General features: G+C 40.5%; 37 protein-coding genes, 18 tRNA genes, 2 rRNA genes, 1 other RNA gene and 1 riboswitch (1 of these 59 cut by a window edge). Of the genes, 18 read left to right on the forward strand and 40 right to left on the reverse strand.

Features of this window, described 5'->3' with window-relative positions; all coding sequences use genetic code 11:
- The 10 genes from QI30_RS12700 to QI30_RS12745 all read right to left on the reverse strand — a co-directional run.
- On the reverse strand, positions 1-219 hold the beginning of the coding sequence (locus QI30_RS12700) for a hypothetical protein (RefSeq protein ID WP_126990998.1). It extends 225 nt beyond the left edge of the window; 219 of the gene's 444 nt are visible here — the first part of the coding sequence; its start codon is at positions 217-219; its stop codon lies beyond the left edge, outside the window.
- 12 nt (positions 220-231) lie between these two features.
- A complete protein-coding gene (locus QI30_RS12705; RefSeq protein WP_126990999.1) occupies positions 232-1,188 on the reverse strand; it encodes a 2-hydroxyacid dehydrogenase in 957 nt (318 codons plus the stop codon).
- A gap of 94 nt (positions 1,189-1,282) precedes the next feature.
- Positions 1,283-2,323, reverse strand: coding sequence for a ribonucleotide-diphosphate reductase subunit beta (locus QI30_RS12710; RefSeq protein WP_126991000.1), 1,041 nt, complete (start codon positions 2,321-2,323; stop codon positions 1,283-1,285).
- Positions 2,324-2,571: 248 nt separating this feature from the next.
- Positions 2,572-4,803 carry a ribonucleoside-diphosphate reductase subunit alpha gene (locus QI30_RS12715; RefSeq protein WP_126991001.1) on the reverse strand — a complete coding sequence of 744 codons (2,232 nt, stop codon included), beginning with the start codon at positions 4,801-4,803 and terminating at the stop codon, positions 2,572-2,574.
- 635 nt (positions 4,804-5,438) lie between these two features.
- Positions 5,439-5,957, reverse strand: a complete 519-nt coding sequence (locus QI30_RS12720) for a PepSY domain-containing protein (RefSeq protein WP_126991002.1) — start codon at positions 5,955-5,957, stop codon at positions 5,439-5,441.
- 159 nt (positions 5,958-6,116) lie between these two features.
- The gene (locus QI30_RS12725; protein ID WP_126991003.1) at positions 6,117-6,614 is read right to left on the reverse strand and encodes a PepSY domain-containing protein; all 498 of its coding nucleotides are present in this window, start codon (positions 6,612-6,614) and stop codon (positions 6,117-6,119) included.
- Between the two features lie 98 nt (positions 6,615-6,712).
- Complete coding sequence (locus QI30_RS12730) at positions 6,713-7,213, reverse strand: PepSY domain-containing protein (RefSeq protein WP_158621034.1); 501 nt, start codon at positions 7,211-7,213, stop codon at positions 6,713-6,715.
- 10 nt (positions 7,214-7,223) lie between these two features.
- Positions 7,224-8,558 carry a sensor histidine kinase gene (locus QI30_RS12735; RefSeq protein ID WP_126991005.1) on the reverse strand — a complete coding sequence of 445 codons (1,335 nt, stop codon included), beginning with the start codon at positions 8,556-8,558 and terminating at the stop codon, positions 7,224-7,226.
- Between the two features lies 1 nt (position 8,559).
- A complete protein-coding gene (locus QI30_RS12740) occupies positions 8,560-9,240 on the reverse strand; it encodes a response regulator transcription factor (RefSeq protein ID WP_020188981.1) in 681 nt (226 codons plus the stop codon).
- A gap of 114 nt (positions 9,241-9,354) precedes the next feature.
- Positions 9,355-10,182 (reverse strand): undecaprenyl-diphosphate phosphatase, encoded by an 828-nt coding sequence (locus QI30_RS12745; RefSeq protein WP_020188980.1) that lies wholly within the window; start codon positions 10,180-10,182, stop codon positions 9,355-9,357.
- A 202-nt stretch (positions 10,183-10,384) separates the two neighbouring features.
- Between QI30_RS12745 and QI30_RS12750 the strand changes: the two genes are divergently transcribed.
- The 7 genes from QI30_RS12750 (at position 10,385) to QI30_RS12780 (ending at position 15,962) form a co-directional block, all read left to right on the forward strand.
- The gene (locus tag QI30_RS12750; RefSeq protein ID WP_126991006.1) at positions 10,385-10,744 is read left to right on the forward strand and encodes an ABC transporter permease; all 360 of its coding nucleotides are present in this window, start codon (positions 10,385-10,387) and stop codon (positions 10,742-10,744) included.
- Positions 10,745-10,765: 21 nt separating this feature from the next.
- The gene (locus QI30_RS12755; RefSeq protein ID WP_020188978.1) at positions 10,766-11,401 is read left to right on the forward strand and encodes a PspA/IM30 family protein; all 636 of its coding nucleotides are present in this window, start codon (positions 10,766-10,768) and stop codon (positions 11,399-11,401) included.
- Positions 11,402-11,485: 84 nt separating this feature from the next.
- A complete protein-coding gene (gene liaF / locus QI30_RS12760) occupies positions 11,486-12,166 on the forward strand; it encodes a cell wall-active antibiotics response protein LiaF (protein WP_126991007.1) in 681 nt (226 codons plus the stop codon).
- Entirely contained in the window at positions 12,163-13,185 is a 1,023-nt protein-coding gene (locus tag QI30_RS12765; protein WP_020188976.1) for a sensor histidine kinase, read from the forward strand. The genes liaF and QI30_RS12765 overlap by 4 nt, the downstream gene beginning before the upstream one ends.
- Entirely contained in the window at positions 13,182-13,811 is a 630-nt protein-coding gene (locus QI30_RS12770; RefSeq protein WP_020188975.1) for a response regulator transcription factor, read from the forward strand. Before QI30_RS12765 ends, QI30_RS12770 begins: the two co-directional genes overlap by 4 nt.
- 172 nt (positions 13,812-13,983) lie before the next feature.
- Entirely contained in the window at positions 13,984-15,270 is a 1,287-nt protein-coding gene (locus tag QI30_RS12775; protein ID WP_126991008.1) for a helix-turn-helix transcriptional regulator, read from the forward strand.
- A gap of 461 nt (positions 15,271-15,731) precedes the next feature.
- Complete coding sequence (locus QI30_RS12780) at positions 15,732-15,962, forward strand: hypothetical protein (RefSeq protein WP_020188972.1); 231 nt, start codon at positions 15,732-15,734, stop codon at positions 15,960-15,962.
- A gap of 54 nt (positions 15,963-16,016) precedes the next feature.
- On the opposite strand, the gene QI30_RS12785 is transcribed toward QI30_RS12780, so the two are convergent.
- Both QI30_RS12785 and QI30_RS12790 read right to left on the reverse strand, forming a co-directional pair.
- Positions 16,017-17,006 carry a homoserine dehydrogenase gene (locus QI30_RS12785; protein WP_020188971.1) on the reverse strand — a complete coding sequence of 330 codons (990 nt, stop codon included), beginning with the start codon at positions 17,004-17,006 and terminating at the stop codon, positions 16,017-16,019.
- A 236-nt stretch (positions 17,007-17,242) separates the two neighbouring features.
- The gene (locus QI30_RS12790; protein ID WP_126991009.1) at positions 17,243-18,517 is read right to left on the reverse strand and encodes an O-acetylhomoserine aminocarboxypropyltransferase/cysteine synthase family protein; all 1,275 of its coding nucleotides are present in this window, start codon (positions 18,515-18,517) and stop codon (positions 17,243-17,245) included.
- Between the two features lie 101 nt (positions 18,518-18,618).
- A riboswitch (SAM riboswitch) is annotated at positions 18,619-18,724 on the reverse strand.
- A 240-nt stretch (positions 18,725-18,964) separates the two neighbouring features.
- On the opposite strand from QI30_RS12790, the gene QI30_RS12795 reads away from it, so the two are divergent.
- Complete coding sequence (locus tag QI30_RS12795) at positions 18,965-20,440, forward strand: SLC13 family permease (RefSeq protein WP_029497692.1); 1,476 nt, start codon at positions 18,965-18,967, stop codon at positions 20,438-20,440.
- A 131-nt stretch (positions 20,441-20,571) separates the two neighbouring features.
- Positions 20,572-21,309: an oxygen-insensitive NADPH nitroreductase gene (gene nfsA / locus QI30_RS12800; protein ID WP_020188968.1), complete on the forward strand. Its 738-nt coding sequence runs from the start codon at positions 20,572-20,574 to the stop codon at positions 21,307-21,309.
- A gap of 147 nt (positions 21,310-21,456) precedes the next feature.
- On the opposite strand, the gene QI30_RS12805 is transcribed toward nfsA, so the two are convergent.
- Positions 21,457-23,151 (reverse strand): hypothetical protein, encoded by a 1,695-nt coding sequence (locus QI30_RS12805; RefSeq protein WP_126991010.1) that lies wholly within the window; start codon positions 23,149-23,151, stop codon positions 21,457-21,459.
- A gap of 117 nt (positions 23,152-23,268) precedes the next feature.
- Between QI30_RS12805 and QI30_RS12810 the strand changes: the two genes are divergently transcribed.
- From QI30_RS12810 to QI30_RS12830, 5 genes are all read left to right on the forward strand, one after another.
- Positions 23,269-23,919 (forward strand): lysoplasmalogenase family protein, encoded by a 651-nt coding sequence (locus QI30_RS12810; RefSeq protein WP_158621035.1) that lies wholly within the window; start codon positions 23,269-23,271, stop codon positions 23,917-23,919.
- A 75-nt stretch (positions 23,920-23,994) separates the two neighbouring features.
- A complete protein-coding gene (pepT, locus tag QI30_RS12815; protein WP_126991012.1) occupies positions 23,995-25,221 on the forward strand; it encodes a peptidase T in 1,227 nt (408 codons plus the stop codon).
- Between the two features lie 241 nt (positions 25,222-25,462).
- Positions 25,463-26,407 carry a DMT family transporter gene (locus QI30_RS12820; RefSeq protein WP_126991013.1) on the forward strand — a complete coding sequence of 315 codons (945 nt, stop codon included), beginning with the start codon at positions 25,463-25,465 and terminating at the stop codon, positions 26,405-26,407.
- A gap of 273 nt (positions 26,408-26,680) precedes the next feature.
- A complete protein-coding gene (locus tag QI30_RS12825) occupies positions 26,681-27,391 on the forward strand; it encodes a hypothetical protein (RefSeq protein ID WP_020188963.1) in 711 nt (236 codons plus the stop codon).
- Positions 27,392-27,491: 100 nt separating this feature from the next.
- Complete coding sequence (locus QI30_RS12830; protein WP_126991014.1) at positions 27,492-28,778, forward strand: Nramp family divalent metal transporter; 1,287 nt, start codon at positions 27,492-27,494, stop codon at positions 28,776-28,778.
- A gap of 135 nt (positions 28,779-28,913) precedes the next feature.
- Here the strand turns inward: QI30_RS12830 and rbsK are convergent, their stop codons facing one another.
- From rbsK to QI30_RS12850, 4 genes are read right to left on the reverse strand one after another with little or no spacing between them, the layout of a single operon-like run.
- Complete coding sequence (gene rbsK, locus QI30_RS12835) at positions 28,914-29,822, reverse strand: ribokinase (protein WP_126991015.1); 909 nt, start codon at positions 29,820-29,822, stop codon at positions 28,914-28,916.
- Between the two features lie 24 nt (positions 29,823-29,846).
- Positions 29,847-30,812 (reverse strand): nucleoside hydrolase, encoded by a 966-nt coding sequence (locus QI30_RS12840; protein ID WP_233600577.1) that lies wholly within the window; start codon positions 30,810-30,812, stop codon positions 29,847-29,849.
- A gap of 38 nt (positions 30,813-30,850) precedes the next feature.
- On the reverse strand, positions 30,851-31,528 hold the full coding sequence (locus QI30_RS12845; protein WP_199754680.1) for a GNAT family N-acetyltransferase: 678 nt from the start codon (positions 31,526-31,528) through the stop codon (positions 30,851-30,853).
- A 1-nt stretch (position 31,529) separates the two neighbouring features.
- Entirely contained in the window at positions 31,530-32,645 is a 1,116-nt protein-coding gene (locus QI30_RS12850) for a mandelate racemase/muconate lactonizing enzyme family protein (RefSeq protein ID WP_126991017.1), read from the reverse strand.
- Positions 32,646-32,730: 85 nt separating this feature from the next.
- Here QI30_RS12850 and QI30_RS12855 point away from each other — a divergent pair, with 85 nt between their 5' ends.
- The gene (locus QI30_RS12855) at positions 32,731-33,963 is read left to right on the forward strand and encodes a hypothetical protein (RefSeq protein ID WP_126991018.1); all 1,233 of its coding nucleotides are present in this window, start codon (positions 32,731-32,733) and stop codon (positions 33,961-33,963) included.
- Positions 33,964-34,002: 39 nt separating this feature from the next.
- On the opposite strand, the gene QI30_RS12860 is transcribed toward QI30_RS12855, so the two are convergent.
- The gene (locus QI30_RS12860; RefSeq protein ID WP_126991019.1) at positions 34,003-35,115 is read right to left on the reverse strand and encodes an amidohydrolase; all 1,113 of its coding nucleotides are present in this window, start codon (positions 35,113-35,115) and stop codon (positions 34,003-34,005) included.
- Between the two features lie 101 nt (positions 35,116-35,216).
- A complete protein-coding gene (locus QI30_RS12865; RefSeq protein WP_020188955.1) occupies positions 35,217-35,606 on the reverse strand; it encodes a helix-turn-helix domain-containing protein in 390 nt (129 codons plus the stop codon).
- 242 nt (positions 35,607-35,848) lie between these two features.
- On the opposite strand from QI30_RS12865, the gene QI30_RS12870 reads away from it, so the two are divergent.
- Complete coding sequence (locus tag QI30_RS12870) at positions 35,849-37,852, forward strand: penicillin-binding transpeptidase domain-containing protein (RefSeq protein WP_126991020.1); 2,004 nt, start codon at positions 35,849-35,851, stop codon at positions 37,850-37,852.
- 49 nt (positions 37,853-37,901) lie between these two features.
- On the opposite strand, the gene QI30_RS12875 is transcribed toward QI30_RS12870, so the two are convergent.
- The gene (locus QI30_RS12875) at positions 37,902-38,339 is read right to left on the reverse strand and encodes a hypothetical protein (protein ID WP_126991021.1); all 438 of its coding nucleotides are present in this window, start codon (positions 38,337-38,339) and stop codon (positions 37,902-37,904) included.
- A gap of 124 nt (positions 38,340-38,463) precedes the next feature.
- Between QI30_RS12875 and QI30_RS12880 the strand changes: the two genes are divergently transcribed.
- Together QI30_RS12880 and ssrS are read left to right on the forward strand one after the other, a co-directional pair.
- The gene (locus tag QI30_RS12880) at positions 38,464-39,093 is read left to right on the forward strand and encodes a YfbR-like 5'-deoxynucleotidase (protein ID WP_126991022.1); all 630 of its coding nucleotides are present in this window, start codon (positions 38,464-38,466) and stop codon (positions 39,091-39,093) included.
- Positions 39,094-39,176: 83 nt separating this feature from the next.
- Positions 39,177-39,368, forward strand: a non-coding RNA gene (ssrS, locus tag QI30_RS12885) — 6S RNA.
- A 122-nt stretch (positions 39,369-39,490) separates the two neighbouring features.
- Here ssrS and QI30_RS12890 read toward each other — a convergent pair.
- The 20 genes from QI30_RS12890 to QI30_RS12985 form a co-directional block, all read right to left on the reverse strand.
- Positions 39,491-39,563, reverse strand: a tRNA-Lys gene (locus QI30_RS12890).
- Position 39,564: 1 nt separating this feature from the next.
- Positions 39,565-39,640 (reverse strand) — tRNA-Thr (locus QI30_RS12895).
- 9 nt (positions 39,641-39,649) lie between these two features.
- Positions 39,650-39,721, reverse strand: a tRNA-Glu gene (locus QI30_RS12900).
- A 1-nt stretch (position 39,722) separates the two neighbouring features.
- Positions 39,723-39,799, reverse strand: a tRNA-Asn gene (locus QI30_RS12905).
- Positions 39,800-39,821: 22 nt separating this feature from the next.
- Positions 39,822-39,898 (reverse strand) — tRNA-Ile (locus QI30_RS12910).
- Between the two features lie 9 nt (positions 39,899-39,907).
- A tRNA-Phe gene (locus QI30_RS12915) sits at positions 39,908-39,983 on the reverse strand.
- A 17-nt stretch (positions 39,984-40,000) separates the two neighbouring features.
- Positions 40,001-40,077: transfer RNA gene (locus QI30_RS12920), tRNA-Asp, on the reverse strand.
- 16 nt (positions 40,078-40,093) lie between these two features.
- A tRNA-Ser gene (locus QI30_RS12925) sits at positions 40,094-40,186 on the reverse strand.
- Positions 40,187-40,195: 9 nt separating this feature from the next.
- Positions 40,196-40,269: transfer RNA gene (locus tag QI30_RS12930), tRNA-Met, on the reverse strand.
- Positions 40,270-40,288: 19 nt separating this feature from the next.
- Positions 40,289-40,364 (reverse strand) — tRNA-Ala (locus QI30_RS12935).
- Positions 40,365-40,373: 9 nt separating this feature from the next.
- A tRNA-Pro gene (locus tag QI30_RS12940) sits at positions 40,374-40,450 on the reverse strand.
- A gap of 5 nt (positions 40,451-40,455) precedes the next feature.
- Positions 40,456-40,532 (reverse strand) — tRNA-Arg (locus QI30_RS12945).
- Positions 40,533-40,563: 31 nt separating this feature from the next.
- A tRNA-Leu gene (locus QI30_RS12950) sits at positions 40,564-40,652 on the reverse strand.
- 5 nt (positions 40,653-40,657) lie between these two features.
- A tRNA-Gly gene (locus tag QI30_RS12955) sits at positions 40,658-40,732 on the reverse strand.
- A gap of 52 nt (positions 40,733-40,784) precedes the next feature.
- Positions 40,785-40,869 (reverse strand) — tRNA-Leu (locus QI30_RS12960).
- Between the two features lie 7 nt (positions 40,870-40,876).
- A tRNA-Gln gene (locus tag QI30_RS12965) sits at positions 40,877-40,951 on the reverse strand.
- A 9-nt stretch (positions 40,952-40,960) separates the two neighbouring features.
- Positions 40,961-41,044: transfer RNA gene (locus QI30_RS12970), tRNA-Tyr, on the reverse strand.
- A gap of 16 nt (positions 41,045-41,060) precedes the next feature.
- Positions 41,061-41,136, reverse strand: a tRNA-Val gene (locus QI30_RS12975).
- A 12-nt stretch (positions 41,137-41,148) separates the two neighbouring features.
- A 5S ribosomal RNA gene (gene rrf, locus QI30_RS12980) occupies positions 41,149-41,264 on the reverse strand.
- A gap of 52 nt (positions 41,265-41,316) precedes the next feature.
- Positions 41,317-41,561, reverse strand: a 23S ribosomal RNA gene (locus QI30_RS12985); the annotation flags it as partial.

The raw sequence follows: 41,561 nt of genomic DNA on the forward strand, positions 1-41,561 counted from the left end.
GTAGCTATTTAAAAGCACAATCACACGCTCATCATTAATATCAAATAACGCTTTATGATATGTAAATGGATAATCACATTCGACGATATTCACAAGTGTCACTTCTGGATGTAGCGCTGCATCATAGCATGCCGTACGGAATTCTTTGTAGTCGTTCTCTTCAATTGTCGTTACATCACATTCCTTACAAAAACCTGTAATCCCTTTTGCTAAAACCATGCTTCTTCCTCCTTATACAACTCTAAATGGTATTGAATGCTTATTAAAATACGCTAGAAGTGATTCGACATTGCGACTAACCATACCTAAACGCGTCTCGACTGTTGCACTTCCCAAATGCGGTAATGCCGTAAAGTTCGCTAATGTCAGCAGCGGATGTTTCGTTGGGACTGGCTCCTCTACAAAAACATCGGACGCCGCCGCTAAAATATCCCCTTTAATAAGAGCCTCATATAAATCATCTTCATTGACGATGCCGCCACGCGCTACATTAATGAGCATTGCGGATTTTTTCATTAATGCAAGCTCTTCTTTAGTAATTAGATTACGTGTTGCCGGTGTGAGAGGTGTTAGTACAATAATGAAATCTGCCTCGCGTAATAAATCTTCCTTTGAGCGATACTGTGCACCGTAAGCATTGGGCTTCTCATGGCGATTATGATAAATAACATTCATATCAAAGCCTGTGGCACGCTTTGCGACAAGCTCACCAATCGTTCCCATACCAATAATGCCTAATGTTTTATGATGAATATCCATGCCCGTCATACCAAGCACCTGCCAGCCCTTCCATTGTCCCTGATACAAAGCGCGAGCTCCTTCAAGTGTACGACGTGCGGCCATCATCATAAGCAGAAAGGCCAAATCAGCCGTTGTATCTGCTAAAACATCCGGTGTATTGGTTACGATAATTCCTGCTTCTGTCGCAGCCTCGGTATCAATATTGTTATAACCTACTGCGAGGTTCGCAATCATTTTCAGCTTTGGTGCACGCTTGATAACATCCGCCGTTACTCGATTTGAAACGACTGTCCACAAAATATCTGCTTCCTGCGCTGCTGCTTCAAACTCATCCTGTGGCATATCAAACTCTGGATCCTGCCACATCTTCACATCCACATAGGATTTAATTGGCTCAAGCAATTCCTGCGGCAAGTGAAATGTCACCCATAATAACGGCTTTTGCATCCTATCAGCTCCTTGCATGTTTACCAAATTATACCACGATTCATACAAAAAAACACCAGATGAGGCAGGCCCTCAGCTGGTGCTTTACACTATATTATAATTCGTCAAAACCGTTATCTTGAACGTTTACTTTTGTATATTGGCGTGATTTTTGCTCGAAGAAATCTGTTTTACCAAGATCTACATCCTCATAAGCTTTAATCCATTTTAGTGGGTTTTTACGGTAGCCTTCAAATGGACGTTCATAGCCTAATTGGCTGCAGCGTACATTTGCGTAGAAGTAAATATAATCTTCTACATCTTCAATGTCTAAGCCATCGATTTTTTCACCGATTACGTCGTTTGCCCATTCAATTTCAAGTGCAGCGGCATCGCGGAATACATTTTGAACGTATTCAGCGCGCTCTGGCGTATCGTATTGTGGGTATTCTTCTAATAATTCTTTGTAAATTTTTACGAATAAATCGACATGTAGTTGTTCATCGCGGTTGATGTAGTTAATCATTGTGCTTGTTGCGACCATTTTTTGGTTACGCGCTAAGTGGTAGAAGAATGAGAAACCTGAGTAGAAGAATAAACCTTCTAAAATAACATCATGGACGATTGAGTCTAACATGTTTTCAACCGTTGGATCTGCGGCGAATTTTTCATAACCTTTAATAACGAATTCATTACGTTTATCAAGTACAGGCTCTGTGCGCCAGTAATCGAAAATACGATCCTGCTCATCTTTTGATACAAGGCTTGAAAGAATATATGAATACGAGTGGTTGTGGATAACTTCTTGTTGCGCAAGGATAATCATTAACGCATTGAGACTTGAGTCTGTTAAGAAGTCCGCCACGCGACCAGCGTAGTCTGTTTGGATACTATCTAAAAGAGCTAATAAGCCAATTACTTTTTTGAATGTTTCTTTCTCATCATCTGATAAGCCAGGGAAATGCTTTACGTCAGATGACATATTAATTTCAAATGGTGTCCAGAAGTTACCAAGCATTTTTTTGTATTTAGGATAAGCCCAGCTGAAACGCACGTCGTCCCAGTTTAAAACATTTGATGAACGGCCGTTTACAATCGCAGTTGAGCGGTTAGGTGCTTCTTTATCCATTAATTTACGTGGTTCGATTTTTGTCATGCCAATGTCTCTCCTCTTCAAACTAAAATCTCATACAATTTCACTGCACGCAGCAAATAGCTTGTATGAGATTCGCGTTTATTTCATTACGTTTATAATACCACATTTTTATCAACATTAACACGTAAGGTGTGAAAATTATATTACTTTTAGGTTACAAAAAAGCAAAAAAAGGTACATGAATAGTTTCATGTACCCAAAACAAAGGATACTTTTCATAAGCATCCTTTGTTGGTTTTATAATGAAATTAGCTTGCGCAAGATTCACATTCTAATAATTCAACGGATGTTGAACGCACATAGTAAGTTGTTTTAATGCCTGAAGCCCAAGCATTGATGTGAAGCTCAAGTAAGTCTTTTGCTTTCACGGTATTTTGCACGTAAAGGTTTAATGAAATCCCTTGGTCAATATGACGTGCACGTGCAGCGTTTTGTTTGATTGTCCAGTTTTGATCGATGAAATAAGCTGATTTATAATACCAAGTTGTTTTTTCGTTTAAATCTGGAACAGTCACTGGAATCTTGTAATCTTTTTTCTCTTCAGAGTAAGATTTTTGGAAGATTGGATCGATACTTGCAGTTGAACCTGCAATGATTGATGTTGATGAGTTTGGTGCTACAGCCATTAAGTAACCGTTACGCATACCTTGTTTCGCAACTGTTTCTTTTAGTGCATCCCATTTAGCATCATTTGTGTAACCGTGTTTTGTGAAGTATTCACCTGATTGCCAGTCTGAACCTTCATAGTATGGATAGCTACCTTTTTCTACTGCAAGTTCAGAAGACGCTTGGATTGTTAAGTACGCAATTTTTTCGTATAACTTGTCTGCATATTCAACTGCTTCATCTGTTTCCCAAGCAATGCCTTCTTGTGCGATTAGGTGATGCCAACCGAATGTGCCAAGACCGATACCACGGTAGCGAGAGTTTGTAAGCTCTGCTTGTGCTACTGGAATTGTATTTAATTCGATAACATTATCAAGCATACGCACTTGGATTGGAATTAAACGCTCTAAAACATCTGCAGGAACTGCGCGACCTAGGTTGATTGATGATAAGTTACATACAACGAAATCGCCTGCTTTACGACGTGTTACGATGATGCCATCTTCAAGTGTTGTTGATTCATATGTTGTTGCACTCATATTTTGCATAATTTCTGTGCAAAGGTTTGATGAGTAAATCATCCCTTGGTGATTGTTTGCATTTTGACGGTTTACTTCATCACGATAGAACATGAATGGTACGCCTGTTTCAAGTTGAGAACGCATAATACGTTTCATAATATCAATCGCATTTACTGTTGTACGATCTAAATCAGGGTTCGCTACACATTGCATGTATTTATCACGGAATGAACCTTCGCCACGTTTTTCATCGTAGTAATCTTCTAAATCAAAGCCCATTACTGTACGAACTTCGTGTGGATCGAATAAATACCACTCGCCGCGTTCTTCTACTGTTTCCATGAAAATATCTGGTAAGCAAACACCTGTGAAAATATCGTGCGCACGCATACGTTCGTCACCATTGTTTAATTTTAAATCTAGGAATGGCATGATATCTTTGTGCCATACATCAAGATAAACTGCAATTGCACCTTGGCGTTGACCTAATTGGTCTACCGATACGGCTGTGTTGTTTAATTGTTTAATCCAAGGAATAACGCCTGATGAAGCGCCTTTGAATCCACGGATTGATGATCCACGGCTACGTACTTTACCCATGTAAACACCGATACCGCCACCAAATTTAGAAAGTGTCGCAACATCTGTGTTTGAATCGTAAATGCCTTGTAGGCTGTCATCTACTGTGTCGATGAAGCAAGAAGATAATTGACCATGTGTTTTACCAGCATTTGATAATGTTGGTGTTGCAGTTGTCATATATAGGTTTGACATTGCCCAGTAGGCTTCGTTAATCTTCGTTAAACGGTCTTCTGTTTCATCTTGCATTAAAGTCATCGCGATAATCATAAAACGCTCTTGAGGAAGCTCTAAAGGCGTTTTATCGAAGTCGCATGTTACGTAACGATCAAGTAATGTTTTTAGGCCAATATATGTGAAAATTTCATCGCGATGGCGGTCGATCATTGCCGCTAATTGCTCGCGTTCTTGTGCTGTATATTTTTCAACTAAAAATGTTTCGTACAAACCTTTTTCAACTAACTTCTCGATATGTTCTGGGAATTTAGTGTATACTTCTTCAGGATTTGCCACGCCACGTTTTTCAGCAGCTTCTTTATAAGTTTCCATAATAAGGAGACGTGCTGCAATGAATGTCCAGTAAGGCTCTTGTTCGTCTAAAAAGCCTAAAGCATCTAAGCTAAGCGCTTTTGTCCATTCTGCATCATCTGCATCTGGGTGTCTTGTTTCAAAACGCTCATGTTTACGTAGTAAGGGACTTAACTCCTCACGACCGTATTTTTCTTCTAACTGTGCTAAGATTGATTGTCTGTCATATGTCATCATCTGAACCATTCTCAACGTCTGCTACGCATTAACAGTCATAAATTTCTATTGCCTGTGTCGTAGCAGACTTCACCTCCTTCTTTATAATCCAAAATAAAAAAACGAGCAAAATTACAGCAAAATAATGTCTATCATTATTTCCTATACTCTTCGTTTTTAGATTTTCATATTCTTTTCAACACAATATCTTGTATCAAGCTATTCTAGGAATGATATTTCTATAAGCATTCCATATTTGCTTTAGTATTCTATCTCTTTAAAAAACCCTAATATATTCGGCCGATTTGGGAAATAATCAGGATATGTCTATTTTCGAGCTAACACAATATGTTGTGTCTCCTTGAGAAGTACATACAAATATATTGTGGTTTTTTCATAGTATTTAATCTATCATATTTTTCACCGTTTCAACAAGGTATAAAACCTAATTATTTAAAAAGCACACTAAAGCCCTATAGTTTCTCCAAACATTTTAGAAAAATTATTCTTTTGAAGTATTTACACCTGAATTCGTGGTGTTTTTTTGATAACAGAAAAAACCGAACAGCTGCTCGCTGTTCGGTTAAATTCAATTAATATCGGAATATACCGTTTTGGAATATATGATTTTACGCGCTATTATACAAATTTACGTTGTCTGACAATTACTCTTCTGTGTCACGCTCGTATTCGACGATTTTACCAGTTACCGCATTGATTTCAATTTCATGCTCATAGTTATCTTTCACTATTTCTACTTCATAATTTGCCTGACCGTCATCATGATCTAATTCGAGTTTCACGATTTCGCCATTTGGTACTTTTAAAAGCGCAATTTCTTTTGCTTCTGCTTCTGTCACCGTTACGTCACCTTGGGGCTCATAATCTTTTTCTACCTTTACAACGTCGCCATTACGTTGCTGAACTTTTACTTCATAAACATAATCGCCATCACGAATATCAAATTCAAAGCCATCATCATCCTGCTCACTTTTAATCATCTGGCCCTTCACTTCCTGTAAAGCGATCTTTTGCGCCTCTGCTAATGTAACTGTGTCGTTAGAAATTGCGACCGTTGACTCTGTATTTGCTGCAGGCTGCTCTGCATTTGTCGCCGCGTAGCCAATAATACCTGATATTCCGAGTGTCCCAATTAATGCTGTTGTAAATAATGCTTTTTTCATTTTTATCCACTCCTTTGTTTTCTATAGCTTTACTATACAAATTCACTATGAGAGCACTTGGTGAACGACATTAACGTTTCATGAGAAAATGACATACATTGCACAAAAAAAGCCGTACCTCGTCGGCACAGCTTTTTTGCTTGTTTTTGAAGGTTGCAATTAATCGCGATCGTCACGCTCATAATCTAAAATTTTTCCTGTTTTTGCGCTAATTTCTAGCTCATACTCGTAGTTTCCTTTTACAAGTTCTACTTCATATTTGCCATCATCTAATTCGATTTTTACGACTTTCGCATTCGGTACTTTTTTCAGCGCAATTTTTTTCGCTTCTGCACGTGAAATGTTCGCTTTTTTCACTGGTTCATAGTCTTTATCAGTGATATAGGCTTTGCCGGTACGTTTTTTTACTTCGACCTCATAGACATAATTCCCTTTTCGGATATCAAACTCATATTCACCATCATCTGCGTCACGGTCTGCTTCGATGATTTTACCATTCACTTTTTTCAATGCAATTTTTTTTGCTTCTGCAAAGCTAACACTTTTCGCTGATGCAGTCGTTGGCGTTGCATCACCTTGTCCTGCTGCGGCATAGCCGACAATACCTGATAATCCAATTGTTGTTGCTAAAACAGTCGTTGTGAATATTTTTTTCATTTTTCATCCTCCTAGTTTGTTGTGCCTCTTGCTACTTTTTACTATAAAGGTTAAAAATGAGAGTGCTTGGTGAGAAACATTAGAATTTGATGAGAAAATCATTCATCCCATGTAATCGATAAAATTTCACCCGATAATGCATGAATTTGGAATACTGCTTCCGCTTCGTCGCCATCAATTTCAATTAAATAATAGCCGCCATCTGATGTGCTACGATACGATAATGCATCTACTTCTCCTTTTAACTCTTTGTTTGCAATCGCAATTGCCTCTTCATCTGTTAGTACTTTTGTTGTCGGTGTCGTCTGTTCTTTTTCAGGGGCGCTATAGCTTCCTGCAATTTTCACTAGCTTATTCACATGTCCATCAAGCTCATCAACGGTCATGTTATAGGTCACGCCATCTTTCTTAAAACGGAAAATAACCTGGTCATCCTCCTGCGCGACATACTTCGGCTTCACATCATATGTTAATTGAATACGCTCAATTAGCTCCTCATGGGATAAAGGCTCTGGCTTAATGGTCTCTGCCCACACGAAATAAGCGCTCCCGCTCACCACAACTAACACTAAAATAACTAGCATAAGTGTTTTACGCATCCAATCCCTCCTACTCATATGGCACATAGCAATGTAATGTTGTTCCTTGTCCTACTGTGCTCTCAATTTCAAGCTTCACATGTAATCGCGCTGCTAATTCTTTCGCAATCGCAAGCCCAAGTCCTGTACCGCCAGACTTGCGATTACGGTCCTCGCTCACACGATAAAAGCGCTCAAAAACTTGCTTCAATTTATCTTCCGGAATTCCTTCGCCGTAATCACGTACTTGAATATGCACATGCGTAGGCTCACGCGTCGCCGTCAATTCAATCATGCCTTCGCTATAGCGCCTTGCATTATCTAAGAAAATAAATACGAGTTGTTTGAGCTTCGTCTCATCTGTAATGCATGATGCCTCGTCCGCGCTTACGCTATAGCGCGAACCATATACTTGCGTCAGCTGATCTGCCATCTCTTCAAGCATTTTCTTTATATCAACGTCTTCAAAGACAATTGATTGCTCATTATTTTTTGCGAGCGCAAGCATTTGTTCCATCATCGCCTTCATGCGTTTTGATTCGCCAGCAATGGCCTCAATGGCTTCCTGTGTAATTTCCTCATTCGCTGTACCACGTCGTTTTAATAGGCTTGCATAGCTTTCTATAATCGTCAGCGGCGTGCGTAGTTCATGCGATGCATTAGATAAAAATTGCTCCTGCTTGCGATAATTCTCTTCAATTTGTGCAATCATGCCATTGAATGTATGACCCATTTCATATAGTTCATCACGCCCTTTAGAAGCGATTGGTAATGTTTCAAACTCACCTGCCTGCTTGTTTCGGCGCATCGTCTGAATCAAACGCTCAATTGGCTGTGTAATAACGCGAGCAAGCGCCATATTCGATAATAAAATTGGCAACATTGCAAGTACGGTCACAATTGTTAACACAAGTCGCAGCATATATAAATTACGTTCCGTCTCCTCTAATGATTGTGACATTTGAAGCTCCGCAATTTCTCCGTTCTCCCAAATAAATGGTGTGCTCGTACTCATAAACGGCGTATCATCCGCCAAATGAATCGCATAGGTAGCACCTTTTTCAAATGTAGGTTTAAAATCTTCTAAATCAGAGGTTGTCTGCACTGTTAAGCTTTTTTTACCTGGCTGTACAATCGATACGACACCATCTGACGGCACATATGCCCGTAGCATTTCCGTCGCCTCATCGCGATTATCCGTTCCTTGTAAAAGCGTAATCAAATCCTCGCCACGCTTAATTACATGTGATGCCTCGCTGTCATAGGTCATCTTTTCATAAACGTAGTAAACAGCTAAATCCGTACAAATAAGCATGAGTAGCATGAGGGCTGTTGTATACGTATGAATTTTTGTTCTTAGCTTCAAGCTACCCCTCCTTCAATACATAGCCGACACCACGTACGGTCTGAATTAGTTGGGATTCTAGTTTCTGGCGTAAATAACGCACATAGACATCGACCACATTCGTATCCCCGTAATAATCATAGCCCCATACCGCATCTAAAATTTGCTCACGCGTTAAAACCTGCTTCGGATGTGCAATAAAATAGGCTAGTAGTTCAAATTCACGCTTTGTCAGCTCAACTGGCTCCCCTTGCCACGTCACCTCACGCATTTGTGTATGTAGACGCAACTGGCCTGCCGTGAATAAATACGGGTCGGCTTCTTCAAGCGCCTCCTTTTTACGGAAACGTAACGTCACACGAATTCTCGCAAGGAGCTCCTCCATTTCAAAGGGCTTTGTAATATAATCGTTAGCACCGAGGTCAAGCCCTGCCACTTTATCGCTCACTGCATCCTTTGCGGTCAATAGTAACACCGGCGTGTCATATTCCGTTGCCCGAATACGCTTTAATACATCTAGGCCATTCATCTCTGGCAGCATAATATCTAATAAAATTAAATCCCATGACTGCTCGCGATACAAAATTAAGCCATCCGTTCCTGTATGTGCGACACCCGTTTCATAGCCTTCAAATTGAAGCTCTAGCTCAAGTACACGTGCAATTTTTTGTTCGTCCTCAATAATTAAAATACGCTCACCCATCGACTCACGACCCCTTGTGTTTTTTCTTCATTTTAACAGGTATTTCTTAGAACACGATGAGAAAAAGCATAAAAAAGAGGTTCGGACATCCGAACCTCTTTGTAGTTTCTTCTATTATAAGAAAACAATAATCGCTAAAATAATCGCCACCACAATACGGTAGATGGCAAACGGCACAAGTTTAACGCGGTCAATCAATTTCAGGAAGAATTTGATTGATAATAACGCAAATATGAAGGCACTAATAAAACCGACTGCATAAAAGCCCATATCAGCTGGATTAATTTCGTTCCAGTGCTTGATAAGTGATAGACCACTCGCACCCGCCATAATTGGCACCGCCATAATAAAAGTGAAGTCTGCGGCTGTTTTGTGATTTAAGCCAAATAGTACACCACCAGAAATCGTTGAACCTGAACGTGAAAAGCCTGGCCATAATGATAGACATTGTACAAGACCAATAAAGAAGGCATTTTTATAGCTCAGCTGGTCCAGTGATGTAATGCGTGGCACTTTCGGTCCTAGCTTATCCGCTGCAATCATTAAAAATGCACCGACAAGTAAGCCAATGATAACCGTTTCGATGCTAAACAAATGCTCATCGATGAAATCTTCGAATAATAAACCTAAAACGCCTGCAGGAATAATCCCGATTAAGACGTGAATCAAATTGAAATGATTGGATTTGGTTTGTCCTTCAATATGATACAAGCCAATCAAACTTAAGATACGTTTCCACATCACGACAACAACAGCCAAAATCGAGCCGAGCTGAATGACAATTTTAAATGTGTTGGCAGATGAGTCTCCTAAAAACTCACTCGTTTTTAACCACATATCATCCACAATAATCATATGCCCTGTAGATGATACAGGCGCAAACTCTGTCATCCCTTCAACGAAGCCAAGGATGAGCGCTTTTAAAAATTCAATAAACTCCATAATGTCTCCTTTTTCTATCCATAGAATGTGGGATTATCATAACACAACTTCATAGCAGATTTCTTTTACGATTATGTAAAAAAACACCTGTCTTAGCCAAACTCAGCCTCTAGACCTAGATGAAAATCCATTTGTAGACTGTTAAGAAACAATAGAAATCCACGTATGATAAAGATACAAATAACGAAGGAGGCACATGAACATGAAAAAATTTGGTTTAGCTCTTCTCGGAATCATTGCCGGGATCACAATTTTAGGAATGCTTGGCCCGCTTGGAGGACTCTTGTTTTCAGCAGCCATCGCTTACGCAGGAATTCACTTCTATATTAAATCAGATACTACTTTCTCAAAAGTCGTATGGGCTCTAGTAGCCATTGCTGGTGCATTATCAACTATCGCAAACTTCCCAGGATTACTTGGCTTAGTCGCTATCGCATTACTTGTCTACGTCTATAAAAAAGGCGATTGGGGTAGCAAAAAATCAGCACCAAAAGCCACAAAAACAAACGCAAATGACCCATTCCAAAACTTTGAAAAAGAATGGAACAACTTAACAAAATAATGATTATGAGGGGGACTCACAATGAATTTATTACAACGTTTAAAATACGCGATTGAGTCGGATTTCAAAGTTGAAGCATCACCTGAAAATCCATTAGCGCGTTTGAATCAATATATTAACGAAGCAGAAGCACAAACGAATGATACGAAAAAATATTTAGAACGCCAAGTATCACTTAAGCAGCATTTAGAAGCCCAACTTACAAAGGCACAGGAAATCTTAGCAAAGCGTGAAGAACAACTACAACTAGCAAAACAAGCTGGTGAACAAGACTTAATCGTATTCGCAGAAACAGAGCAAGCTGTCTACACAAGCCGTGTGCAATTACTGTCTCAATCAATCCACAACACAACAAATGAATTGATTGCGCTTGAACAAAAACATGAGCAAATGAAGCATAAAATCGAGGATATGAAAATTCGTCAGCTTCAGTTAATGGGGTATGAAAATAATGTCCGCGCAAATTACCATATGGACGCGATGTTAAATCCTGAAACACAGAAACATGTGTCAACAGTAGATGACATGCGTTACTACATCGACAACTTACAATCACCTACACAGGTAGTCGATCCAACAAGCTCATTAGAAGCGCGCCTAAATGCCCTTCAACATGAAGCACCAAAACAATTACCAACATTGGAAAAAGGCGAATAAATATTATACACTTGAAAGCAGGAAGTCGCGCAATTGCGCGTTTTTCTGCTTTCTACTATACATAAAAAAGGAGGGGACCTTACGATGACACAGCGCACAAATACATTTACGATTTTCTTTCTTGTTGCACTCATGCTGATGTTTGTAGAAGGATTTTTATTTGGGAATGGCAATATTTTCTTCGCATTCTTTGGCGTACTTGGCGTGATTTTTGCGATGAAGAAAAAGAAACGCACGATTTTTTGGATTAGCGCCGGTATTATTGTGCTCGTACTTATATCCATGTGGAGCATGCGTCTTATCGTCCTCGCCATTTTAGGATATGTCATCTTTAAAATGATGCGTAAAGAGCCAGTAGAGTTTGATTTTTCAAGCTATAAAGGCGCGGCAAATACGCAGAGTAATCCTGTTATCGCATTTGATTCAATGAATACAATGGAATCATATGAATGGCGTGATGTGCACATTCAAAATGCGGCAGGCGATATTATTATTGATACGACTTCTACGATTTTACCGAAAGATACGTCACTTATTAATGTGCGCCAAGGCTTTGGTAAAACAACCGTCTACGTGCCGTATGAAATTCCTGTACGCATTCATTTCAACACATTATTTGGTGAAGTTCATGCCTTTGACAATCAATACAATCGATTATTTAATGAATCGATTATGCTACAAGACGGGGCTAAAATCGATACACCGCAGCAATTAATTATTACCGTTTCAACATTCCTTGGCGACTTGGAGGTTGTACGAAAATGACAAAACTCATTATGCGCTTTATCGCGTTTCTTCTATTATTTACAGTAACCTTTGTACTCATTGGCTTTTTCTTTTGGCATACGCCACAAGGATTCCTTATTTTACTCGAAAAGAAATATTTAGAACTATCGTATGCTGTATGGCTAGCCATCATCTTTAGTGCCCTTAGCTTATTTATTTCATTCTGGTCGATTTCACTCACGCAGCAGCGTGATTACACGTATGGGCAAATGCTAGATCAGCTACTAAGAAATAGCGCGGCACTACCGAAAAAACGTGTATTACCACGCAAACAAACCGCACAAATTGCGGAGCTTGCAGAATTAATTCAGACACAGAAAAAAAGTCTACAACGCTTAATTAATGACGATGCGAAAGCGAAGGAAGCGATGATTGAGGAACAAGTTATTCAAGAACGTCAGCGCCTCGCACGTGAATTACATGACTCCGTATCCCAGCAGTTATTCGCCGCTTCGATGCTGTTATCAGCAATTAATGAAACCATTGATGTAAACGAAACCTCTGCAAAGCAGCTACAGCAAACGGAAAAAATCGTGCAGCAGGCACAGCTCGAAATGCGTGCCCTACTGCTCCATTTACGCCCTGCTGCCTTAAAAGGAAAAACACTTGCAGAGGGCATGAACGATTTATTAATGGAATTACGTCAAAAGGTACTGTTCACGATTCATGAACGCATCGAGGAAGTAACATTACCAAAAGGTGCTGAGGACCATGTCTTTCGTATCGCGCAAGAAACGTTATCGAATACACTACGACACTCAAAAGCAAGCGAGGTTGATTTATTATTAGTCGAACGCAATAAACGCGTCATTTTACGCGTGCAAGATAATGGTGTCGGCTTTGAATTAGATGATGACACACATGGTGGCTCGTACGGCTTACGTAATATCGAGGAGCGCACCATCGAAATTGGCGGGACATGTAAAATCGTCTCTGTCCCTAATCAAGGCACGATTATCGAAGTTCAAATCCCAACCGAACAGGAGGAAACGACATGATTCGTGTATTATTAGCCGATGATCATGAAATGGTCCGTATTGGCGTGTCCGCTTACTTACAAGCACAGCCAGATATGGAAGTTGTCGCTGAGGCAGAAAATGGAAAGCAAGCTGTTGAAAAGGCGCTCGAAACTCGCCCTGATATTATTTTAATGGATATGGTGATGCCCATTATGACGGGCGCCGAGGCAACGGCTGAAATTATTAAGCAATGGCCCGATGCGAAAATTATGGTCGTCACAAGCTTTTTAGATGATGATAAAGTATACCCTGCACTTGAAGCAGGTGCGATTAGTTATATCTTAAAAACGACCAACGCGAAAAGTATCGCAGACGCTATTCGAAAAACATTTGATGGCACGTCGGTATTAGAGCCGGAAGTTACAACGAAAATGATGCAGCGTATGCGTCAGCCTGAGCGTGAACTACATGAAGATTTAACAGAGCGTGAATCTGAGGTGCTGTTATTAATGGCGCGTGGTATGACAAATCAGGAAATCGCCGATGAACTCTTCATCGCCTTAAAAACAGTTAAAACCCATGTTAGTAATATCCTCTCTAAACTCGAGGTGCAAGACCGTACACAAGCCGTTGTGTATGCATTCTCACATCATTTAGTGAATTAAGTAGCTGCTCCTGTGGCTGCTTTTTTATTTTTCAGCACCCTAATTTTCTCTAAAAAGTCGTATCCTATTTTTTACAGGATGTTTTTTTGTAAAAATGAGTTTTTCGAATAGTAAAAACCGCCATTTTTCGCTATTATAAGGACATCCTAATTTAAATAGAAAGGGTTTTCATTTGAACATCGGGCAAAAAATCAAATTGCAACGACTCAAACGCCATATGACACAACAACAGCTTGCAAAAGGGATTTGTTCTACTTCCTATCTTAGTAAAATCGAAAAAAATCATGTCGTTCCAAAACAAGAAATCAAGAATGCTTTATTTAAACGCCTTGATATTCAAGATTCCTTATTTGAAATAGATGAACAGACCTTTATGCATCATATTCAAACAGCTTATCATGCTGTTTTATCGATTCAAACAAAAGAACATGCACGTATTGCGTACAATACATTTTATAGCACACCAATTTCGTTAAAAAATCCACAAAACTTTTATACAACAAATTTATATTTATGTTATTTTTCAATTATTGCAGAAGAGCCTCTCGAGAATGTGCAGCCTCTCGTTAATGGACTTTTAGCAATTAAAGACAACTTCACACCGTATCAAAATTTTTTATACCATGCGATTTATGCTAAGTTTCTATTTAAGCAAAATAAATTTGAAGAAGCAAAATCAGCTGTTTTTAAAGCCTTTAAAGTGATGAATATAAACACGATTGAAGAAATAGAGTACGCCACATTACTAGTACTTGAAGGGCAAATTCATTTTCGTCAGTACGAACATGGTAATGCCTTTTCTCGTACACGAAAAGCGCTCGATATTTTCTTAAATAATCATGCGCATGAGCAGATTTTAAAGACCTATAATTTTCTGGGCTTAATCAATCTACAATTCGGCAACTATGAATACGCCTTAAAATTTTTAAATACCGGCTATGACTACGCTGTGCAGCTCGCGAAAAAACATCATTATGGTCAGTTACTGCAAAATATCGGCTACACATATGCTCGTATGCAAGAGTCTAAGCGTGCAATTCACTATTATCGCCAAAGCTTAAAAAACAAAAAGGACCCAATGAAGCAATTGATTACAATTCATTCCCTAGTAAAAGAATATTCAAAGGTTAATCAAACCGAACAAATTACAAAATGGTGTAATTATGGCCTTGCGTTAATTAATAAACATGGGTTAGAAGATGAAGCGCGCAGCTACCACTTTCATTTTCATATTTATCCAATGCTTCATGACCTGGATGATTTTAAACCGTATTGCTTAGAAAACGCGATTCAGCATTTTAGTGCCATCAAGGACGATCGCAACGTTCAGAAATATGCGCTTGTATTAGCTGAAAAGTATGAAGCATTAGAAAACTATAAAAAAGCTGTTAGCTATTATCATTTAGCAAATGAGGCTAGTTTTTCTGTACGTGCTATCAAAGCTTGGCAAGACCTATAACAAAAAAAAACGACACTGCGATCAACACACAGCGTCGTTTTTTTCAATTGAGTAAAGCACATTACTCATTTATTCGGACCGCTATTTCTATCCACTGAAAATAGCGCTTTATCGTTCTACTTATGGAATTAAGTTCATCACAAAGTTTGTAACGTGTTGTAGTGACGTAAAATTAAATAGTTGTTGCGAACAAAACAGCATACTGAAACCAGCCAAAACTAGCGAAAATACAGAACCAACTAAAGCACCTTTTGTCGGTGATTTAATAGACATGAATAGCGGACCCTCCCGTACGTTTTTTACTTACTGCTAGTATACGGGATTAAAATTTCAGTTATATGACAAAACGCTTACGTTAACATTAAATCCATTGTCATTTGTAAAAAACACGTTATAAAAGATCTAATGCAAGCCTTTTCATTTTTCGTTATAATGGCTCATAGAAAAGAAGGTGCACACATATGTACAAAACCGTAGCACAAACGGCAAAAGATATTCATATGTCAGAATCACAAGTCATGCGCTATGTGCTGCATGGTCGTATTCGTTCTGTTTATGATGGCGAACAATTTTTAATTAATAGCCAACAATTCACGACGTATTTTGAACAACTTGAACAATTAAAACATGAAATCGACATTTGGAAGGCAACGCCGATTCCAGAGGACATTGATATTAAAGATGAAGATTAAAAAAGCATGTGAGATGGTAATTCGACAAACCCTCTCACACGCTTTTTTATTGTATTAAGCTAAAGATACTGCTTTTTCAGGCTTCGCTAACATATCTGCATAATCTTCCATCATGACACTAGCTGTTGGATACATACCTGCACCCGGTCCAACCATTGTTAATGTGCCAATATAGTTTGTATCAAGGGTTACCGCATTGTTGACGTCATCAATCGCATATAGCGGATGATCCGCTCCAACAAGCTGTGGGCCTACTTTAGCAATAATTTCACCCGTTGCCTCGTCGCGATACGCATCTGCTACGTGGCGATAGCGTAATCCTTGTGCTTTTGCCTCTTCTACCTGTTCAGATGAAATACCATCAATACCTACAACCTCTACTTTATTCCAATCAGGTTGCTCACCAAATGCTAGTGCACAAAGAATCATGAGCTTACGGAATGCATCCTCACCCGACACGTCATTATGTGGATCAGCTTCCGCATAGCCTAAATCTTGTGCGGCCTTTAGCGCGACATCAAACGGTAATTCCTCTGCGCGCATTTGCGTTAGGATATAGTTTGACGTGCCATTTAAAATGCCTTGCACTTGTTTTACTTCATTGACGCGTAGTAGGTTTTGCATCGTTTTAATAACAGGCACGCCGCCCGCCGTCGTTGCCTCGTAGCCTACTTGTACACCTTTTTTCTTGGCCTTTAATTGTAGTTCTTGACCGTATCGAGCAAACATCACTTTATTCGCTGTGATAACGTGACATCCCTTTTCAATCGCTTGATCTAAGTAACCATACGCTGGGTCCTCACCTACAATACCTTCAAACACGACCTCTAAATCTGGAATCGCTAAAATATCGTCAAATGACTCTGTAAATAGTGAAGAATCAATACCTTCACGTACTTTTGATGCGTCACGCACTAAAATTTTTGCGACTTCAATTTCTACGCCTAACGTTTGTTTGAAATGCTCACGACGTTCATGAACGATGTTGTAAATGCCTTGTCCAACCGTACCGAAACCTAAGATTGCTGCCTTGACTGATGTCATATTTGTTCGCCTCCAAATGCTTTTTCTTCTAAACGCTCTTTTTGTACTTACCGAGAGTACAAATGTTCCTTCATTAGAAACAATTATACTTAGTTTAGACGATAAGGTGCATAATTTCAAGAAAATTCTTTCTTCGATGGACAATTGTCTCCTCTAGGCGGTCACAAAGTGTTCAATGGACAAACGAATGAGTTAGCCATTTTTTCTGTTGGTGGCGAATGAGCCGAGTTGATTTTTTAAATACTTGCGAATGCTTTTTCAAGCGCTGCAATAATGTCATCGGCGTTTTCTAAACCGATCGATAAACGCACAAGTTCCTCAGGCACGCCTGAAGCAATTAATTCTTCTGCGCTTAGTTGCTGATGTGTTGTCGATGCGGGGTGGATAATTAGTGAACGCGCATCGCCAACATTTGCGACATGTGAGAATAATTCAACTGTATCGATTAACTGACGCCCTGCCTCGCGTCCCCCTTTAATACCGAATGTTAATACGGAGCCGGCACCATTTTTTAAATATTTTTTTGCAAGTGCAGCATTTTCACTCGTTTCAAGACCGTTGTAGCGAACCCATTCTACTTTGTCATGCTCGTCTAAAAATGCAGCAACTTTTGCGGCATTTTCATTGTGACGAGGTACACGTAAATGAATCGTCTCTAAACCTTGAATAAAGTTGAATGCAGCATCTGCACTTAATGTCGGACCGAAATCACGTAATAAAATGACACGAAGGCGCGTCGCAAAGGCGGCACTCGCTGCATCAATACCATAACGAATCCCATGATATGAAGCATCTGGCTCTGTATAATCTGGGAATTTACCACGCGTCCAATCAAATTTACCCGCGTCGACAACAACGCCACCAATCGTTGTACCATGGCCACCAATCCATTTTGTCGCAGAGTGAATAACTACGTCTGCACCGAATTCGATTGGATTTGAACCGATTGGTGATGCGAATGTATTATCAATAATTAATGGAATATCATGTTTATGTGCAATGTCTGCTAATGCTTCTAAATCAGCAATGGTAAGACTTGGATTCCCAATTGTTTCAGCGTAAATCGCTTTTGTATTTTCCTGAATCGCCGCTTCAAACTCAGCTGGATGACGCTCATCTACAAAGGTCGCTGTAATGCCGTAGCGAGGCAGTGTGTTGGCAAATAAATTATATGTACCACCATATAGACTATTAGCTGCAACGATATGGTCCCCCGCACGCGCAATATTTAAAATCGAGAACGCAATGGCCGCCATGCCTGATGATAGCGCTACTGCTGCTGTGCCACCTTCAAGAAGTGCGACACGCTTTTCAAATACATCGACTGTTGGATTCATAATACGAGAATAAATATTCCCCGGCTCCTCTAATGCGAATAACTTACGCGCATGTTCAGAGTCATTAAACTTATAGGCCGTTGTACGATAAATCGGTACTGCGATAGCACCTGTTTCTGGATCTGGCGTTTGGCCACCATGGATTGCGATTGTTTCTTTTTGAAATTCTGTCATATTCATTTCCTCCTAAAATTTTTCGATGGAACATCGGGAGAAAGAAGGAAAAATAAAAAACCCTTCTTCATAAGAAGAGGGTTGTATAAGCAATAGTCCTCCCCTTATCTTTCAGATCCGATTCAATCTGTAGGATTTAGCACCGTAGTAAAAATACTGGTTGCCGGGCATCGCAGGGCCTATTCCCTCCGCCACTCTTGATAAAGGTATATGATTTTTTTGTTCCATCTGATTGTACATCAGTATAACGAACTTACACATACGCGTCAACAGAATTTTCTAATTTTTTAAAATTTACTGTCTTTATAAGAAATATATGCACACATCCGCTAAAAACACACTTCTTTCGCTCGTTAACGATTGCTGTTACGAAAGTTTTAACTTTTGCACAAAATTACATCCCTTAAACAGCCTATAATTGTAAGTAAAAGGAAGGTGTTATATGCTATGTCTGAAAAAAAAGAGAAAAAGAATTTAAAAGGATTATGGATTGCTTTAGCGTTTCTTGCTCTCATTATCATTACATTTCTTCCGAATAACGGCGATGTCCCAATTGCTGGTCAACGCAGTCTTGCCATCCTCGCATTTGCCGTTATTTTATGGGTGACAGAGGCTGTATCCTATCCAGTTAGCGCCGCAATGATTATTGCGATTACAGCAATTTCACTTGGCTTTGCGCCAACAATTGAAGACCCTTCTGCTACGTATACAACTGCTGGTGCCTTAAAAATGATTTTAGGAGGCTTCTCTAATTCTGCTGTTGCCCTCGTTGCCGCTGCACTGTTTTTAGCAGCAGCGATGCAAGCGACAAACCTGCATAAACGCTTAGCATTATGGATTTTAAATATTGTTGGTACTAAAACAAAAAACATTGTTTTTGGCGCCATTTTAGTATCAATTATTTTAGCATTTTTCGTGCCAAGTGCTACCGCACGAGCTGGCGCTGTTGTACCTATTTTACTCGGAATGGTTGCTGCATTTGGACTTGCTAAAAATAGTAGACTTGCCGCATTACTCGTTATTACAGCCGTCCAATCCGTATCCATCTGGAATGTCGGTATTAAAACCGCTGCCGCACAAAACATGGTTGCACTCAGCTTTATTAATAAAGAATTTAATGTTGATGTGTCATGGAGTCAATGGTTCCTTTATGCCGCTCCGTTCTCACTCATTATGTCCGTTATTTTATTTTTCGTGATGATCAAGCTTATCAAACCTGAAACAAATGTCATTGAAGGCGGCAAGGATGTTATTAGACAGCAGCTCGATGAATTAGGTAAATTAAAAGCTACTGAAATTCGCCTAATTGTCATTTCACTACTACTGTTATTTTTCTGGTCAACAGAAGGTCGCCTTCATCAATTCGATACAACAACAGTCACAATTTTTGCGATTGCATTATTATTAACACCAAAAATCGGTGTCTTCGAATCCTGGAAGTCTGTTGAAGCACTTATTCCATGGGGTACAATTATTGTTTTTGCAGTCGGTATCGCACTTGGTACTGTACTGCTTGATACACAGGGAGCTCAGTGGTTATCTTCCACTGTATTTGGTTCACTTGGCCTTGAACATATGCCAATTCTTTCAACAATTGCGCTAGTAAGTGCCTTTAATATTTTGATTCACTTAGGCTTTGCGAGTGCAACGAGCTTATCGTCTGCGCTCATTCCAATTTTAATCGCACTCACAACAACGATTCAACTCCCTGCAGATGCTATCGGCTTTGTCTTAATTCAACAATTTGTTATTAGCTTTGGTTTCCTGTTACCAGTAAGTGCCCCGCAAAATATGCTAGCCTATGGTACAGGCGCCTTTACAGTCAAAGATTTCTTAAAATCAGGGATTCCACTTACAATTGCCGGTTATTTACTCATATTATTATTCAGCGCAACCTACTGGAAATGGCTTGGCTTATTATAAACCGACTAACAGAGCGTTCAAAAATGAGCGCTCTTTTTTCATAAATTCAAAGCGCTTTTGGTAGCCACTAAATGGCAAAATCCGTTATAGTTAAACTGGATTTACAAACTTACATATAGGGGGCTTTTTTAATGAATGATGTACAACAGCAATTACGCAATCACACATCGGTGCGTAAATATACAGGCGAAGAAATTCCGAAAGAAAAAGTATATGAAATGTTAGAGACCGCTCAAATGGCAGCCACTTCTCATTTCGTCCAAGCCTATAGCGTCATCTATGTGACCGATGAAGAGAAAAAACAAAAACTCGGCGAGCTTTCAAAAAATGACTTCCAATTTAAAACTGCTGGCGCCTCACTCTTATTTTGCGTCGACTTCAAGCGCCTACAAATCGCTGGTCAAAAATACGGTGTCGATATTACGGCAGATACGGCCGAAAATATTTTAGTTGGTGTCAATGATGTTGGCTTATTCGCACAAAACTTCGTTGTAGCCGCTGAATCAGAAGGCTATGGCATTTGCTATATCGGTGGTGCACGTACAGGAGCCGCAGAAATTAGCGAGCTATTTAACCTGCCTGAGTACGTGTTCCCAATGTTTGCGATGACACTTGGTACACCGACAAAAACAAATGATTCAAAACCACGTCTACCAATCGATGCTATCGTCCACGAAAATGGCTATGATGTTGAAAAGTATGATGCGCTTTTATCTCAATATGATGAAGACTTAAATAACTATTACTTAAACCGTAATGCCAATCAAAAGAATGAAAACTGGACACGTCAAATGGCAGATTACTTAGTGAAACAACAGCGTCCACATATGAAGGATTTCTTAGCTTCAAAAGGCTTTACGTGGAAATAAGCGCATTAAAAAAGAGACTCGGACAAAACACGTCTCTTCCTTTTTTTGCGTTCGCAATGAAAAACCGGAACCGCGCCACAGCGCGATTCCGGTTTTTTTATGCTTATATAAGAGGTTGCTACACGTATGTCAAAGCCTCTTTTTTGCTTATTCTTTTTCTAGTAAGCCATCCACTTTTAATTCTTTTACTGGTAGGAAGACATCTGTAGAATTAATATATGTTACTTCTACCTTGTCTTTTTCCTGTAAATAAACTGCAAGCGGTGCAACTTCCGTTGACACGATATAATTATCGCCATTGTCTAATAAGAAGGAAACATTTGTGAAGTCACCATTTTGCTCCTTATAGACACGCACCACTTTACCAGTCGTTGTTTTTTCTTCCTGTGATGAGCTACCGTTTACCGTACTTGATGCTCCCGTACGACTTAGCACCGTTTTATACTGACGCAGTGCTTCATTTGGTGTAGCACCTGTTACGGCAATCTCAGGATTTGCTGCTGACACGATGTAGTAGTTTTGTAAGAAGCCATTTGAATCAAGCACCGGTACTAACCAGCTTGCCTCACCGTAGAAATTATACAGAAGCGGCATTGAGCCCTCCCATTTCTTCTCAACGAATTTCTTCTCAACTACTTGAAGCGCACCTTCTGAATCCATATACGCTTCGTTTTTATTCCCTGTATAATACGTGCCCTCGCCTGTACGTGCATTCGTTAATGAATAGCCAAGCATTGAGTCCACGCCCTCTTTTGGACTTGTGAAATCAGTGAAATAATACATATCCCCTTTTTCATCAAATACAGGACTTACATTTGCTTCTGTCCCTTCATCTGAAGGAAGCTTGATGTCACGTTTACCGAAAATCGTATTGAAATAACCATGTACATATTTACCGAAGTAGCTATTTTGTAGGCTCACCGCTTCTGGTGACACCGCGCCGTCAATAAATGCTGGTACATCTTTTAGTGCATACGTTTTAATATTCCCTGACGCCGCATCTACCATAACAATCCCTTTTGGCGCAAAGCCGTTACGTGCCGAGATAAATTCACCATATGTGCGGATATAGTACGGCTTACCGTCATCATCGACTTCAAGTTGAACATCGCCGTTGAAAATTTTCGTTGGATTATGCAGACGCATATAACGCTCGACATTGTTATTTAAGTACGCAGACTCTGCATACTTCATTTCTGATTTGACGAATTTCGGATTAGCTGATGAATCCGTAGCACTCACCATAAAGTAACCTGGTGATGTATTCCCTTTAAACCATTTCCAGAAATCTGAGAACTCGACTGGCGCAATATAGACAAACTCACCGTTTACCTTTTGAATTTGTAAATTGCCTAGCTCATAATAACTTGTATTCGGCACTTGACTAAAGGCCTTTTTCATCTTATTACGTGCATATTTTGGTGGCACACTCGCTGGCGTTTTCGTTTCATCGAATGCTTTTAGCTCTGTTTTCGTCGCCATTTTTGCTGAGTCATATTTATCATTCGCATTTAGCATGGGCGCAAGTAGCATATAGCCTGCAAATAATACACTCGCTACCCCAACGACCAACTTCACCTTTTGCTCCAGACCAGCAGAAAATGCACTACCGATAATTGCTAGAATGAAAAATGCTGGCCATAGTGCTGTCCAGTTTTGGTCAATCTTTGTAATGTAGAAAATAAGTCCGAACACGATAAACGCGAGGACAAAGACCCCGCCGAAAAACGCTGCCTTAAAGCCCCATTTAAAATCGCCTTCCTTTGTTTTGCCCGTCAAAGGTACGATTAAAATGGCGGATATCGCCGCAAAAATTGCTGCAATAACAAACGTCATAATCATTTTTAGTTCCCTCCCAAATCTCGATACTTTTTATACGGAATATGTATGTAAAAAGTTTCATTTTAGAGGTATTTCGGGAATAAAACAACTAATTCGCTTTTGAATGGAGGAATGTTTATGAAAACCTTCTATATCATTGGCGCAATTGCATCGGCAATGTATGCTGTACATTTTATGCCGCTTGATGAAGCATATTTCATCAAGCAAATTTTCAAGGTTATTCCGATGCTCTTCATCATTCTTCTTGCATACCGCTTCCATGATCTACGACAGGAGAGCTACTCACGTTCGGTTATTGTAGCGCTAATTTTGATTACTTGCGGGACGGCGACACTGCCATACTTAGTGTTTAGCTTAATGTTTTTCGCCGCAGGTCAACTATACTTTCTTCGAGCATTTTTCACGATGCCATGGAAAACGCCACATAAATCCCTGCTCATCGCACTTGTGATGGTTGCAGCGATTATTATCGGTTGGGTCGTTGGCAACATCATGAAAGATCACCTCTATATGCTTAGTCTAGTTATTAGCCTCTACATTGCGATTACATTAACGATGCTTTGGGCCTCTTTCCACACACGTCAATGGATGATCATTACCGCAACACTGTCCTTTGCCACAGCTAATTTACTGTTTGCCATCAACAACTTCATTACGCCACTTAGTAACCTAAATGCGCTCATCATGACGCCTTATTATTGCGCAGCGCTTTTATTTAGCCTAAGTATCGTAAGTTATTTCGGTTTGCCAAATAAAGTGTTAGAATAACGTTAGAATAGTCTTTATTTTTGTAAAATTACGTCATAAAGCTACATTCGTCATTTATTAGGAGGGTTTTTAAGAATGAAAGAAACAGTTATTGAACGCTTAGTGCGCTATGCAAAAGTTGATACGCAATCAAATGCAGAGAGCGAAACAACACCATCAACGAAAAAACAATGGGATTTACTACACTTACTTGAAGCAGAGCTAAAAGAAATTGGCATGCAAGATGTAACTGTAGATGAATATGGTTACCTATTTGCGACACTACCAGCAAACACAGACAAAGAAATCCCAACAATCGGTTTCTTAGCACATGTTGATACTGCAACAGATTTCACTGGCACAAACGTGAATCCAAAGCGCTGGGACAACTATGACGGCGGCGATTTACAATTAAATGACGACGTCGTACTATCACCTTCTATGTCACCTGAGCTTGCAGGTTATGTTGGTCAAACACTCATCACAACAGACGGTACAACATTACTTGGCGCAGATGATAAAGCCGGTATCGTTGAAATTATGACAGCAATGGAATATTTAATTCAACATCCAGAAATCAAACATGGCGAGCTACGCGTTGGCTTCACACCAGATGAGGAAATCGGTCGTGGCCCACATAAATTTGACGTCAAACGCTTTAATGCGGATTTCGCTTATACAATGGATGGTGGTCCACTAGGTGAATTAGAATATGAGAGCTTCAATGCAGCGTACGCGAAAGTCACAACTTTCGGTACAAATGTACACCCTGGTTCAGCTAAAAATAAAATGGTAAACTCAATTACTGCTGCGATTAAATTCCAAGAAATGATGCCTAAAGATGCGGTTCCTGAATTAACAGACGGCCGCGATGGCTTCATTCACTTAATGGAATTCAATGGTACCATCGAAAAAACGGAAATGGAATATATTATCCGTGACCACGACCATGACCAATTTGAAGCGAAAAAAGCACTTGTACAACAAGCCGCTGAGCAGTTAAAAGCCGAGTACGGTGCTGATGCTGTCGTACTTGATATGGGTGACCAATATTACAATATGGGCGACAAAATTGAACCTGTAAAACATATCGTTGATATCGCACACAAAGCGATGACAAACTTAGGTATTACACCAATCGTAAAACCAATTCGCGGTGGTACAGATGGCTCTCAACTTTCTTATATGGGCTTACCGACACCAAATATTTTCGCTGGCGGCGAAAATATGCACGGTAAATACGAATACGTGTCAGCTGAAACAATGGTTAAAGCAACGGAAGTAATGATTGAAATGATCAAACTTTACGAGGCACAAGCTTAACATATAAATAGAGGCTGAGACAAAACACGTCATGTTGCTTTTTTAGCGTTCGCAACGAAAAACCGGAACCGCACAGCGCGATTCCGGTTTTTCTTATGCTCAAGCGGTTGTTTCCGACGTATGTCCTAGCCTCATTTTTATGCACATCATTATCTGTATTTTTCGACATTTACAATACATGTGGATTATTTTTGTGTACACTAATGCTAATCCACTGTTAATTCATGAAAGGAGTATGTTGATGTTTGAAATTCTTCTTGGTGTACTCGCCGCATTATTTTTTGCGGTGACGTTCATTTTAAATCATGCGATGGAGCTTGATGGTGGTAGCTGGCTTTGGAGTTCGTCGCTACGTTATTTCTTTATGCTACCCTTTTTATTTATCATCGTCGCCATGCAGCATAATGTAAAACCAATGACGACTGAAATGAAAAAAGCTCCCATACAGTGGTTACTGTGGAGCTTTGTAGGCTTCGTTTTATTTTATGCACCGCTCACATTTGCAGCCGCATATGGTCCAGGCTGGCTCGTATCTGGTACGTGGCAGTTTACGATTGTTGCCGGGGTGCTACTCGCACCACTGTTTTTTATACATACAGCAACTGGTCAAAAGGTACGGCAACAGATTCCCGTTACGTCACTCGGCATTTCCTGTATTATTTTAGTCGGTATCGTCTTGATTCAAATTCCGAGCATCTCCTCTGTCGGCTCTAAAGATTTACTGCTTGGATTAATCCCTGTCCTCATTGCTGCGTTTGCTTACCCACTCGGCAATCGTAAAATGATGGACCTTTGTGATGGACGTCTTGATACCTTTAGCCGTGTTCTCGGCATGACGATTGCATCGATGCCTGCATGGATAGTCATGGCGATTTATGCGCTGATGACAGTCGGGTTCCCGTCAATGAGTCAAGTCATCAATTCATTTATTGTCGCGATCAGCTCGGGCATTGTAGCGACCGTATTATTTTTCATTGCGACCGATCGGGTGCGTAGTGACCAAGGAAAGCTCGCGGCGGTTGAAGCCACACAATCTGCTGAAATTATTTTTGTTATTATCGGTGAAATGATTTTATTAAATGTCGCGCTACCATCGACAATGGCACTTATCGGTCTTGTCGTTATTATTCTTGGCATGTTTATTCATAGTTATCATACAATGCTACTGAAAAAGAAGGTCCATTAAGCGTCCTTTTTACGCACAAAAAAAGAACGCTATGGTTGGCGAAAACCGAGCGTTCCGGGAGTGTTCGTTCTATTCAAAACTTTTGAGGGGGGTTAAGAATAGTACGTAGATTAACTAAGATTTGGAGAAAAGTAGCTAATCATGAATCTTCTCAAAGTTGCAATTGAAGAGAAGGAGTTTTTCTTTATGTGATAATGATAATCTTTCTCAATTGAATAGTCAAGACTATTTGAGAAAATAGTTTAAATTTTTTATAAAGGTGGAGATTTTTCTATGTCAGCATTATCGCGTGACCAGTTGATACAACTGCATTCATACAGTATTTACCCCGATGAAATGGAACAAAAACTTTTCTCTTTAGAAGACGTTCTAAATGAGAATTTCAAATTAGATTTGCTGAGAATGGCTCAAGTTTTCAGTGATAACACAAATGAAACGGTAGCACTTTCTTACTTTACAAAGCGCTACGGCATGTTTATTTCCATGCAATTTTATATGATGACGGCCTACGAGGAAGTCTGGCAAGGCGATTTTTCGGCTATTGGTTTTATTGCACGCGAAGAATACGGGCGCCGCTCCCTCTCTATGACGGCTAATAGTGACGACTGGGATTTCGTCGATGAGGATGAGCGCTACGAGGCCATTCATACAATTTTACATGAGCAATGCCTGCCAGTTGTCAAAGCACTGCGCGCCATTACAGCGATTTCTCCGCTTCTTATTTGGGAAAATATTTTCGGCTATATGCTGTGGCATTTTCATACGCTACTACAAAATCCATTAACGCATGATACCGCACGTGAAATCGTTGATATTTTAGAGGCAGAGGACGTCTGGCAAGGTATTTCTGAACATTCTATCTGGCATCGCTATACAAATGGTGTGCATCCATCTTCTCTAATCAATGTGCCTGTTCGTAAAACGTGTTGCTTTTCAAAGGATGTACCCGGACTCATGGTATGTGGATTTTGTCCATTAAAGTAGGACTTTACAAATTTTAAGATTAGCAGTAGACTGTAACTATAATTTTCCCAAAGGAAACTTTTTGTACTATAAGAAAAAATAAAGGAAGAAGGAAACTACAATGGCTCAAATGAAGATTCCACTTTTCCATCCTTATAAACGTCCTTCTGCTGAAGCTGTATTGAATGGGAACGTCAAAGGATTCAAAAGAATTTTGCCATTCCTCGGACCTGCTTTTATCGCTGCGGTTGCCTATATTGATCCTGGTAACTTTGCAACGAATATTACTGCAGGTTCTGAATACGGCTATTTATTACTATGGGTTATTATCATCTCTAATTTGATGGCAGTGCTTATTCAATCACTCTCTGCAAAGCTTGGCATTGCGACTGGCAAAAACTTACCCGAAGTAGCGCGTGAGAACTTTTCAAAAAAAACTTCTATCATGCTATGGATTCAAGCTGAATTGGTCATTATGGCGACTGATTTAGCAGAGTTTATCGGTGCAGCACTTGGTTTATATTTATTATTTAACATTCCGATGATTCCAGCGGCCATTATTACCGCGATTGGCTCATTTGCGATTTTAGAGTTACAGCGCCGTGGTGTACGTGCCTTTGAGGCTGGTGTTTCAGCAATGGTTGTTATGGTCGTGCTCGCATTTGCGGTACAGTTATTTATCGCCGATCCAAATGTTGGTGACGTTGTAGGTGGCCTATTCCCTGCCTTTGATGGCGTCAATTCATTATTACTTGCTACAGGGATTCTTGGTGCGACAGTGATGCCACACGCGATTTACTTACATTCATCGCTGACACAGCATCGTGTAAAAGCGGAAACACCGGAGCTGAAAAAACGTGTTTTCCGCTTTGAATTAATCGATATTATTTTCGCGATGATTGTCGCAGGTGCTATCAATATGGCAATGCTTATTATTGCCGCTGCCACCTTCCATACACGCGGCCTTCATATCGAAGACTTAGATGTCGCCTACAATTCATTCCACGAGCTTTTAGGCCCAACTGCCGCCATTTCATTTGGTCTTGGCTTATTAATCGCTGGTCTTGCAAGTTCATCTGTCGGTACACTCGCTGGTGACGTCGTCATGCAAGGCTTTATTCAAAAAAGTATTCGCCTGTACGTGCGCCGGACCATTACGATGATTCCGCCACTTGCGATTATTATTTTCGGCATTAATGCTACAAAGGCACTCGTTTGGAGCCAGGTCATTTTATCATTCGGGATTGCCTTTGCCCTCATTCCACTCGTTATGTTTACGAGCAACAAACGCATCATGGGGCCTACTCTAGTGAATCATAAACTTACGACGATTCTTGGCTGGGCCATTTCAGCACTGGTCGTTTGCTTGAATTTATATTTAATTTATCAAACCTTTTTCGAGAACTAAAAAACGACTGGGGCAAAAAACGTCACTTTCCCTTTTTAGCGTTCGAAACAAAAAACCGGAACTACGCCACAGCGCGATTCCGGTTTTTCTTATGCTCCTATGAGCGGTTGTTATACGTATGTCAAAGTCTCTTGTTTATAGTTGATGAGCGAGATAACGATACGATGATGGAATTTCAGGCTGTGCTCCTTTTTGCGTGACAACATAGCCAGCTACATCCGAAGCATAATGAATCGCTTCCTCGAGTTCAGCCCCGTTTAATAGCGCGACAGCTAATGCGCCACTAAATGCATCCCCTGCGCCCGTTGTATCGACAGGTCTCATCTTATTTGATGATAAATAACCTTGCTGTCCGTTTCTTGTAAAGTAATACGAACCCTTTTTACCGAGCGTTACAATAACGCAGCCGACTCCTTTATTAATCAAAATTTCACAGGCTTCGCTCAAATTATCTTCATCAAACGGAATGCCTGATAAGCTTTCAAGCTCTGTACAGTTAGGTGTTAAATAATCAATTTTCATCAGCATATCATCTGATAATGGCTGTGATGGCGCTGGATTTAAGAAAATTTGCGTATTGCTCGCATAGGCAATATCGATGGCGCGCTCAATCGCAGGTAGTGGAATTTCTAATTGTAATAACAGCATATCGCTTCGTTCAATGACGTCACTTGCTTCATCAATTTGTGCAGGTGTTACATTAAAATTAGCGCCGGGATAAAGTAAAATCGAGTTTTCTGCTGTATGTGAGAGCTGAATAATCGCCTGCCCTGTTAAGCCCTGTTGATGGATATAGGTTGTATCCACATGCTGTCCTTCTAAATTGAAAATCGCTTGCTGACCGTAACCATCTTCGCCGACACTCCCGACGAAGGCGACATCTGCACCTAATTGTGCGGCTGTCATCGCCTGATTTGAGCCCTTCCCACCGAAAAATAGGTGATGGTCCGTCGTTTGAATCGTTTGACCTTCCTTCACAATCGATGGCACCTCATATACTAAATCTATATTAATACTACCAACCACAACAATTCTCTTTGACATGCACTAAAATCCCCCTAAAAGTATTTACAACGTTTTTCCAATCGTTGTTACTGCCTCGAAGAATAGTTTGATAAATGCTGCGCGGTCAACGCTGTGTAGCACATGCACATTTGGCTCTTTGCCCGATTGCTTCGTATAATCAACAATCGTCGCCCCCTGTGTCAGACGCCCCTCTAGTTCTACCTCAACGAAATAATCATCACCGCGGTACAGCTCAGGTGCGACAAGACAGGCCACCGCACTCACATCATGAATGCGAATCTGCTCCTCAAAGCCAGGTGTATAAAAAGGTGTCTGCTTTTGTGTAAACGTATAAAACTGCATCATATCCGCCACTTTTTCGGCGAATGGTGTCCCAAGTGTACGTAGATGCGCCATTTCATCACGTGTAATATACGCTTTATGTGTCACATCAAGGCCACTCATAATGATCGGCACACCAGCACGCATAACAAGCTCCGCTGCATGTGGGTCTACATAGGCATTAAACTCAGCCGTCGTTGACATATTACCACCGACTGCAGAACCGCCCATCCATGAAATTTGTTTAATATTTGGTTTCACTTCAGGATGTGCAATAAGTAGTGCAGCGATGTTTGTTAGTGGCCCAGTCGCAACAATCGTTATCGGCTCTGTTGAATGCATAAGTGTGTCATATATCGCCTGAATTGCTGGACGTTTACTCGCTTCAAATGCAGGGTCTGCCCATTTCACATTGCCAAGACCGCCCTCACCGTGAATATCTTCCGCTACTTCTTGCTTACGAAATAATGGCTGTGGTAAACCGCGTGCCACTTCTACATGCTTGTTAATATACGTTAAAAAGCTCAGTGCATTATACGTCGTTTTATCAATCGTTAAGTTCCCCGCTTCCGTTGTCACAAGACGCACATCCAGCTCTGGTCGTGCAAATGCAAGCATCAGCATCATCGTGTCATCAATACCTGGGTCACAATCAATAATCACCGGAATCTGATTCAAACTATTCACTTCTCCTATCATTCTAGCTTTTTTTTAGACCTTATTCACTACTTTTTATAAACAATCTCAAAATCGTCATTATTTTTAATTAATGCTGTACCAACATAGCCTGCTTTTAATAATGCCTGCTGTGCTTCGGTGTCACTCATTGAAATCGTTTTTTCTTCCTGATAAATAGGTGATGCCGCTTTTAAATCCTTGAAGAAAATATAACGTAATTTACCGCCGTATTTTAATTTTAAGCCTTTCACGACTAAGCCCTGTGAAAATTTATCTTTTAAGCTTGGAATATTGTATGGTTTTACAGTCGCACAAACATAGTCATAGCGCGTCAAATCTGCCGCTTCCATAATGACCTGCGCCATAAGCTTTTGTAAGCCGTAGCCACGCCAGTCTGGTGAGACATTTGAAATCTCCTGATAAAAAACGCGTGATAACTTTTCTTTTGCTACGCCGCAGTCGATGCCTAAATGCTCAGGGTCATCTTGTGGATCAAGTAATGCACGAAAGGCAATCAGTTCATCCTCTGCATACACACCCATTAGCAGGCCATTACCACTTAAAATATTTGTGAACTCAGCTGTTGAGAGTGGCTGTAATGTATTTTTATCTGGTAATGCATCATACACTTTTTGCTGTAACATTTCTAGTTCTGCTAAATGCGCCATTGTTAGTTTTTGCATCGTGACAGGCGTGTCTCCTAGCATGCCTTCATAAAATGTCATACTAGCCCTCCTTTACAACATCTTTGAATTTGCAAAGCTCTTCTAAGATGGCTTCATCCACTGTTACCCCTAAACCTGGTTTTTCGTTTAGTTCGATAAATGGTACCTCATAGTGCAAGTCGCCGATGTCTTTTGAGAATTTTAATGGACCGGTTAATTCAACACTTGTCATATTTTTTTTCGAGAATGCAACGTGGAAGCCAGCCGCTGAACCAACGGATGATTCAACCATTGAACCAACTTGGCATTCAATACCAGCCATCTCAGCCATTACTGCTAACTTCATTGCTGGATAAATTCCACCGCATTTCATTAATTTAATATTTACTTTATCCGCCGCGCGTTTTGCGATAATTTCGCGCATTTCTTTTACGCCATGTAAGCCTTCATCAATCATTAGTGACACATCTGCTTTTGATTTAATTTCCACCATCGCGTCAATATCATCTGCTTTTACGGGTTGCTCTAACCAGTCGATGTCTAAATCGCGCATTGCACGTAAACCGCGTAATGTTGTTGAGGCATTGACCCAGCCTTGATTGACGTCTACACGAATAGCGATGTCGGCACCGACACGTTCACGTACTGCTTTAATGCGCTCGACGTCTTTCATTACTTCTGTACCGACCTTCATTTTGAATGAACGATAGCCCATCTCAACATGCTCCGCCGCCTCATTGGCCATTTTTTCGGGACTACCAATGCTAAGTACATGTGTGATTGGGAATTTTTTATGGAATCGTCCGCCGATTAATTGATATACTGGTACTTGCAGTGTCTTACCGGCAATATCAAAGCACGCAATATCGATTGCTGCTTTTGCGGCTGGCACGTCACGAATGACTTTATTCATTACTTCATGAATTTTCTCAAACTCCATTGGATTTTGACCAATAACTGCAGGAGCTAATTGGTGTTTTAATACTGCATACGTGCTTTCCCATGATTCGCCTGTTACGTGATCATCTGGTACAGACTCTCCGTAGCCGATGACACCTGTATCCGTCGTCATTTTGACGATGATTGATGGCATCGTATCATAGCGATCATACGAAATAATAAAAGGCTCGATTAGTGGTAAGTGAATTGCATAGATTTCAATTTGTGTAATTTTCATGTTAGATACTCCTGTTATGTTAAAATAGATGTCGTTAAATAGTCGTTAAATAGCAACACAATATTAATGAAAAGGAACGATGACTATGTCTACGAAAGTAGCTGTAATTAGCTCTCGTGCATTTAAAGAACGGTTAACTAAGCTCGCTCAGCAAATAACTGATATCGAGCTCGACTTTTATATTTATAAACATCCCGCACAAACGCCTACTTTATTAAAAAGCGTTAAGCCGTGCGATGTGCTTTTTATTACGGGCACACTGCCATACCTTTATAGTAAACCAATGTTGGAGAATTGGCCAATCCCTTGGACCTATTTAAAGCAGGATGAATTTGCGGTTTCAAATACATTACTCGCGGTCGTTGCCAATCATACTATTCCCCTACATCGTCTATCCATCGATGTCATGGACAGTCGCTTTGTTGAAAATGTATTATTCGATATTGATTATCAACATGCAACTCCCTTCATTCATGAAGTGACAACAGCTATGGACAATACAGCATTATTTGAAACCCATCTGTCATTATGGCAGCAGCAAAAAATTGATTATGTGATTACGAGTAGTCACAACGTTTATGAACAACTACAGCAGGCCAATATTCCGTCGATGTGCATTTTGGATTCCTCCACATCGATTTTACATCGTTTAGAGGAAACAAAAGCGCTGTCTCGTATGACCAAATCAGAATCAGCAAAAGTTGTCGTTGGTATGCTTGAAACCCCACATGGACACAACGAGTTTGCGGATGCCGTTACTTCGATTGTCCATGGTATTCAGCAGCCTTTTGACAAAGAACATGTCGAGATTTATACGACAATGGGGCATTTAAATCATGCCTTAGAGCATCAAAAGCTCGAAAAACTTATAAAGCAGGCACCCTTTGATGTGAAGATGGCTTTTGGTTATGGTCAATCGATTAATGAAGCCGAACAAAACGCGCTATACGCGATGCAATACACGAAGCAAAATAGCATCTGCATCATTGATGAACATAAAAATTTAATCAATCCATTAAAGGAGAAAAATGAAAATTTAGCGCTGCAAATAAAAGATCCATCCATTATGAAGCTAGCAAAGGAAACACAGCTAAGCCCGCTAAATATTTCGAAAATCATCGCCTTTAATAAAGGACGACAAAATACTCAATTTACAGCACATGATTTATCCGAATATTTACAAGTTACACGTCGTACGACAGAGCGTATTTTGAAAAAGCTCGTCGATAAAGACTATGTACGCGTTGCTGGCGAGGAAATGAGCTACCAACAAGGGCGCCCTCGTACAGTATATATACTCAACTTCGCAATCTATTAAAAAGAGGCTATGCGGGAGTCAATTCCCTAGCCTCTTTTTTTATTTACATAATTTTGATGGAATTGCTGTTTTTAATGTTTCCGCTAATACGTTCGATGCCAGATTTAGTGCATCATGATTAAACGTCATATACGGATGATGCAGCCCTGGTGCTAAATCAGAACCGATGCCAATCATCGTCGCTTTTAACTCAGGCTTTTTCACCGTATAGAAATGGAAGTCATCACTACCTGGTGTGAAAATATGAGGCGCTAATGCATCACTGCCACAAACAGCTGTAATGGCTTTTTCAGCAATGTCAGCCGCTTCATCTGATACGACTGCACCCGGCGTATAATCCACCCAATCCCATTGTAAATCAATATCAAACTGCGTGCGAATCGCCGCAAGACCTCGCTCGATATGTTGCTGCATCGTATCAAGCGTTGCATTATCCTGTGCACGTACATCCATTGAAAAGCTGGCTGCGCCTGGAATAATATTGACACTCCCACCATCTGCAACGATTTTTGTCAGCTTCGCAGAATGTGGGATAAATGGTGAAACATGAAGTGATTGGAGCATTTGTTGAATGGCCATAATGACATCAATAGCATTTTTACCTTGGTGAGGACGCGCACCATGTGCATCCACACCTTGGATCGTTCCTGTTAAAAAATATGCTGCGCCGTGATGCATAGCAGGTGTTACTTTACCAAATGGAATTTCATCAATTGGACGTAGGTGAACGCCGAATAAATGAGAGACACCGTCGACTGCACCGCGCTCAAATGCTGCGACTGCACCGTTGCCCATTTCCTCCGCTGGTTGGAAAATAAAGCGCACGCGATGTTGTAGTGGCTCATCTTTTAGACGTAATAAGGCGCCTAGCACCATCGCCATGTTCGCATCGTGACCGCATGAATGATTCGCCTGCCATTCACCGTTTACTTCCTGCCAAAGGGCATCAATATCGGCACGAACCGCTACGCATTCTTCGCCTTCACCAATCTCTGCCACTAAACCTGTGACATCACCAAATAAACGATATTCGACGCCAAGGTCATCTAAAATAGACGCTAGTTTTTTTGTCGTTTCGACTTCTTTCCAGCTAATTTCTGCATGTGTATGAAAATGGTTGAACCATTCTAAAATCTGTTGTTCGATTGTCATAAAAATTCTCCTTATGTTGAAAACTCAATTTCTACTATACATCGAACGAAAAAAAAAGAAAACGGCAATGCACTGTTGCACATCCGTTTTCTCGTTAATAATCAAGCACGTAAAATCTCAATCTCCTCTGTCGATGTGTGACTCTTTTGCTTCACCTCAGCCAAAACGTATAATTCCATTAAATCTTGTTTCGGTAAATGCTGTACTAATTCGTTCAAATCACGCAACAATGAATTGCGACTTTTCGTTACATCTGATAGTAGCGGCAAGCCGTCCTCCGTCGTTTGGTTTAATAAGAGTTCGTCCGTTGAAATCGCCAATGCTTGGCTCAGCTTTACAATCCATTTTGCAGAAGGTACGCTTTCCCCAACTTCCCAACTCTTAATACGACTTGCGGATGTTCCAATCTGCTTTGCTAATGATAGCATCGAATGATTGCTTGTCTCACGCAATGATTTTAATTGCTCGCCAAACTGTTTTGCATTAAACATTCTTTATCCTCCCTCCTCGTTTCCTCATCTTTTATGGAAGAAACTGTATAGCCCTAGTCATTACATTCGACATATGGATACTATTTCCTTTATTTTAAAACAAAATAGAAGTTTAAAGTAGAATTTTTTTAATTTTTTTAGCTATTTCTTTCACTTTTTTCATTAATAGTATAATTGACACAAAATAATCAATGATTTTTATGTACAAATGTCTGATAATAAGAGATAAGGAGGGTATTTCGATGAAGAAAAGCATGATAATAAAAAGTCTCCTCGGCATCGTCGTCGTTATTGTCGTAGTTTTAATTATCAATATGATGTTAAATAATAAAGAAACTACTGCAAGACAAGATGCTGCAGACGCATGGAAGACACTGTTAGAAAAACAGCAGTTTGCTGACATTCCTTCACTTGTAACGAATGCTTCCATTACGGACAATGATTTCACTGAAGAAAGCCTTGTCGAAAAATACAACACCATTTTTAAAGGCATTGGTGCAAAGGATATTAAAATAGCCAATATGAAGGTCGAGGAATTAAAAAAAGACCACTATATGATGACGTATACGATGACGCTCGAAACAGCACTTGGCAAAATGGCGAGCATGAACTATAGCGCGCCACTCGTTGAAAATGACGGCAACTATAAAATCAAGTGGAACCCAACATTAATTTTCCCTCATATGCAAAGCACCGACAAAATTTCATACACGATTGACCGGGCAGAACGCGGACAAATCGTCGACCAAGATGACCAACCACTCGCAACGAATGCACCTTTTTATCAAATGGGTATTTTACCGAGTGGACTAGGTGAAGGCAAAACACGCGATAAAAATTTAAAGGCTATTTCAAAAGCATTTGACGTAAGCGTAGAAACATTAGAGAAAAAGTTAGCGCAGTCTTGGGTACGCGATAATCTTTTCGTCCCAATTAAGGTGATCGATATGAAGGAAGCCAAAGATTTAGATGGCGTGAAGTACAGCTCAAAGGATATGCGCTACTATCCACTAGGTGAAGCAGCTGCACATTTAATCGGCTATACAGGCACAGTGACCGATGAGGATTTGAAAAAGAATAAAGCGTTAAATCCAGACGATACAATCGGTAAAAGTGGACTTGAAAAAACATTCGACAAAGAGCTTCGTGGTGTCGATGGTGGACAAATTTCATTGGTCACTTCTAGTGGTCGTGTCCGCGATGTATTATTAAATGCCGAACGCACAGACGGTCAAACGATTTATTTAACGATTAATTCTAAAACACAAAAGACGGCATTTAAGGCCCTTGAAGATGCGACAGGATCATCTGTTATCATCAATCCGAAAACAGGAGACCTAAATGCCTTAGTAAGCAAGCCATCGTATGATCCAAATAAGATGGTGCGTGGTATTTCTCAAGAAGATTATGCAGAATATGCAGATGATGAAAATATGCCATTCCTGACGCGCTTTGCACAGCGTTATGCGCCGGGCTCGACCTTAAAAACGGTAACTGCTGCAGTCGGTCTAGATAATGGTACAATGACTGAAACAAAAACGCATAAAATTAAAGGGTTGAAATGGCAAGAAAGCTCTGAATGGGGCTCTTACTATGTGACACGTTTACATGACGATGTCTCAAACGTTGATTATAAGAGTGCACTCATCTACTCAGACAATATTTTCTTTGCTAAGGAAGGGCTTGAAATGGGTGAAAAGAAATTACGCGAGGGCTTCAATAAATTTGCGTTCGGAAAAGATTTTAATTTACCGATTTCAATGAAGGCCGCACAAATTTCAAATGAAAAAACATTCAATTCTGATATCCTACTAGCAGATACAGCATATGGGCAAGGGCAAGTATTAATGTCCCCTATTCAACAGGCCGTATCCTATACAGCCTTTGCAAACGATGGCAAAATGACCTATCCACGCCTTGTCAAAGGAACAAAAGTAAAAATGACGCAGGCAGTCAGTGCTGAGTCTGCACATAAAGTGCGCGCTGCGATGCAACAAGTAATCAAGCATAAGGGCGGAACAGGTAATACGCTCAAAAGCTTGCCATACAACTTAGCAGCAAAAACAGGTACTGCCGAAATCAAGCAAAAGCAAGGTGTCTATGATGGTACAGAAAATAGCTTCGTGCTCGTCTTTAATGCCGATAAAGAAGATTATTTATTACTCACAATCGTCGAGGATCATAAAAAAACAGGTCGTTCAGCTATCGAATTATCAAAATCGCTTATCCCTGTGTTAGAAAAATAATTATAAAAAAAGAAGGAATCGCGCCAAGGCGGATTCCTTCTTTTTGTTTTCACCAAAACATCGGCTTTGTCACCATTAGCCATAGCATAATAAAAAGTAGCACAACGTAAATCCACACAGCCTTGCGCAGCTTTCGTACGAAGCGCTGTTGATTAAATGCATTCGTTCCAAACGTACGTAGCGTTGGTTTAAAGGCACGTGCTAAATAAATAACGGAGCTAATCAATAAGATAATCGTCACTAAAATCCATGGCGTTGTCCACGGATAACCGCCTAATAACACAGCCAAAATACCAAAGCCCACTAAAAAATGCCCTGCATGCTTTACTACTTGAATCGCCAAGCTAAATGCATCCACATGACCTTTTAATACAGCCATATCTTGTTCATATTGCATTCGTTTCATTAACGGAAATAAGACGAAAAATGGACCAATCGATAAAATGGCTCCAATCACATGTAAATACACAATAAAATCATAAAACATTTTAATCCTCCTCGTTTGTAAAGATGCTGTTAAGCTTTTCTAAAGCCTATGTAAGCCACCGTTTTATTTTATGAAAATAGGGTATAGTTTAATTACAGAAAGAGATTGAAGGGAGAGAAGTTATATGGGAATTCACAAATTTTTTATGAGCTTAAATGACTTAGAAAGAATCATTCGTTGCCCTGGTCGCTTTAAATTCGAGGAACATAACGTTGCCGCCCACTCATGGAAAGTATCTCAATATGCGCTCGTTTTTGCAACTATTGAAGAAAATAATGGTGCAACGATTAACTGGAAATCATTATATGAAAAAACCATTAATCATGATTATGGCGAAGTATTCATAGGCGATATTAAAACGCCTGTAAAACATTCTTCTCCTGAACTAAAAGAAATGATTGCACATGTTGAACATAAAATGGTCGAAGATTTCATTACACGCGAAATCCCCGAAGAATTTAAAGCTGTCTTCAAAGAACGTTTAAAAGAAGGCAAAGATGCGACAATTGAGGGACGCCTTCTTGAATTTGCAGATAAGCTAGATCAATTCTATGAGTCCTTTGCAGAGCTAAAACGTGGAAATAATGATCATGAATTTATTAATATGTATCAGCAAGCATTAAAACGAATTTTAAAAATTGATCTTAAACCAAGTGTTGCCTACTTCCGAGATGTCATCTTAAATGATGTACTCAATGAGGATACAACAATTGATATAACAAAATTAACACATGAGGTAATGAAAGAAGCGTAGCAAATCGCTACACTCTTTTTTTTTACACTTTTTTAACGAAGCAACTATGTTGCACAAAAAGCATTGTTGCAGTATAGTATTAATACAGGCTGCATTGTACGTAATAATATTAAGTTTTAACCTTTGATCTGTAATAGGGAGTTTAAGATAGAGAGCGGACTGGTATGCCTAGCGGAATCGTTAGGACGAACATGAAACTCTTTGCAAACACCCACTTTGAGGAGTGGTGGTTTAAAACTTTCAATGTAATGACTTACGGCAAAAGCGGCTTCTTATTTTAAACGTATGGGGCACCCTACACAATTGTGTAGGGTGCCCTTTTTTGTTTACATCTAAAAAATATGATTTACTATTTAAGCGCACAAAAAAAGCGAATGCAATTTGCACTCGCTTAATATGAGTCATGCAGGATTCGAACCAGCGACCCTCTGATTAAAAGTCAGATGCTCTACCAACTGAGCTAATGACTCATGGTGCCGGCGAAAGGAGTCGAACCCTCGACCTACTGATTACAAGTCAGTTGCTCTACCAACTGAGCTACACCGGCATATGAAAATGACCCCTACGGGATTCGAACCCGTGTTACCGCCGTGAAAGGGCGGTGTCTTAACCGCTTGACCAAGGGGCCATGGCTCCGTTGGCAGGACTCGAACCTGCGACCCTCTGATTAACAGTCAGATGCTACTACCAACTGAGCTACAACGGAATAAAATAGAATTATAAATTAATGGTGGGCCTAAATGGACTCGAACCATCGACCTCACGCTTATCAGGCGTGCGCTCTAACCAGCTGAGCTATAGGCCCATTAAAAAATGGTGGGTTTGGACGGAATCGAACCGCCGACACTTAGAGCTTCAATCTAATGCTCTACCAACTGAGCTACAAACCCACAATAAATTTTTAAAATGGCGGTCCGGACGGGACTCGAACCCGCGACCTCCTGCGTGACAGGCAGGCATTCTAACCAGCTGAACTACCGGACCGTATTAAAATAAAAAATGGAGGAGGTAGAGGGATTCGAACCCCCGCGCGGTTTGACCCGCCTGTTGGTTTTCAAGACCAATCCCTTCAGCCAGACTTGGGTATACCTCCAAAGGATTATGGCGGCCGAGGGGATCGAACCCCCGACCTCCCGGGTATGAACCGGACGCTCTAGCCAGCTGAGCTAGGCCGCCATAATAAATAATATAAAATTGGTGGAGCCTAGCGGGATCGAACCGCTGACCTCCTGCGTGCAAGGCAGGCGCTCTCCCAGCTGAGCTAAGGCCCCATTACTAAATGGTCGGAATGACAGGATTCGAACCTGCGACCCCTTGGTCCCAAACCAAGTGCTCTACCAAGCTGAGCTACATTCCGATAAATGGTGCGCCCAGCAGAAGTCGAATCCACAACCTTCTGATCCGTAGTCAGACGCTCTATCCAATTGAGCTATGGGCGCAAAAAAAAATAATATTAAATTTAAAATAAAATGGTGCCGAGGGCCGGAATCGAACCGGCACGGTAGTCACCTACCGCAGGATTTTAAGTCCTGTGCGTCTGCCAGTTCCGCCACCCCGGCATAATTGGAGCGGAAGACGAGGTTCGAACTCGCGACCCCCACCTTGGCAAGGTGATGTTCTACCACTGAACTACTTCCGCATTATGCAAAGATTAATTTTTTAATCTGGCAATATAAAATTTTAAAATAAAATGGTGCGGGTGAAGGGAGTCGAACCCCCACGCCTTGCGGCGCTAGATCCTAAGTCTAGTGCGTCTGCCAATTCCGCCACACCCGCATATAAATGGCTGGGGTACCAGGATTCGAACCTGGGCATGACGGAATCAAAATCCGTTGCCTTACCGCTTGGCTATACCCCAATATTAAAATGGTGGAGGGGGGCAGATTCGAACTGCCGAACCCGAAGGAGCGGATTTACAGTCCGCCGCGTTTAGCCTCTTCGCTACCCCTCCAGAAAAAATATAAAAATGGTGGAGGATGACGGGATCGAACCGCCGACCCCCTGCTTGTAAGGCAGGTGCTCTCCCAGCTGAGCTAATCCTCCGATATTATAATAGCCTAGCAACGTCCTACTCTCGCAGGGGGAAACCCCCAACTACCATCGGCGCTAAAGAGCTTAACTTCTGTGTTCGGCATGGGAACAGGTGTGACCTCTTTGCCATCATTACTAGACTATGAAAGATTGTTCTTTCAAAACTGGATAAACTGTGACATGAAAGTATATTTGGTTAAGTCCTCGACCTATTAGTATTCGTCAACTCCGTACATCGCTGCACTTCCATCTCGAACCTATCTACCTGATCGTCTTTCAGGGGTCTTACTTACTTGCGTAATGGGAAATCTCATCTTGAGGGGGGCTTCATGCTTAGATGCTTTCAGCACTTATCCCGTCCACACATAGCTACCCAGCGATGCCTTTGGCAAGACAACTGGTACACCAGCGGTGTGTCCATCCCGGTCCTCTCGTAC

The sequence above is a fragment of the Candidatus Kurthia intestinigallinarum genome (assembly GCF_003991225.1).
In the GTDB taxonomy this organism is placed as follows: domain Bacteria; phylum Bacillota; class Bacilli; order Bacillales_A; family Planococcaceae; genus Kurthia; species Kurthia populi.

What these genes read in the sequence shown, in the direction of transcription:
- QI30_RS12705 (WP_126990999.1), bottom strand. Translation starts at nt 1,188, where the DNA reads ATGCAAAAGCCGTTATTATGGGTGACATTTCACTTGCCGCAGGAATTG.
- QI30_RS12710 (WP_126991000.1), bottom strand. Translation starts at nt 2,323, where the DNA reads ATGACAAAAATCGAACCACGTAAATTAATGGATAAAGAAGCACCTAAC.
- QI30_RS12715 (WP_126991001.1), bottom strand. Translation starts at nt 4,803, where the DNA reads ATGGTTCAGATGATGACATATGACAGACAATCAATCTTAGCACAGTTA.
- QI30_RS12720 (WP_126991002.1), bottom strand. Translation starts at nt 5,957, where the DNA reads ATGAAAAAAGCATTATTTACAACAGCATTAATTGGGACACTCGGAATA.
- QI30_RS12725 (WP_126991003.1), bottom strand. Translation starts at nt 6,614, where the DNA reads ATGAAAAAAATATTCACAACGACTGTTTTAGCAACAACAATTGGATTA.
- QI30_RS12730 (WP_158621034.1), bottom strand. Translation starts at nt 7,213, where the DNA reads ATGCGTAAAACACTTATGCTAGTTATTTTAGTGTTAGTTGTGGTGAGC.
- QI30_RS12740 (WP_020188981.1), bottom strand. Translation starts at nt 9,240, where the DNA reads ATGGGTGAGCGTATTTTAATTATTGAGGACGAACAAAAAATTGCACGT.
- QI30_RS12745 (WP_020188980.1), bottom strand. Translation starts at nt 10,182, where the DNA reads ATGGAGTTTATTGAATTTTTAAAAGCGCTCATCCTTGGCTTCGTTGAA.
- QI30_RS12750 (WP_126991006.1), top strand. Translation starts at nt 10,385, where the DNA reads ATGAAAAAATTTGGTTTAGCTCTTCTCGGAATCATTGCCGGGATCACA.
- QI30_RS12755 (WP_020188978.1), top strand. Translation starts at nt 10,766, where the DNA reads ATGAATTTATTACAACGTTTAAAATACGCGATTGAGTCGGATTTCAAA.
- liaF (WP_126991007.1), top strand. Translation starts at nt 11,486, where the DNA reads ATGACACAGCGCACAAATACATTTACGATTTTCTTTCTTGTTGCACTC.
- QI30_RS12765 (WP_020188976.1), top strand. Translation starts at nt 12,163, where the DNA reads ATGACAAAACTCATTATGCGCTTTATCGCGTTTCTTCTATTATTTACA.
- QI30_RS12770 (WP_020188975.1), top strand. Translation starts at nt 13,182, where the DNA reads ATGATTCGTGTATTATTAGCCGATGATCATGAAATGGTCCGTATTGGC.
- QI30_RS12780 (WP_020188972.1), top strand. Translation starts at nt 15,732, where the DNA reads ATGTACAAAACCGTAGCACAAACGGCAAAAGATATTCATATGTCAGAA.
- QI30_RS12785 (WP_020188971.1), bottom strand. Translation starts at nt 17,006, where the DNA reads ATGACATCAGTCAAGGCAGCAATCTTAGGTTTCGGTACGGTTGGACAA.
- QI30_RS12790 (WP_126991009.1), bottom strand. Translation starts at nt 18,517, where the DNA reads ATGACAGAATTTCAAAAAGAAACAATCGCAATCCATGGTGGCCAAACG.
- QI30_RS12795 (WP_029497692.1), top strand. Translation starts at nt 18,965, where the DNA reads ATGTCTGAAAAAAAAGAGAAAAAGAATTTAAAAGGATTATGGATTGCT.
- nfsA (WP_020188968.1), top strand. Translation starts at nt 20,572, where the DNA reads ATGAATGATGTACAACAGCAATTACGCAATCACACATCGGTGCGTAAA.
- QI30_RS12805 (WP_126991010.1), bottom strand. Translation starts at nt 23,151, where the DNA reads ATGATTATGACGTTTGTTATTGCAGCAATTTTTGCGGCGATATCCGCC.
- QI30_RS12810 (WP_158621035.1), top strand. Translation starts at nt 23,269, where the DNA reads ATGAAAACCTTCTATATCATTGGCGCAATTGCATCGGCAATGTATGCT.
- pepT (WP_126991012.1), top strand. Translation starts at nt 23,995, where the DNA reads ATGAAAGAAACAGTTATTGAACGCTTAGTGCGCTATGCAAAAGTTGAT.
- QI30_RS12820 (WP_126991013.1), top strand. Translation starts at nt 25,463, where the DNA reads ATGTTTGAAATTCTTCTTGGTGTACTCGCCGCATTATTTTTTGCGGTG.
- QI30_RS12825 (WP_020188963.1), top strand. Translation starts at nt 26,681, where the DNA reads ATGTCAGCATTATCGCGTGACCAGTTGATACAACTGCATTCATACAGT.
- QI30_RS12830 (WP_126991014.1), top strand. Translation starts at nt 27,492, where the DNA reads ATGGCTCAAATGAAGATTCCACTTTTCCATCCTTATAAACGTCCTTCT.
- rbsK (WP_126991015.1), bottom strand. Translation starts at nt 29,822, where the DNA reads ATGTCAAAGAGAATTGTTGTGGTTGGTAGTATTAATATAGATTTAGTA.
- QI30_RS12845 (WP_199754680.1), bottom strand. Translation starts at nt 31,528, where the DNA reads ATGACATTTTATGAAGGCATGCTAGGAGACACGCCTGTCACGATGCAA.
- QI30_RS12850 (WP_126991017.1), bottom strand. Translation starts at nt 32,645, where the DNA reads ATGAAAATTACACAAATTGAAATCTATGCAATTCACTTACCACTAATC.
- QI30_RS12855 (WP_126991018.1), top strand. Translation starts at nt 32,731, where the DNA reads ATGTCTACGAAAGTAGCTGTAATTAGCTCTCGTGCATTTAAAGAACGG.
- QI30_RS12860 (WP_126991019.1), bottom strand. Translation starts at nt 35,115, where the DNA reads ATGACAATCGAACAACAGATTTTAGAATGGTTCAACCATTTTCATACA.
- QI30_RS12865 (WP_020188955.1), bottom strand. Translation starts at nt 35,606, where the DNA reads ATGTTTAATGCAAAACAGTTTGGCGAGCAATTAAAATCATTGCGTGAG.
- QI30_RS12870 (WP_126991020.1), top strand. Translation starts at nt 35,849, where the DNA reads ATGAAGAAAAGCATGATAATAAAAAGTCTCCTCGGCATCGTCGTCGTT.
- QI30_RS12875 (WP_126991021.1), bottom strand. Translation starts at nt 38,339, where the DNA reads ATGTTTTATGATTTTATTGTGTATTTACATGTGATTGGAGCCATTTTA.
- QI30_RS12880 (WP_126991022.1), top strand. Translation starts at nt 38,464, where the DNA reads ATGGGAATTCACAAATTTTTTATGAGCTTAAATGACTTAGAAAGAATC.